The organism is Alishewanella sp. WH16-1, from assembly GCF_001441695.1.
GTDB classification, from domain to species: domain Bacteria; phylum Pseudomonadota; class Gammaproteobacteria; order Enterobacterales; family Alteromonadaceae; genus Alishewanella; species Alishewanella agri.
Genome location: NZ_LCWL01000072.1, coordinates 1 through 57,671 on the forward strand (window position 1 = coordinate 1; position 57,671 = coordinate 57,671).

Sequence of the window (57,671 nt, forward strand, 5' to 3'; positions counted from 1 at the left end):
CCGGAGTGCTGTGGATAAGTGTGGATAACTAGCCGAAGATGCCGCGGGTATCGATCACGACTTTGGTTGTTACATCGTTAATATGCAGTGCTTTGAATTGACGATGATCAACCAGTACCACCAGCACATTGGCGCGCTCTAAGGCTTTTGGCAGGGTAGTGAGCTTGTCGTCATGCTGGCTCAAATGCTTCGGTAGTGCCTTGATATTAGGCTCCACCAACAAAATTTCGCCGACATTGTCATTGATCAAATGCTCGGCAATATCCAGCGCCGGGCTCTCGCGCAAGTCATCGATATCTGCTTTAAACGCCAGGCCTAAGCAAGCAATTACTGGCCGTTTAAACTGATCAGCCGCTTCTTTCACCTTGTTGATAACATAATGCGGTTTGCCGTCGTTAATTTCACGCGCGGTACGGATCATCCGCGCCAGGGCAGGGGCTGAGTCGACAATAAACCAAGGGTCAACCGCAATACAGTGCCCGCCCACACCAGGGCCCGGGCTGAGGATATTTACCCGGGGGTGGCGGTTCGCCAGCTTAATCAGTTCCCAAACGTTAATTTTTAACTCATCACAAATCAGTGATAGCTCGTTAGCGAAGGCAATATTGACATCACGAAAGGCGTTTTCAGTTAACTTTGCCATCTCTGCAGTGCGCGCATTGGTACGCAAGCATTCGCCGCGCACAAACAGTTGGTATAAGCCCATGGCTTTTTCGGCACAGCGATCGGTAATACCACCGATAATCCGGTCGTTGCTAACCAGTTCCTGCAATACCCGGCCCGGTAACACCCGCTCCGGACAATGTGCGATAAATACCTCTGCACTGTCTGAAGGATCCAGCGGGACTTTTAAATCTGGACGCAATTCGCTTAGCCACTGCGCAATTTGTTCCGTAGTACCAACCGGGGAGGTTGACTCCAGAATAATCAGGTTCCCCTTTTCGATAACGGGTGCAATATTCTCCAGCGCCGCGCGAATATAACTCAGATCAGGCGCTTTATCGTCTTTAAAAGGCGTAGGCACAGCAATCATAAAAGCCTGCGCCGGCTCTGGCATAAGCGACGCCCGCAGCTTACCCGTGGTTACCGCGGCCTGTACCAGCATATCTAAATCTGGTTCGATAATATGAATTTTGCCCTGGTTAATGGTATTAACCGCGTGCTCAGACACATCGACACCCACCACCTCAACCCCGCGCGAAGCGATAACCGCCGCAGTAGGTAAACCGATGTATCCAAGGCCAATAACAGAAACTTTTGCAAAAGAAGACAGCATTATCCGATCCTTATAACGCTAGAGAAGTGATATAACCATCATAAAGCCGCGAAAATGAATATACAATTTACCAACCAAAATTCTCTTCACCGGTACTAGATACGTGCATGGTTATTTTTTTTGCTTCAGCTATAATAAAGCTACATTTTCAGGATTGGGGGGTACATTTATGTCGCATACAACTATGACTAGCAGAGAATTTAATCACGACGCGGCAGCTGCAAAACGTGCAGCCAAAAAAGGCCCTGTACATATTACTAACCGCGGTGAACTCGAGGCCGTACTGTTATCCGCGGAAGAATACAAAAAGTTAAATGCCAAAACCAAGAAAATCACCGAATTGCTGGCTTATCCGGCAGCCGCTGAAGTCGATTTTGATATAGAGCGTCAAACAGATTTACTCAGGGCAGTCATCTTCTAATGTACCTTTTAGACACTAACGTGATATCTGAGCTACGTAAATCTGGCACAGATCGGCTAGATCAAAACGTACGGCGTTGGACCGACAGTGTTTCTGCCGAAGATCTTTATTTATCCGTTATAACAATGGCAGAGTTAGAGATGGGAGTTTTGTCGCTCGAGAGGCGAGATCCTCAGCAGGCAACTCCTCTTCGGATCTGGCTAAATCACCTGGTTAAAATGCACTTTCAAGGCCGAATTTTGGATATAACTCCCAATGTCGCTTTGCATTATGCACAAATAAATGTACCCAATCGTCTTGCCGTAATGGATGGTTTAATTGCTGCCACAGCCATGGCGAATAACTTAATTGTTGTCACCCGAAACACCGCTGATTTTCCAACAGTCAGGACGATTAATCCTTTTGAGTTTTGAATGTTGAGTGTTGAATGGTGAATTCTCTCGTGGTGCTGATAACAGGCGCCAATGGCCAGCTAGGCCAGGCGCTACAAGCCGAAGCGGCTGGGTTTCCCGCATTAACGCTTATCAGCACCGGGCGCAGCGAAGTTGATATTTGCGATACTGCAAGTATCGGGCAAGCTATACAGCGCTTTCAGCCGCAGGTTATCATTAATTGCTCAGCCTATACTGCAGTAGACAAAGCCGAAGCCGAGCCGGCGCAAGCCTACCGCATTAACCGCGATGGCGTGTCGAATCTCGCCGCGCAAGCTGCCCTGCACAATATCGCGTTGCTGCACATCAGTACAGATTATGTTTTCTCCGGTGAGCAGGCGCATCCGTATACCGAGCAAGATAGCCCAGCACCCAAGTCAGTTTACGGCGCCAGTAAACTGGCTGGTGAACAAGCGCTGCTGCAAAGTGGCTGCGAAGGAGCGATTATCCGCACCAGCTGGCTCTATTCAGAGTTTGGCACTAATTTTGTAAAAACTATGCTTAGACTAGCCCAAAGCGGTAAACCGCTTAAAGTGGTTGCAGATCAATATGGTAGCCCAACCTATGCCCGCGATTTGGCTATTGCGATATTACAAATGGCTGAGGCTACCGAGCAGCCGCTATTTAACCCGCCACAGCTTTGGCATTACGCCAATAACGGCATTACCAGCTGGTACGATTTTGCCGGCGCCATTTTCCACACTGCCGGGCTTGAATGTACGGTCGAACCCATTCAAACTAGCGCCTATCCAACTGCCGCCCGCCGGCCAGCCTTTAGCGCCTTGGCCAGTGGCAAAATTCAGCAACACTTTAATACCCCAGTGCCATCCTGGCGCGACAGTTTAAAGCTGGCGCTAACCCAGTTGCTAAGCCAGGCCTCACATAAAGCAGCAGATTAAAAACAAGGTAATATGGCAAAAGTTATTTTTGTAACAGGTGGCGCGGGTTTTATTGGCTCAGCCCTGCTAAGACACCTATTTCAGGTAACCGACTACACCCTGGTTAACATCGATAAGCTTACCTATGCCGCCGATTTGGCTGCGCTATCCGACATCGAGGCCTCGCCCCGCTATTATTTTTCACAAACCGATATTTGTGATCGTGCCGCTATAGACAGTTTATTCCAGCAATTTCAGCCAGATGCTATTATGCACCTAGCTGCAGAAAGCCATGTCGACCGCTCCATTACTGGCCCGGCAGACTTTATCAATACCAATATCATCGGAACCTACACCTTATTGGAAGCGAGTAGGGCATACCTGCAGCAGGCCCCGGCCGCAGTTAAAGCTAATTTTCGGTTTCAGCATATCTCCACCGATGAAGTATTTGGCGACCTGGCCGGCAGTAACGATCTTTTTACTGAAACCACACCCTATGCTCCCAGCAGCCCTTATTCGGCCAGTAAGGCAGCCAGCGATCATCTGGTTCGGGCCTGGCATCGCACTTACAACTTACCAATTTTGATCACCAACTGCTCAAATAACTACGGCCCGAATCAAAACCGCGAAAAATTGATCCCGCTTATGATCACCAAAGCCCTGGCCGGCGAACCCATGCCGGTATATGGCAACGGCGAACAAATCCGCGATTGGCTATTTGTAGAAGATCACGCCCGAGCGCTGCTTACCGTTTTAACCAAAGGCAAAGTAGGGCAAACCTACAACATCGGCGGCCACAACGAAATCAAAAACCTCGACGTAGTAAAAGCCATCTGCACACTACTAGACGAACTAGCCCCAACTCAACACTCAACACTAAAAACTCAACATTCAAAATTAATCACCCACGTAGCCGATCGCCCCGGCCACGACCAACGCTACGCCATCGACGCCAGTAAAATACAACGCGAGCTAGGCTGGCAGCCGCAAGAAAGCTTTGCCAGCGGCCTGCGAAAAACGGTAATCTGGTACCTGCAAAACAGGCTCGACCTCTGACCGGTGTCCGACACCAGTGGATAAGTCGCACATTTTATACACAGGTGTCGAAGACGTGTGGATAAATACATTATCAATCTGAGCTGCAATGAAGATTATTGAAACCTCCTTACCCGGCTGCCTGCTACTTAGCCAAACCCAATACCGCGACCAGCGCGGATATTTCCAAGAGTTATATGTGCAGCAGCGCTACGAGGAGCTGGGTATAACCGAGCCTTTGGTTCAGGACAACTTGTCACACTCAACCAGGGGAGTAATCAGAGGAATGCATTTTCAGCGGCAACAGCCGCAAGGCAAGCTAGTTACCGTATTACAAGGCCGCATTTACGATGTCATGGTCGATATCCGACCCCATTCGCCTGCCTATGGCCAGTGGCAGGGTATCATCCTTAGTGCCGACAACCCGCAACAGCTCTGGATCCCTGCAGGATTTGCGCACGGCTTTCAGGCACTCGACAGCACGAACCTGGTGTTTTACAAAACCAGCAGCTATTACAACCCTTCGGACGAAGGCGTGTTCCAGCCGTTTGACCCCAAACTCAATATCAGTTGGCCATTGCAAGACGCTATCTTGTCAGCAAAAGATAGCCAAGCCCCGAATGTTGATTGGTAAAAATTAAAAATACAAAACATTAAAATATCCTCACGTCTCCGGTACCGGTCTGACATCTGACCTCCGACCGGTACCGGAGACGTGTGGATAACTCAAAACTTGTAACCCCTACAGCGGTTTGGTAGCATTGCCGCGGGTAATAAGCCCGTACAGGATGTTTATGTAAGATGCGAGTTTTATCAAAAGCAGTTTTGGCAACCTTAGGGTTAAGTCTGGCTACGGGGCTGCAAGCCACGCCATGGGTAAAAACAGACGACCAGTTTTTACAACAAAGCATCCAGCTACTGGCAAATGCCGGTCATATCAATATACCGGTTAACACCTGGCCTTTAATGTGGCAGCCAATAATGGAAGAGCTGCAGCTTATTAACACCCAAAGCCTAACTCAAGCCGAGCTTTTCGCCTATCTGCGAGTGCAGTCGGCTGCATCCTTTGCGCAGCGTACCACCATTAAAACTGCCAGCTTACAAGCCAGTTCCGATCCTTTAGCCCAAGCCGGTTTTGGCCAGCAGTATCGCGACAAAGCCTCTGCTACCCTGGGCCTTGAAGTAAAAGGTGAAAACTGGACCAGTGGCATCGTCAAAAACTTGCGCCACGATAGTTACGACGCCAACAGTCAGTCAGAAAATCAAACAAACTGGGATGGCTCTTACGGTGCCTATACCGCCGGGAACTGGGTGCTTTTAGCGGCGGTTCATCAGCAATGGTGGGGGCCAGCCATTCATAGCAGCTTTAACTTCAACAACCAGCAGCGGCCAGCCAAAAGCCTGCAATTAAGCCGGCTTAACCCTAAGGTACCACTGCATGAAAGTTTAAGCTGGTTAGGTCCGGTGCATTTAAATGTGCAATATGGCGAATTTTCAGGCACAGCGCCAACCCGTCACGCCACCTATGCCGCCGCGCGACTTACGTTAAAGCCAATCCGAGAGCTGGAAGTTGGCGTTAACACTAAACAACTGAAACCTAAACTTGCCGAACAGCTTACTACAGAGCCATACAGCAACCTGTTGCCGCAAGATGATATTACAACCCTCGGGCTGGATTTACGCTATCATTTAAGCTCTCAAACCGCCGTCTACGCCGAGCTATCCAGCCAACGCAGCGACGAGCAAAGCAACGGCTGGTTAGTTGGTAGCCAATACCACCTGGGAAATCAGCAAGTACTGGTGCGGTTATTCGCCGAATATCAACACATCCCGGAAGATTACAGCCAGTGGCTATTTATTAAGCCAGGCAGCAACAAAGCGCCGGTAAAAAACCAATGGGTAGCCGGGGCACAAATTAGCACGGCACGTGGCCAGGCGGGCTATATCAGTTTTGGTAATAGTACCTCACAGCAAACCACTAATGCCCAGCCAGAATGGCTAACCGATGCTGCCACACTTCAGGCCGGTTATCAGCATCCGGTATTCGGTGGTTTAGTGAGTGTCGACTACCAGCTGCAGCGTGGTAAACAAAATACTGAAACAGTATTTGAACACGCCGCAGGGCTTAAAATTGAATGGCGCTGGTGAACAATACAGCAACTGCCTGCCGGAGCAAGATAAATGATTGACCAGCACAACGGCAATACTCTATCATCTCGCCCGGTTTCACGGACGTAGTAGGTTATGGATAACTGGTATCTTATTTATAGTAAGCCCCGGCAAGAGCAAAGGGCCCAGCAGCACCTTGCTAACCAAGGCTTTGAAAGCTTTGTCCCCGTTATCACCAGCAAAAAACTGCGTGCCGGTAAAACCGTACTGGTTACTGAACCGTTGTTCCCGCGTTATATTTTTTTAAAATGCCCGCAAACCCCAAACCTTTCTACTATTCGTAGCACCCGTGGGGTAGGTGGCCTGGTACGCTTTGGCGATGCCCTGGCAACTGTGCCAAACAACCTGATACATTGGCTGCTTCAGCAACAACTCAAACTACAACAACAGCCTCAGCAGCACCCGTTTCAACCTGGCGACGCCTTAACTATTCTCGAAGGCCCTTTTGCTAGCCTAAATGCCGTATTTCAACAGCCAGATGGCGAAAGTCGCAGCACGATTTTGCTTAACTTTTTAGGGCAGCAGCTGCACTTAACAATAGAAAACAAAAGCTTAGAAAAGAATAGCTGACACCCTGCTAACAAGGTGTCATAAAAAATACGTATTCAGGTAATAACCTGACGGGATATCAGCTATAATCCCGCGTTTGAAATTCAAGCATTTTTAGTTTTGGGGCGCTTATCCCAAGGGCGGTAGCGTGCCTAAAGCCAGCTAAAACCAGTTCTGTCAATTTATAACTAACTGAAACGGAAGCATTTTAATGAGGTTGTCAAAGAGTCTTTTCCGCACTGTTGCAGCCTGCACCCTGGGGGTCCTGCTCAGCACCGGTGCAGTTGCGCAACAAATTACTGCGGCACAAATTGAGCAATTTAAACAACTTCCCAGAGCGCAACAAGAAGCCCTTGCCGCGCAATATGGTGTTGATTTATCGCAGCTTACCGGCCCTGCCGTAGCAACACCTATGCAACCCGCACCAAGCTTGCAAGAATTAACGCCACGCCGCGATATCAACGGCATGACGCAAAGCCAGGACCAACGTCAAGCGGATGATGTTGTAGAGCGCGCCACAACCGAGCTGGATAAAGCCGAACTCGACGAAAATAACCGTAAGCCAAAACAAAAAGCCCGTAACCTGCGGCAAAACCTCAAACAATTTGGTTACGACTTATTTGCCGGTACACCCAGCACCTTTGCCCCCGTATCCGACATCCCAGTTCCGGCAGATTATGTAGTAGGCCCTGGCGACAGCATTCGCATCCAGCTATACGGCAAAGAAAACATCCAGCAAGAACTAACCGTCGATCGTAACGGCCAGATCTTCTTCCCCAGCATTGGCCCTATTATGGTAGCTGGCCTTACCTTTAGCGAGCTGCGGCAAAATTTGGGTAATGTCGTACAGCAACAAATGATCGGCAACCAGCTAAACGTAACCATGGGCGAACTACGCTCTATTCGCGTATTTGTGCTGGGTGAAGCCTTCCAGCCAGGTGCTTACACTATCAGCTCACTGTCTACCGCCACCCATGCCATCATGGCCGCCGGCGGTGTAAAGAAAATTGGCTCGCTGCGTAATATCGAAATTAAACGCAGCGGTAAAACCGTTGCTCAGCTCGATTTATACAATTTACTGCTGCGGGGCGACACCTCAGCCGATGTTATGCTGCAGCCTGGCGACGTAGTATTTATTCCCACTATCGAGCGTACTGTAGGCATTGGTGGCGAAGTACTGCGCCCGGCTATTTACGAACTTAAAAACGAAAAAACAGCAGACGACATCGTACGCCTGGCTGGTGGCTTTTTATCTACAGCTTTCCCTGCTGTATCCCGCTTAGAGCGCATCGACGCCAACGGCGCCAAAATGCTAAAAGACATCGATCTTACCCAAGCCGCCGGCAAAAACACGGCGCTGCGTCAGGGCGATATCATCGAGGTTTACTCGGTACTCGATCAAATTGAAAACATTGTACAACTTACCGGCCATGTCCATCGCCCGGGCGGTTTCGGCTGGCGTGAGGGCATGCGTATCTCCGACGTGCTGCCCGATATGCGCGAATTATTGCCTAACCCCGATTTAAACTACGGCATTATCCGCCGCGAAATTGCGCCAACCCGTGAAATCGAAGTTATTGCCTTTAATCCGGCACAGGCCATTACCCAACCTAACTCGGCGGCGAATTTATTACTGCAACCGCGCGACAGGCTGTATTTATTTGGTGCTAACGAAAGTCGCGAAGCGCGTCTTGAAGAGCTTATCGCCGAACTGCGCGATCAGGCCCGTTTTTTACAACCACCTAAAGTGGTGTCTATTAATGGTTTTAGCCGCTTTACCGGTGACTTCCCATTAACTGCGGGTATGACGCTGGCCGATTTACTTAAAGCCGGCTTCGACTTAGACCAGTTCGCCGACAAAAACTACGCCCTTATTTCACGCTTTAACAGTGCAACGGTTAAAACCAGCGTGCAGGTAGTGTCACTGGCCAATCCGCAAGATTTGGCTATGCCGCTGCAAGAGCTCGACACCTTACATGTATTTTCGATGGTAGAACCACGCGAGCCGGTTGTAGAAGAACTAATCGCAACCCTGCTACAACAGTCTGACAAAGAAACACCACAACTCGTGGTAACCATAGAGGGCGACGTACGTTTCCCCGGCCGCTACCCATTAACTGCAGGCATGTCTGCGCAGCAGCTAATTGAAGTAGCAGGGGGCTTTCGCGAGTCTAGCTATGCGGTAACTGCCGAACTTACCCGTCGGGTAACCGATGGCGGCACCGCCTTTAGCACCGAGCATCGGGCTTTGGCGTTGGATACCGCAAGTGCCACGCTGTTAACGCCACTCGATACGCTGCAAATTAAACGTATTCCCGACTGGCGCGAAACCAACACCGTTAAGCTGGTCGGCGAAGTGAAGTTCCCAGGCACCTATACCATCAAAAAGGGCGAACGTTTAGCCGATGTAATTAACCGCGCGGGTGGCTTTAGCACGCTGGCTCATCCAGAGGCTACCGTATTTAGCCGTGCCAGTATTCGTGAGAATGAGTTAAAGCAACTTGAAACGTTACGTTTAAACCTACAAAAAGAGTTAGCCGCACAAAGCGCCACGACAGACTCAAAAGGCCCCACTGCAGCTGAAGCAGAAGAGTTAGCAGCAAAACTGAATGAAACCCAGGTTGTCGGCCGCTTAATTGTCGATATGAACGCCGCCGTAGCAGGGATTCGTGGCCAAAATATCCAGCTGGAAAATGGCGACGAAATTTACATTCCACAGCGCCGTAACGCCATTAGTATTATTGGTGAAGTACATAACCCGTCTAACCATGTATTTACTGCGGGCCTGAGTGTGCAGGACTACCTAAACCGCGCCGGTGGCTTTAAACAACGCGCCGACAAAGACGCAGTTTATGTGATTAAAGCAGACGGTAGCGTTATGAACCGCAGCAGCAGCTGGTTTGCCATTAACCGCAACCGTTTAGAGCCTGGCGATACCATAGTGGTGCCGCTTAATACTGAATACAAAGACGGTATGACCATTTGGGCAACCGCAACACAAATTCTGTATAACAGCGCCGTCGCGATAGCGGCTATTGCAACGCTTTAGCATTCTTGAATGTTGAATGTTGAATGTTTAGTTTTTGGTGCCTGTGTGCTGGTGGGTATAGCCGGTAAACAGGCGCCAAATGGCTTTAACAAGGAATACTATGTCTGAGAATATAAACGCGCCGCAAACTGCAGCCGCGGATGACGAAATTGATTTGCGCGAGCTATTTAGCGCTATTTGGCAAGGTAAATGGATAATAATTGCCACTACCTTTGTGTTTGCAGTTGCCTCTGTTATTTACGCGCTAAGCTTGCCCAATATTTATAAAAGTGAAGCACTGTTGGCACCGGTAAATGCTGAAGCCGGCTTAAACCTACCTGGACAACTAGGCGGCCTAGCAGCACTTGCCGGGGTAAACTTAGGTGGCGGCAGTGGCGATAAAACTACGCTAGCAATAGAAGTGTTAAAGAGCCGCGACTTTATTGGCCGCTTTATAGAAAAATACGACCTATTTATCCCTGTTATGGCAGCAGAAGGTTGGCACATGGGCTCGGACACGCTAAAAATTGATAGCGATATCTATAACACCGACACAAGTGAGTGGGTAAGAAAGGTTAAGGCGCCTTTTCAGCCTAAACCCAGCGTGCAGGAAACCTACACCGAATTTATGAAGCTATTAAGCGTATCACAGGATAAAACCAGCGGAATGGTAAAGCTTAGCGTGCAACATTACTCCCCGATATTAGCAAAAGAATGGGTAGATAACTTAGTTAAAGAAATTAACGAGGACCTGCGCCAACGCGAGCTAAACGAAGCACAACGCAGTATCGCCTATTTAAATGAGCAAATTGCACAAACAAATCTCGCTGATGCCCGTGCTATGTTGTTCTCACTGATAGAAGAACAAACCAAAACCTTAATGTTGGCCAATGTGCGCAGTGAATATGTGTTTAAAACTGTCGATCCGGCGGTGGTAGCTGAGAAAAAAGCTAAACCCGCAAGAGCTTTAATATGTATTTTAGGTGTGATGTTGGGTGGCATGCTAAGTGTCTTATTTGTGTTAATTCGCTATTTTTCTAAGAAGTAAACATGAAAGTTCTAACTGTATTTGGTACCCGCCCTGAAGCCATTAAAATGGCACCGCTGGTGCATGCATTGGAGGCAGATAGCCGTTTTGAAGCTAAAGTCTGTGTAACTGCACAGCATCGTGAAATGCTCGATCAGGTGTTAGATTTATTTGAAATTCGCCCAGACTATGACCTAAACATTATGAAAGCAGGGCAAACCCTTACAGATGTTACAACGGGCATTCTGAATGGGTTGCAACCTGTTCTTTCTGAATTTAAGCCTGATATTGTGTTAGTGCATGGCGATACTGCTACTACCTTGGCTGCCTCTTTAGCCGCTTACTATCAGCAAATAAAAGTAGGTCATGTTGAGGCTGGTTTACGCACGGGTAATATTTATAGCCCCTGGCCAGAGGAGGGTAATCGTAAGTTAACTGGCGCATTAGCTAGCTATCATTTCGCACCTACTACCACCTCGCAACAAAACCTGTTGGCAGAAAACGTAGCGCAAGCAAGTATTAGCGTTACAGGTAACACCGTTATCGATGCTTTGTTACTGGTTAAGCAAAAAATTGAACGAAATACAGGTCTTGCCAATACTTTAGCCAGCCGTTACCCGTTTTTAGATAGTAACAAAAAAATGGTCCTGGTAACCGGGCATCGCCGCGAAAGTTTTGGTGGTGGTTTTGAGCGTATCTGTGAGGCGCTACGGCAAATTGCGGTTAACTACCCCAATTGTCAAATTGTTTATCCTGTGCACTTAAACCCCAATGTGCAAGAACCAGTAAACCGTTTACTAGCTGGCTTAAATAATGTGTTTTTAATTGAGCCACAAGACTATTTGCCCTTTGTTTATTTAATGATGCGTTCGCACATTATCTTAACCGACTCTGGTGGTATTCAAGAAGAGGCCCCTTCGTTGGGTAAACCTGTATTAGTAATGCGGGATACGACAGAGCGGCCCGAAGCTGTTGCAGCGGGTACAGTAAAACTGGTAGGCACCGATATCGCAAAAATTACCACAGAAGTAAGCACATTGCTTACTGATGAAGCCGCTTACAATGCTATGAGTCGTGCTCACAATCCTTATGGCGATGGCCAAGCTTGCCAACGCATTCTCGATACGCTTTTTCAAGGTAAGTAATTTATGAAGTTTTCATCTTTATCAGTAATTGGTTTAGGTTATATAGGCTTACCGACAGCCGCAGTTTTCGCCTCTCGTAAAATTAGGGTAGTGGGTGTAGACGTAAATCAAAAAGCGGTAGACATTATTAACCAGGGTAAAATTCATATTGTTGAACCTGACTTAGATATCGCTGTACATGCTGCAGTAACTGAGGGCTATCTAAAGGCAACAACCAAACCTGAAGCAGCAGATGCTTTTATTGTTGCAGTACCTACGCCTTTTAAAGGTGATAACCATGAGCCAGACTTAAGCTATATAGAGGCTGCCAGCAAAGCCATTGCACCAGTACTGCAAAAAGGTAACCTGGTGATTTTGGAGTCGACTTCACCGGTTGGTGCAACCGAGCAAATGGCTGCCTGGTTAGCCGAAGCAAGACCTGATTTAACTTTCCCGCAAACGCATGGTGAAGACTCTGATATTCGGGTTGCACATTGCCCGGAACGCGTGTTGCCAGGCCATGTAATGCGTGAGTTAATTGAAAACGACCGTGTTATTGGTGGTATGACACCAAAGTGTTCCGCTTACGCAGTAGCGCTATATAAAGCTTTTGTACAGGGCGAATGTGTAATCACCAACGCCCGCACGGCTGAAATGGCAAAACTAACAGAAAATAGTTTTCGCGATGTAAATATTGCTTTTGCCAATGAACTATCCATGATTTGCGATAAGCTCGATATTAATGTTTGGGAATTGATAAAGCTGGCAAACCGCCACCCACGGGTAAATATATTACAACCAGGCCCAGGTGTCGGTGGACATTGTATCGCGGTAGACCCCTGGTTTATTGTTAGTAAAACTCCTGAAGTTGCTAAGCTTATACGAACTGCTCGCGAAGTAAACGATAGCAAGCCAGAATGGGTTATTGAAAAAGTTAAAATTGCTATTGCTGATTTTCTGCTATCCCATCCAAATAAGACAGCGAAAGATATTACTGTCGCCTGTTATGGATTGGCCTTTAAACCTGATATTGACGACCTGCGTGAAAGCCCTGCTTGTGCGATAGCTCAGCAAATTATCAATTTTCACCAAGGAACAGTGCTGTTAGTCGAACCTAACATCGACTGTTTACCTGCTAAATTAAGCAATAATGAGTTAGTTACAGTAGATTTAGCTTATGCCAAAGCGGACATACATGTTCTTCTGGTTGATCATAAAGAGTTTAAACAGCAAGGCCCGACTAGCGGTTTAGTGGTAGACACAAAAGGGATATGGTTATGAAGTTGTTGGTAACGGGTGGTGCTGGCTTTATCGGCTCTGCGGTTGTGCGTCATATTATTGATAACACATCAAATAGTGTTATTAATGTTGATAAACTAACTTATGCGGGCAATTTGAATTCGGTAGCTAGCGTTGCTAACAACGAACGCTATGCGTTTGAACAAGCTGATATTTGTGATGCTGCTGCCATGGCCGAAATATTTGAAACTCATCAGCCAGATGCCGTTATGCATTTAGCGGCTGAGAGTCACGTTGACCGTTCAATCGACGGCCCGGCGGCCTTTATTGAAACCAATATTATTGGTACTTACACTTTACTTGAAGCAGCACGTAATTATTGGAAAGCCTTGCCAGAAGCACGTAAGCAGGCATTTCGCTTTCATCATATCTCTACCGATGAAGTTTATGGCGATTTACATGGCACGGATGACTTATTTACAGAGACTACCCCTTACGCGCCGAGCAGCCCGTACTCGGCAAGTAAAGCCAGTTCGGACCATTTAGTCCGCGCATGGCAGCGTACGTACGGTCTGCCGGTTATCGTTACCAATTGCTCAAACAATTACGGCCCATATCACTTCCCGGAAAAGCTAATACCGTTAATGATTTTAAATGCGTTAGTAGGTAAACCACTGCCGGTATATGGCAAAGGCAACCAGATCCGCGATTGGCTCTATGTAGAAGACCACGCCCGCGCTTTATACAAGATAGTAACCGAAGGTAAAGTGGGAGAAACCTATAACATCGGCGGCCACAATGAAAAACAAAATATCGAAGTGGTAAAAACAATTTGTGCGATATTAGAAGAGCTGGCGCCAATTAAACACTCAACTCTCAACATTCAAAACTACGAAAGTTTAATCACTTTCGTGCAGGATCGCCCCGGACACGATCTGCGTTACGCCATTGACGCCAGCAAAATAGAACGTGAATTAGGCTGGAAGCCAGAAGAAACCTTTGAAACCGGTTTACGCAAAACAGTACAGTGGTATTTAGAAAACAAAGACTGGTGGCAGGCAGTGCTGGATGGCAGTTATCAGTTGGAGCGGTTAGGGCAGGGAGCTTAAAATGAAAGGCATAATTTTAGCGGGTGGTTCGGGTACACGCTTGTATCCAATAACACGTGGTGTATCTAAACAATTGTTACCGGTTTACGACAAACCAATGATTTATTATCCGTTGTCTGTACTAATGCTAGCTGGGATCCGCGATATTCTTATTATCACTACACCTGAGGATCAAGCTGCATTTCAACGTTTATTAGGCGATGGCAGTGATTTTGGAATTAATTTAAGCTACGCCATTCAACCTGAACCGGATGGATTAGCGCAGGCATTTATTATCGGCGAGCATTTTATTAGTAACGACAGCGTATGTCTGGTGCTTGGCGATAATATCTTTTACGGCCATGGCCTCCGCCCAAAACTACAAAGTGCTGCCTCTAGAGACGCAGGCGCTACTGTTTTTGGCTATCAGGTTAAGGATCCTCATCGTTTTGGTGTGGTTGAGTTTGATGAGAACTATAAAGCCATTTCAATCGAAGAAAAGCCTGCCAAACCAAAATCACATTATGCTGTAACTGGCTTGTACTTTTATGACAACGACGTAATCGATATTGCTAAACATATTCAACCATCAGCACGTGGTGAATTAGAAATTACCTGTGTCAATAATGAATATTTAAAACAAGGTCGTTTAAATGTTGAGTTATTACGACGGGGTTTCGCCTGGTTGGATACAGGCACGCATGATAGCTTGGTTGAAGCAAGCTCATTTGTGCAAACAGTTGAGCATAGGCAAGGATTTAAAATTGCTTGTTTAGAGGAGATTGCTTGGAGCAATGGTTGGTTATCTAGTGAGAAGCTATTAAAAATTGCAGAGGGCATGTCTAAAAATGACTATGGACGATATCTATTTGCTTTGGGAAAAAGTGAATAATGTCGATAAGAGTGCTTCATTTATCTAGTTGTGAAAAATTCTTACCTGATTATGTCAAGTTTGTTAGTGATAACTTTAATGTTGCAAACCATCACTTTCATTTAACCATTGGTATTGCACAAGAACGATTAAATGAAATTCCAAATGTTAGCATAGAGAAAAAAGGGCTAATTAACAAAGTGCTTCATTATGTCTTAGCACTTGTTAAGATGCGTCAAGCTGAGAAAATTATTATTCATGGCCTTTTTGATAATAACATACTGCTAATGTTGTTGCTGATGCCTTGGCTGTGTAAGAAAGTCTATTGGGTCATCTGGGGGGCAGATCTCTATTTATACGAAGCCACAGACAAATCGGTAAAATGGAAAATTCGTGAAGCTGTCCGACGTCGAGTTATTAAAAATATAGGTCATCTGGTGACTTATATTCCCGGTGATATCGAGCTTGTACGACGTTGGTATGATAACAAGGGCCGCTATCATGAGTGCACGTTGTACCCTAGTAATTTATATAGAGATTGTAAAAGACCTTCAGCTGATAATCCAGAACTTAGGATACAGGTAGGGAATTCTGCAGATCCAGCAAATAATCACTTTGATGCTCTAGAAAAGCTAAAAGCAATTGCTAATGTTGATTTCAAGGCATATGTCCCTCTTTCTTATGGCGACAAGGCGCATGCGACGAAAGTTATTAATTTGGGCTATGAGACTTTCGGAGATAAGTTTGTTCCTTTAACTGAAATGCAACCCTTAGATGACTACATAAAATTCCAGAATACGCTGGATATCGCTATATTCAACCATAAAAGGCAGCAAGCGATGGGTAATACTATTTCCTTGTTAGGTATGGGGAAAACAGTATATCTGCGTAGTGATGTAACTCATTGGTCATTTCTGCAGAGCATCGGCTTAACTGTCTATGACATAGAAAAAGACGCTATTACCAAAGGTGAACCTGAGGCACTTGAGAATAATAAAAAGCGTGTCAGAACATACTTCTCCATAGAGAATCTGACTAGGCAATGGAGCTCGATTTTTGAGGTGTAAATGGCTTACTTAAACTTTGCTGAATTAAAAAATATTGGTTTTAAAAAGCTAGGACGAAACGTCAAAATTAGCGATAAAGCAGCTATCTACAATCCAGAGCTAATTGAGATTGGCGACAACTCCCGTATCGATGATTTTTGTATTTTATCTGGAAACATTGTTGTAGGTCGATTTTGCCACATAACGCCCATGTGTTTATTAGCTGGTGGTGAGCCCGGTATAAAATTAGCAGATTTTTGTACTCTTGCTTATGGAGTCAAGATTTTCTCACAGTCCGATGACTATTCAGGCACTAGCATGGTGAACTCTCTTATTCCCAAAAAATTTAAGCGGGAAACCTTTGCGCCAGTTGTGTTAGAAAAACAAGTGATCATTGGTGCCGGTTCTATGGTGCTACCCGGTGTGATTATCGCGGAAGGTTGTTCTGTGGGCGCAATGTCTTTAGTAACCAAGAGCACCACAGCATGGGGTATTTACCTTGGTATTCCCGCCAAACGTTTTAAAGAACGAAGTAAAGCGCTGCTTGAGTTGGAGCGCGATTTTTTGAATGAGAACAAATAATGATACCTTTTAATAAACCTCCCTATACGGGAAATGAAGATAAATATGTGCTGGATGCTATGCGCAGTGGGAAAATGTGTGGTGACGGCAAGTACACTAAGAAGTGTAAAGATTGGTTTGAAGAAAAAACAGGCTGTGCAGGTGCTTTGTTAACGCCATCTTGCACGGCTGCTCTGGAGATGGCTGCATTTTTGATTGATATAGGGCCCGGCGATGAAGTTATCATGCCAAGTTATACCTTTGTTAGTACAGCTAATGCGTTTGTTTTAAGAGGAGCAAAAATTGTTTTTGTAGATATTCGTCCTGATACAATGAATATTGATGAAACAAAAATAGAAGCTGCCATTACTTCCAAGACAAAAGCTATAGTTCCCGTGCACTATGCGGGCGTAGCTTGCGAAATGGATAGCATCATGGCACTTGCTGAGCGCTATCAATTATTTGTTATTGAGGATGCTGCGCAGGGCATGATGAGCCGCTATAAAGGCAAACCACTTGGAACTCTGGGACATATAGGAGCATTTAGTTTCCACGAAACCAAGAACTACACCAGTGGAGGCGAAGGTGGTTTATTGTTGATCAATGATGCACGGTTTTTACAAAGAGCGGAAATTATTCGTGAGAAAGGGACCAATCGCAGCCTGTTTTTCCGTGGTCAGGTAGATAAGTACACTTGGGTTGATATTGGCAGTAGTTTTCTTCCTAGTGACTTGCAGGCCGCTTACCTTTGGGGCCAGCTTGAAAAAGCAGATGATATAAACCAAGACCGCCTGCAAACTTGGAATCAATACTACGAAGCGTTTAAAGAACTTGAACAAGCTGGGCTGTTGCAGTTGCCTGCTAAACTTGAGCATTGCCAGCATAACGCACATATGTTTTATCTGAAGCTGAAAGGGCTCGAAGAACGAACAGCATTTATTAATCACCTTAAGCAGAATGATATTATGGCGGTGTTTCACTATATCCCTCTTCATACAGCACCTGCTGGCATTAAATATAGCCATTTTCATAGCGAGGATGCCTATACAACTAAAGAAAGTGAGCGATTAGTTAGATTGCCACTTTACTACGGCATGCTAGCTAAGGATATCAATGCTGTAATTAACAAAGTGCGCGGTTTTTTCATTTGAACATTAAGAAAATCATTGCTTTTTCTATTGGCCCAATTGGTTCTGCGGTAATTGGGCTAATCTCATTACCTATAATTGCTTGGTATTTTTCTCCGAATGATGTCGGTCGACTTGCAATGCTTCAAGTCGTTATTAGTTTTTCAATTCTGTTATTTAGCTTAGGTTTAGATCAAGCATATGTTCGAGAGTACCATGTAGTAGATGATAAGCATGCCCTTTTAAAAGAAGTGATGTTTCCCGGTTTATTCATTTTGATAGTCGTCATTACGCTATTTTGTTTTTTTTCATTTTCGGCTTCTAATTTATTGTTTGCACTAGATTCGGTGTTAATCTCTTTTTTTGTTGTTTTGTCTATATTTTTTAGCTTTATTTCTCGTTATCTTAGTTTAATACTTAGAATGCAGGAAAGAGGAATAGCTTTCTCTGTTAGTCAAATTATGCCAAAGGTAATATTCCTATCATTAGTAGTATTTTTTGTTTTAATTAAAAACAACCTACTCTTCACGGAGCTAATAGTCGCAAACTTTTTTTCTATATCTACTGTGCTAGTTTTATTAGGTTGGAATACTCGTCTCGTGTGGAAAAGAGCATTGCGTGCTGAGATTGATATTGCAAGATTAAAACAAATGATTAATTATTCACTTCCTCTAATTGGTAGCGGCATCGCATTTTGGGGATTAACTAGTACTGACAAAATTTTCTTAAGGAGTTTTTCTAGTTTCAGTGAATTAGGAGTGTATTCTGTTGCACTTAGTTTTGCTTCTATAGCTCTTATATTTCAAGCAATATTCACCACAGTTTGGGTGCCCACTGTATATCAGTGGACTTCTAGTAATTTGTGTATTAAGAAAATTCAGCAAGTGACAAATGCTGTAGCTGTAGTTGTTTTAATCATATGGTCGCTAACCGGAATGTTCTCTTGGGTTATAAGTTATATACTTCCTGGCGAGTATGCTGAAGTACAATACATTCTATTGTTAGCTATAGCTTATCCTTTGCTATATACCTTATCTGAAGCTACTGGTATTGGGATCGGTGTAACAAGGAAAACTTTATTCTCTTTGTTAGCAGCACTAATAGCTTTACTTATTAATTTAGTTGGGAATTGGTATTTGATTCCTATTTATGGTGCACGTGGTGCAGCTGCGGCTTCCGCATTTGCTTTTTTCACTTTATTTGTTATAAGGACGGAAGCTAGTTCAAGAATTTGGCTGAAATTAGATAACTGTAAAATTTACTTGTCTATAGTTCTGCTGTTATCAGTTAGTTTAGTGACAAATATTTTCTTACCACCGTTTACCTATGTTTTTTTAGCTTTTTTATTATCATTTTTGACTTGCTGTTTTTTATTCAAAAAAGATATCAGTAGCTTGTGTAAATTGGGCTTTGGTTATGTATCTTCACTAAAGACTAGGTAAGGCTTAATTTTATATGCTTATTTACTTGCTTTGCGTGCTTATTATACTATTGTTTAAAATTGCATCTATAAAAAATGATAGATTGAACTCTATTTTCTTTATTTGTATTCTAATTTATTTATTCTTTATAGCTGGATTTAGAGGGAGTGTAGGATCTGACACTGCAGTATACGCAGATATTTACATGGTCTACCTACAAGAAAATTACCCCGTTTTTGGCTTTAGATTCGAGCCAGCTTTTATATTACTAATGAAAGTCTGTTCATTTTTTAGTGACGACTATCAACTGGTTTTAATAGTGTATTCTTTTTTGCAAAGTGTTTTCCTTTATCTTGTTTTGGTTAGGGTTAGATATCCATTCTTTTTTATTTTGGTGTATGTTTTGGTATTCTATTTACAGTTTCACCTTAACACTATTCGGGTTGGTCTTGCTGTTTTAATTTTTATCTATTCGTTGCAGCAAAATTCAACTAGAAGAAGCGTGATTTTTTTGGTGTTGGCTTTGTTAAATCACTTTTCAATTTTGCTCTTAATCCCTATTTGGGTTATCTATAAAAATATGCTTAACTGGAAAGTGGTTGTCGCCTTAACCTTAACTGCTACACTCTTATTTTTTGCTATTTTTGATTATTTTTTAATTAAGGTTGCTCTATATTTCCATGAGAAAGATAGCAAAATATCTCTGGGTGGGGTCGCGTTAGTTCTTTTTATTTCACCTTTTTTATCTTATCTAGCGCTTTCCATGCTGCGGATGAAGATTTCTTTGAAAATGTTAGCGTATAACAGTCTTTTAGTAATTTCCGTTTTAGGTATCCTATATGTCGATATATTTTACCGACTTTATACACTGTTAGGTTTTTTCATTCTGTTTCTGATAGCGAATGATCAGCTTGGATTTAAGAAACAGTTTAGCAAGGTCGTATTCAGTTCTGTCTTTGTACTTTCCATCACAGTGCCTGCCGTTCATTCGGTTGTTATGGAACAGAGCAATGTAGCCAGAGTAAATGGCGTTAGTTCAGTGGAGTATAGGTATACTTTTATTCCGTATAGTTTTTTCTTTAATGAGTAACTCTCATTTAATTTTTCTTAGGTAAGCTTATGTTGAAGAAAGGTGCTCATGTATCGCTCATTTTTTCTAAAGGAAGAATGTCCGGTGTGAAAAACAAAATCGAACAATTTTCATCTCACTTTAATGACAATAATGTGGATGTATATGTTTTGAATCGAGAGTTTGATGGCGTAATAAATGGGGTGATATATATAAATTATGATAATCTACCAATGGCCCGTTTTGCTAGGATAGCACGGTTCTATTTAATAAAAAGCCTTATCGATTTTAGTTGCTATGACTACGTCTTTTTGCGATATCCGCTATTTGATTTTTCTGCTCTACTCTTCCGAAAAGAGCTAGGTAAGGTCTATTTTGAGCATCACTCAATAGAGCTTAACGAAATTAAAAAAGCGGGTTTCCCTTTTTTATTTAAACATGTGCAGTATTTCTCTGAATTACTTTTTGCGCCATTATTTTTAAAGAAATGTTTGGGGCATTTGTCGGTAACTAGTCAGATATCCAGCCATCAGAAATCAAGATTTTCTGGCTTGGGTAAATATATTGTTTTTTCTAATGGTATTTCTTTATCAGACACCGATGTTGTTTCATCAAAGGAAAGTATAGCTGGCTCATTAACTAATAACGATTCGTTGCAAGTTGTCTTTGTTGCCTCTGAGTTTAAGTCTTGGCATGGCCTTGACAGGCTGATTTCGTCATTGAAAAATTACCACGGTGAAAAGCCAATTGTTGTTAATCTAGTCGGTTTCGTATCTGACCAACTTCTTGGTGACATCCAGAGCCTCTACAACCAAAAGGTGAGCTTTATTTTACATGGCAATAAAAGTAAAAAGGATACACTTGCTATTATAAATAACTCGCATCTCGGAGTGGACAGTCTAGCGTTAGACCGTATTGGTTTTGAAGTATCTTCAACTCTTAAGTCTAAAGAGTATGTGTTGCTTGCCAAGCCTTTTATTTCTGCAACGGTAGATCAAGATTTACAGTGCTATGAAGGAACTGTGTGGAAGAAAGTTGACTGTCAAGACGACTGTTTTGACTTTGACTGTATTGTTTCATGGCATGAATCAATTCGTAACGAAGCAATATCTTTCCCTAAAGAAACGCTATCTTGGCAATACAAGGTAAGAGAGTTAGTAAAAGAAGTTACTTCTTAGCTTTTTTATGTGAACTTTATACTTAATTTTATATTTATATAAATGACGGTATTTTGCAAACGATTTAGTGTTTTGACTTATTAAGTTTTTAGGTTTAATGGTTGATACTTTGTTATTATTTTAGGTGTGAATTTTTTAATGTTGTGTAAGTGGTTTTGAATCCTTTGAAACTTAACTTGCTCGTGAATAATTTATTTTAATATGGTTATATCATGAATGTTCTTATATTGTCTTCTGTGATTAGACAGTTTTATTTGTTTGAGTCTAATAATATTTTGGCGCTGAGAAAGCTGGGCTATAACGTATGTGGTATTGCAAATTGCGATGGAGATGAAGATCTTAGAATTAAAAAAATTGATATTCCTATTCATCATGTCGACATAAAAAGAAGCCCTTTTGATATAAGAAATATATTAGCACTCTGGAACGTCTTGAAGTTCACTAGAATCAATAAAGTCGATATTATTCACTGCCATTCTCCTATTGGTGGTGTTGTCGGGAGATTAGTAAAGTTGTTTAATCCTAGTATTAAAGTAATTTATACGGCGCACGGATTTCATTTTTACCGTGGCTCTAGTTTTACCTCTTGGCTGATTTATTTCCCAGTGGAATGGATCCTTTCATTTCTGACTGATTGTCTAATTACCATTAACAACGAAGACTTTATGGTCGCAAAGTCGAGGCTGAGTTCTAAGAAAACAGTTTATGTACCAGGAGTCGGTGTTGACGAAAGCAGATTTAATGTTGTTCCCATGTTAAGTAGAGCCCAACTAGGGCTAAAACAAACTCAGTTTGTAATACTGTGTGTTGGTGAGTTTATATCTAGAAAAAATCATATTTCTTTGATAAAAGCAATATCTATTCTGAATCCTAGGGATAATTTAAAAGTACTTCTTTGTGGTAGAGGTGTACTAGAGAGTTCGTTGAAAAAAGTTGTCAGAGATCTAGGGCTTGATGATATTGTAAATTTTATGGGATATAGGAACGACATAGACCAGATAGTAGCATTGTCTGATGTTTTTGTTTTTCCCTCGTATCAAGAGGGACTTCCTGTTTCGGTTATGGAGGCAATGCTAAGCGGTTTGCCCGTTATTGCGAGTAATATTCGTGGCGTTAGTGATTTGATCGATGACGGTAAAGGTGGCTTTCTAGTTGAACCGGACGACGTATCAACATTAGCAAATAAAATAAATGAGCTAATGTCTGATCCGATAAAGTCTGATAGCATGTCACGTTATAATCAGGAGAAAATACGAGATTTTACTTCAGTTTCAGTACTTGAGAAAATGCTGTCAGTATACTCTGATTGTGTCTCGACTGAGCGCTAGTATCCAAGGCAGTTTTCAATGTCGGCTTTACGTTTTTACAAGGAGCTTTGAAATAAATGTTAATACGGGCAGCAAAAGAAAGTGATATCGATTCTGTTGTTATAGTTCATATCAAGGCTTTTGACGGTTTTTTCTTAACTATGCTTGGTGAAGATTTCCTTCGAAGGTTATACACAGCCTTTTTGCTAGAAAAGTCAGGTATTTTTAGGGTCGTTACCGATAGTGAAAATAACATTGTGGGTTTTACTGCAGGTACATCTGCTCCCGATTTATTTTTTTCTGCATTAAGAAAGAAGAGATGGTTTTCTTTTTTAGTGGCTGCGTTTCCTGGTGTTTTAAAACATCCTGTTAAAGTGTTACGTAAACTCTATTATGCACTGTTTTACAAAGGTGATAAGCCTGCTGAGCTATTATCTTCAGCTTTATTAAGTAGTATAGGCGTGTTGCCAGAGATGAGTGGTAAGTCAATTGGTAAAGTGCTTCTGGCTGATTTTGAGCAACAAGTGAGGTTAGTGAATGGTAGTTGCTTGTATCTGACGACAGATAAGTTTGGTAATGAGAGTGTAGTATGCTTTTATACTAAAGCTGGTTACAAGGTTGAAAGTGAATTTACTCAACCAGATGGCCGGCAAATGTTGCGTTTAATTAAACATCTTTAATGTTTTGAGGCTTTATGTCAGAAAATAAATTTCTTCCTTTTGCGTTACCTGAAATCGGTGAAGAGGAAATCAATGAGGTTGCGCATTCTTTACGATCTGGCTGGATTACTACCGGCCCGAAAGCTAAACAGTTTGAAGCAGATTTTAGTGCGTTTTTAGGTGATACTACGCTGGAGTCGATCGCCGTAAATTCAGCTACTTCTGGTTTGCATCTGGCACTCGAAGCCGTTGGCGTTGGCCCCGGTGATGAAGTAATTGTACCAACTTATACTTTTACCGCGACTGCCGAGATTGTACGCTATTTGGGCGCTACGCCTGTTTTGGTAGATGTAGATGCTAACACTTTTAATATGACTGCTGCTACCTTTTCTGCAGCTATAACTGACAAAACGAAAGCCGTTATGCCGGTTCACTTTGCTGGTCTGGCTTGTGATATGGCTCCCATTATTGCGCTCGCAAAGCGGTACAACATCAAGGTTATTGAAGATGCGGCTCATGCACTTCCAACCCGCTATCAGGGTGAAATGGTTGGCGCATTAGACAGTGATATTACGGTTTTTAGTTTTTATGCCAATAAAACTATGACCACCGGTGAAGGCGGTATGGTGGTGACACGCCACCCAGAGCTGGCGAAACGTTGTAAAGTTATGCGTTTACATGGTATTAGCCGTGATGCTTTTGATCGCTATGTTTCAACAAAACCAGCTTGGTTTTATGAGGTTATTGCCCCGGGCTTTAAATACAATATGCCGGATATCGCGGCTGCAATTGGCATTCATCAGCTTAAGCGTTTGCCTGCATTTCAGGAAAAGCGCGAGCAGATGGCTCGTGTTTACTTTGACGCCTTTAAAGATTTACCTCTGGAAATGCCGTCCGCGGCGACTGGTGATGATGTGCATGCCTGGCATTTATTCCCGGTAAAAATAAAGCCGGAAGCGGGAATTGAACGTGCACGCTTTATCGAAAAAATGGCAGAGCTGGGAATAGGTTGTTCAGTCCATTTTATTCCACTGCACCTACACCCATACTGGCGCGATACCTATAATCTAACGCCAGAGATGTTCCCTGTTGCACAACGAATATTCGAACAGGAAGTGTCGTTACCCCTGTATACCAAGATGACCAGCGAAGATCAGTTGCGGGTTATTGCTGCGGTAAAACAGGTATTGCTGAATGCTTAAGCGGTTGTTTGATTTACTTTGCGCGGCCTTGGGGTTGGCCGCGCTGTTGCCTGTACTGGTGTTGATAGCTATTTGGATTAAACTTGATTCGCCAGGCCCGGTGTTTTTTCGGCAGGTAAGAGTGGGGCGTTTTGGTATCCCATTTCGCATTCACAAGTTCCGAACCATGCGCGTTAACGCTGAGCAAGGCGGCCGTTTAACTGTTGGGCGCGATAGTCGTATTACACGCTCAGGTCATTTGTTACGTAAAACCAAGCTTGACGAGTTACCGCAACTGATTGATGTCTTGATCGGTAACATGAGCTTAGTTGGGCCGCGACCAGAGGTTCAGGAGTTTATTGACTGCTATCCCGACGATATTAAAGCAAAGGTTCTTTCCGTCCGGCCGGGAATCACTGATCGCGCATCAATTGAAATGGTGGATGAAAATGAAATTCTGTCGAAGTATCCAGAACCCCGTCAAGCATATATTGACCATATTTTGCCGATAAAGCAGCGCTATTACGTTGAGTATGTCGATAATCATGGTGTGCTTACTGACATCAGGATCATTCTCGGCACCATTCTGAAGATTATTAAAAGAAGTTAATAAACGGAGTTTAGTTTTTGAAACGCCAATATTTCGGTACCGATGGTGTACGCGGTAAGGTTGGTACCTTTCCGATGACGGCAGATTTTGCCATGAAGCTGGGGTGGGCTGCCGGTAAAGTACTTGGCGCCGCCGGCACCAAGGAAGTATTAATTGGTAAAGATACCCGTGCCAGTGGTTATATGCTGGAATCGGCCCTGGAAGCCGGTTTGTCGGCTGCTGGGGTGAATATTGCTTTAGCCGGCCCTTTGCCTACGCCGGCGGTAGCCTATTTAACTTCTACTTTCCGTGCCGATGCCGGGGTAGTGATCAGTGCTTCGCATAATCCCTATTATGATAACGGCATTAAGTTTTTCTCCAACAGCGGTACCAAGCTTACCGACCAGCAAGAGGCCGAAATAGAAGCCTTGCTGGAGCATGCTTTACAATATGGTATTGATTACGCCAGTAGTGAAAAACTGGGTAAGGCGCGCCGTATTGATGATGCGCCCGGCCGTTATATTGAGTTTTGTAAAGGCACTTTCCCTAATAGCTTAAGTCTCGCTGGCCTGAAAATTGTGGTGGATTGTGCAAACGGTGCTGCCTATAAGGTGGCGCCAGCAGTATTTCGCGAGCTGGGCGGCGAGGTAGTAGCCATTCACGACAAGCCGGATGGTATTAATATTAACGCCCATTGTGGCGCTACCCACCTCGACAGTCTGGCCGCTGCTGTTGTAGCACAACAAGCACATTTAGGCCTGGCACTTGACGGTGATGCCGATCGCATTATGTTAGTTGACCATAATGGAGTGGTGGTCGATGGCGATGAAATTCTGTATATGCTGGCCAGCACTGCTAAACAAAATGGCACCTTACAAGGTGGTGTAGTAGGCACCCAAATGGCTAACCTGGGATTGGAGCTGGCGTTAAAGGCGCTGGAGATTCCTTTTGTCAGGGCCAAAGTAGGCGACCGCTATGTGCTGGAGCAGCTAAAAGCTCATAATTGGGTGATTGGCGGCGAGAACTCCGGTCATATTTTATTGCTGGATAAAGTAAGCACCGGCGATGCCATTGTAGCTGCGTTACAGGTATTGGCTGCGATGCTGCAAAGCGGCAAACCACTGGCTGAATTTAAGCTGGGTATGCAAAAGCTGCCGCAAGTGCTGATTAACGTGCGGGTAGAAGGCGATGCCGCTGCAATACTGCAATCTGATGCTGTTAAACAAGCAGTAAGCGCTGCAGAGCACCAATTAGCCGATAGCGGCCGGGTGTTACTGCGTAAATCCGGCACCGAACCGCTTATTCGGGTAATGGTGGAAGCGGTGGATGCAGAGCTTTGCCGGAAAATGGCGGAGATGATTGCTTACGCTGTTAAAAGTTGAACTATTATTGTGTTTTAACTTTTTTGTAATAAAGCGGAGACAAGGATGTCAAAGTTTACTTTCCCACCTCGTATCATTCATCACGGAGCAGTCGACGGTGTTACTGGTTCGTGTCATGAGTATCAATTATCCCCTGATTACGCTGTATTAATCGACTGCGGTCTGTTTCAGGGCGACGAACAGGGTAGCGGCAACAAAGCCAACCTAGCTATCAATTTTCCCATTTCCCATATCCGCGCCCTTATCGTTACGCATGTCCATATCGACCATGTTGGTCGCGTTACGTATTTGTTAGCAGCTGGTTTTTCTGGCCCGATTTATTGTTCGGAAGCCTCAGCTCATCTATTACCTTTAGTACTTGAAGACGCCCTTAAGGTGGGCGTAACGTAAGCGTAACGCCAACCACACCTTGCGGTGTGGCTGGTGATCAGTAAGGCAGGAGTTGCTGTAGTTTCTCTTGGGTATTGGCTTTGGGTAGCTCGGTTAATAAGCGGCATAGGTAATCATACGGCTCCAGTCCGTTGATTTTTGAGGTCTCGACCAGGCTGTACAGTGCCGCACTGGCTTGTGCTCCCGTCTTGGTATTAGCGAACAACCACGCCTTGCGACCAATCACAAACGGTTTGACGGCGCGCTCAGCACGGTTGTTGTCAATATTAAGTCTACCATCATCCAGATAGCGGACAAGCTTGGGCCACTGATTCAGGCTATACGTGATAGCCGCTCCCAGTAAACCTTCTTTCGTGACACTCTCGCTTGATTTATCCAACCAGCTTTTAAATTGCTCCAACAGTGGCTTGGCTAGCGTTTGCCTGGCTTCATACTTCTTATCAGGCGGCACGGTTTTTAATTTACTCTCCAGTGCATAGAGTTTCTGGATGTGGTTAAGGGCTACATCCGCCTTACCCGTTTTGCCTTTGCCCTGCGCTTTTTGGGCTTCGACGAACTTACGTCTGGCATGTGCCCAGCATCCGACTAAGGTTGCGTGGGTTTTCTCATATCCGGCATAACCATCAACCTGCAGGTAACCGCTAAACCCCGCCAGGAAGTCGGTGGGATGTTTGCTGCTGCGGCTATCCTGATAATCAAACAGTACCAGTTTGGGGCCGGTACTTTTTTCTAAGCCACAGCCATATACCCACATGTAGCAGGTGCTTTTCTCAACATCCAGCACATTAACCGTGGTTTCATCTGCCCACAGCACCGGCTGTTTCAGAAGCTCAGCTTTCATTAACGCCAGTAGCGGTTTCAGTTTCTCTGCGCAGGTTATTAGCCAACGACTCATCGTTTGACGGCTAAGCTCAATACCGGCCTGATTAAACAACTGCTCCTGACGGTACAGCGGTAAGCCATAGTGCATTTTGCTGCTGATGATTTGGGCAAGCAGACTCGGTGTGGTCATGCTCTTAGGGATAACCGCCGGTGGCACATCGGCAATCTTAATGTCGACCTTCGTGCCATTGGTCTCACACTGCCGGCAGCTGTATTTGAGCCGCACGTTTCTAAGCACCCGGATTTGTGCCGGTACGAACTCGATTTGCTCACTGACTTCCTCACCCATTTGATGTAGCGCATGGCCGCAGCAGGTACAAGTTTTATCGTCAATGTCATGTATAACATCAACGCGCGGCAGCTCAGGGGCAATCCGTGGGCGGCGTGGCTTAGCAGCTTTCTTAGCGCTCTCGGTCGTCTGAGTATCTGGCTCTGTCGCTACTGACTCGTCTTCAATAAGCTGTTCGGCCTCATTTAACACCTCGCCTTCACCTTCATAGGTTTCACTGCTGGGGCTAAATTTCTGGTACTTCTTCAGGTTGTAACGCTCCAGCAACTGCTGCAACTTGTCCGACAGCTGCTGGTTAACCCGCTCTAATTTGGCGATGCGTTTATCTTTCTGCGTGAGTTTTTTCTCATGCTTAGCAAGCAGGGCAGTCTGCTCAAGCAGCATTTTCTTGAGCAGTGCAACGTCATCAGGTAAGGTGTCTGGTATCTTTTTCATGGCCGCCATTATAACGGCCAATTTAGCTAAGTGCTTGGTAAGATTTAGATTGTTTTGGATGCGATCATAAGGATTTATAGCCGATCGTCATATCAGCCCACGCTTTGGTAATGCAGTGGCTGATGGGCGGTGATTTTTTGAATATCGACACCTTGCAACAGCCAATGCCATTGCTGCTCGCTAATAGACAGGATTTTGCCTGGCATCTGCCGTGGCCAGCGGAACTTGTCTTTTTCAAGCCTTTTGTACCACAGGCAAAAGCCGGTGCTATCCCAGTACAGCACTTTTAACCGGGTACGCTGCTGATTACAAAACACAAACAGTGCGCCGCTAAATGGCGAGAGCTGCATCTCTTGCTCGACTAGCAAGGATAAGCCATTAATGGATTTGCGAAAGTCGACTGGCTGTTTATGCAAATAGACCTTGGGCACATCGAGGAACATTTTCATGGTCAGAGCGCTCTTAGCAAGGCCGCTAACCACAGCGCATCGGTGCCGGCTGGAAACTGCAATTCCACATCACGCTTACGGAGTAAAATGGATTGATTCAGCTGCAAACCCTGTGGCGTCAGCTCAACAAAGCCACCGTCATCATCCTGAAACGCCAGCAACTGACGCTTGCGATAACTAAAATATGTAGGAATGATGCCCTGACGTTTTGCAAATTCAGTTTGGGTGAGGCCACTTTGGGCTTGCTCGGCAAACAAGGCCAGCCATTGTTCTTTGGTACGGTGCATGATGATTACCCTGGCAGTTGATAATGGCAGACAGGGTAAAGTTGATCAGTTAGGATTGGAATGTGTGGTTGGCGTTACGCTTACGGCGTAACCCGTGACGAGCAACTTATTGCTGGTTTTCTAAGAGCGGTGGGGCGGCAAATTGTGCCTTGTAAGTTTAATACTTGGTTGCCGCTGCCTGTTGGGTATGCTGAGCTTACACCACAGTTTCGTTTGCAAAAAGCCGGGCATATTTTAGGCTCGGCTTACGTTGAAATTAAACACCAGGTTGCAGCTAAACCCTTTATCACTGTGTTTTCCGGTGACTTAGGAGCGCCATATTCCCCCTTATTGCCCGCGCCAAAACCGCCTTATGCTGCTGATGTTGTGGTAATTGAAAGCACCTATGGTGACAAGTTGCACGATAACCGGCGGGATAGGATTAAGCGTTTAGAGCAAGTATTACTGCATTCGTTGCAGGATAACGGCACTGTGTTGTTTCCGGCTTTTAGCATTGGTCGTACTCAGGAGTTACTATACGAGCTGGAAACGTTAATTCATCGGTTACGTGACAAAAAAATTCACCAGCATTTACGCTGGGATGAACTGACAGTCATTGTAGATTCACCTTTGGCCGCTAAATTTAATGTGGCTTACCAACAACTGGCAGCATGCTGGGATGACGAAGCAATAAAACGCTTGCGGGAAGGTCGCCACCCGCTAAATTTTAGCCAGCTGTATACTATTGATAGCCACGCAGAACATCTGGCGGCGGTAAATTTGCTTAGCAGTACCCGTAAACCTGCTATCGTTATTGCCGCCAGTGGTATGTGTGAGGGCGGAAGAGTGGTAAATTACCTGAAGGCTATGTTGGGTGATCCTGTGCATCAGGTAGTATTTGTCGGTTATCAAGCGCGTGGTACCCTGGGTGCGGCAATTCAGCAATATGGCCCGCGCGGTGGTTATGTTACTATTGATGGCCAGCGTATTGATATTAAGGCAGAAGTGTTAACATTAAGCGGCTATTCTGCCCATGCTGACCAGCAAGGGTTAATTCGCTTTATAAAAGGTATGCGCAAACGGCCACAGCAAGTGCGGATTGTGCATGGTGATGTTTCTGCGAAGAAAGCTCTGCAATCAGCTCTGGCTGCTTATGCGGATAAAGTGGTGATTGCTGAGTGAGAGTGGTGAGTGTTAAGTTTTTAGTGTTGAGTTTTTGCGTTAGATGGTGCTCTTAACTAAAAACTAAGCACTCATAATTCAACACTATAAAAGGGATTCTATGAAAGTCACAGTATTCGGTATTGGTTATGTTGGTCTGGTGCAGGCGGCGGTATTGGCCGAGGTGGGGCATCAGGTGCTTTGTGTCGATGTGAACGCCGAGCGGGTTGAGAATCTGAAGAAAGGCATCATCCCTATTTATGAGCCTGGCCTTACGCCCCTTGTTGAAAAGCATTTTGCCAGTGGTTATCTCAATTTTACTACCGACGCTCAGGCTGGTGTGCTGCATGGCGACGTGCAATTTATCGCCGTGGGCACGCCACCCGATGAAGATGGCTCTGCCGATTTACAGTATGTGTTGGCAGTGGCAAAAACTATCGCTACTTATATGCAGTCACCTAAGGTGATTATCGATAAATCCACGGTACCTGTTGGTACGGCCGACAAAGTTAAAGCAACCATTGCTTCAGTGCTGGCGCAGCGTGAGCAAGCCATTAATTTTGACGTGGTTTCTAACCCCGAATTTTTAAAAGAAGGCGCGGCAGTAAATGACTGTATGCGTCCGGACCGGATTATCGTTGGCACTTATGATGATCGGCCAAAAGATCTTATGCGGGAGCTATACGAGCCGTTCAACCGTAATCACGATAAGATGATTTTTATGGATGTGCGTTCGGCCGAACTAACCAAGTACGCTGCTAACTGTATGCTGGCGACAAAAATCTCTTTTATGAATGAAATGGCGAATCTCGCCGAATTACTTGGCGCGGATATCGAGGCGGTGCGAAAAGGCATAGGCTCGGATCCCCGTATTGGTTACCATTTTATTTATCCGGGTTGTGGCTACGGTGGTTCGTGCTTCCCCAAAGATGTGCAGGCATTGATTCGCTCATCTGAACAAATGGGCTATACACCAAGGGTGTTGCAGGCGGTTGAAGCGGTTAACAACAAACAGAAATTTAAATTACCAGAATTACTTAAACAGCATTTTGCAGGCGATCTTGCCGGTAAAACTATCGCAATCTGGGGCCTTAGCTTTAAACCAAACACTGATGATATGCGGGAAGCCAGTAGCCGTGTGTTAATGGAAGAGATGTGGCAGGCGGGTGCTAAAGTTCAGGCTTATGATCCGGAAGCGATGGAAGAAACGCAGCGTATCTATGGCGTGCGCGATGATTTAACGCTGGTTGGCACCAAAGAGGCCGCGTTAAAAGGTGCGGATGCGCTGGTAATTTGTACTGAGTGGCAACAATTCCGCGCCCCCGATTTTGAGCTGATTAAAGCGCAATTAAAGCAACCGGTAATTTTTGATGGCCGTAATCTGTTCGAACCAAAGCGCTTAGCGCTTCGTGGTTTTACCTACTATGCTATCGGTCGTGGTGATTCTGTTCGGAATCCGGCGTAGGGAACCGCTATGAAATTTCTGGTTACCGGGGCGGCAGGTTTTATTGGCTTTTATGTTTGCCAGCGTTTGTTGGCACTCGGTTATCAGGTTGTAGGCCTTGATAACCTAAATGATTATTATCCGGTACAACTTAAGCGTGATCGGCTGTCACAACTTCAAGATCATCCAGGCTTTCGCTTTGAGCAGTTAGATTTGGCCGATCGCGATGGTATTGCCGCCTTGTTTGCGCGCGAGCAGTTTCAGCGGGTTATTCACCTGGGCGCTCAGGCAGGGGTGCGGTATTCGCTGCAAAACCCTATGGCCTATGCCGACAGCAACCTGATTGGTACTTTGACCATTTTGGAGGGGTGTCGTCGGCACAATATTGAGCACTTGGTTTATGCCTCATCCAGTTCGGTTTATGGCATGAACAGTAAAATGCCCTTTAGTACCGGCGACCGGGTAGACCACCCGGTTTCCCTTTATGCCGCTACTAAAAAAGCCAACGAGTTAATCGCCCATTCATATAGCCACTTATACGGTATTCCTACTACAGGGTTACGCTTCTTTACGGTATATGGCCCTTGGGGACGCCCCGATATGGCGCCGTTTTTATTTACAAAAGCCATTTTAGCCGGCGAGCCAATTAAGGTGTTTAACCATGGCCAGATGTTGCGCGATTTTACTTATATCGATGATATTGTTGAAGGTGTAGTGCGTATTCAGGCGTTACCGCCTAAGCCAAATGCTGATTGGGACGGTAGCGATGCCAGCAGCAGTTTTGCGCCTTATAAGGTGTTTAATATAGGCAATAACCAGCCGGTTAAGTTAATGACCTTTATTGAAGCCATTGAAAAGGCCACGGGTAAAACAGCGGTAAAGCAATTTTTACCCATGCAGGCTGGTGATGTGCCGGCAACCTATGCCGATATTGATGATTTACAAGCTGCGGTAGGCTTTAAACCGGCAACTCCGATTGAGGAGGGGATGCAGCGGTTTGTGGACTGGTATCGTGGGTATTACAATGTTGAATGTTGAGTGTTGAATGTTGAATTTTGAGTAAAGCAAGGATTGATAATGGCAAATAATGTTGTGCGTAAAGCGGTGATTCCTGTGGCGGGTTTGGGAACCAGGATGTTGCCTGCTACTAAAGCTATTCCAAAGGAAATGCTGCCGGTTGTGGATAAACCTCTTATTCAGTATGTGGTGCAAGAGTGTATTGCGGCTGGCATAAAAGAAATTGTGCTGGTTACGCACTCATCCAAAAATAGCATTGAAAACCATTTTGATATCAGTTTTGAACTGGAATCTATGTTGGAAAAGCGGGTAAAGCGCCAGCTATTAGACGAAGTGCAGAATATCTGCCCGAAGGATGTGACTATTATGCACGTGCGTCAGGGGCAGGCTAAAGGGCTGGGCCACGCGGTGCTTTGTGCTCGCCCTCTGGTTGGGGATGTGCCCTTTGCTGTGGTTTTACCTGATGTGTTAATTGATGGTTACGACAGCGATTTAAAGCGCGATAACCTGGCGCATATGGCTAAGCTTTTTACCGATACAGGTGTTAGTCAGGTAATGGTAGAGCCAGTGCCGATGCAAAATGTGTCTAGCTACGGGGTAGCTGATGTTCAAGGTCATGCTTTAGCCGCAGGTGGCTCGGCTAGTATGACGGCTATAGTTGAAAAACCAAGACAGGAAGAGGCACCATCAAATTTATCAGTAGTGGGTCGCTATGTCTTTACACCGGATATCTGGGAAGCTTTGGAGTATACGCCTTTAGGTGCAGGGGATGAAATTCAGCTTACCGATGCTATAGCTATTTTGATGAAGGAACAACCTGTTAATGCCTACCACATTATCGGCCGAAGCCATGACTGCGGTAATAAGCTCGGCTATATGCAAGCCTTTGTTGAGTTTGGGTTGCGCGATAAGAATTTAGGCCCGGCTTTTAAGGAGTGGTTGGTCAAACAGCTGGGGGGTTAGAATGTTGAATGTTGAATGTTGAATGTTGAATGTTGAATGTTGAGGGCTTAGGGCTCAGTGTTTCGTTGCGGGTAATGAAATAGCCTTGCTTTGCTGCTATACTTGCACGCTAATTTGTTGTGTTTGGTGCCGGTAACTGAAACCGGTGCGATGGAGTAAAAAAATGCTTGCATGGTTGCTGGCGCTGCCGCGTTCGGCTAAGCGCATAATTTCAGTAGTAATAGATTCGTTGTTTTTAACCATGTCGTTGCTGTTGTCTTTTGTGCTTACCCAAAATGGTGATGTTAGCCAATTTCAGCTTATGGTGCTGGCGTTTGTTATAACGTTGCCGCTTACCTTACTGATTTTTACTAAGCTGGGTTTGTATCGCGCCGTAATTCGCTATGTTGGGCAACATGCCTTAGGTGCTGTTATTTTTGGCATCATAGGTAGTGGCGTGATATTAGCGCTATTGTTCGCGGTATTAGGTGTGCACGACAAAACCAATCTGGTGGTGGTGTATGCTTTGCTGGCATTGGTTACCTCAGGCGGGGTGCGTTTGGGCGCACGATTATTGCTTAGGCCCAATAATAACAGCCACAAAACCCGGGTACTTATTTACGGTGCCGGTTCATCTGGCCGGCAATTGGCTCAGGCATTGATTAACGGTGAACAGTATCATCCGGTGATGTTTGTCGATGATGATACCACCTTACAGCGTTCTACCATTTTGGGTATTCCGGTAAGCAGCCCGGACAATATCGCTGGTATTGTTAAACAACGTAATATCGGCCGTATTTTGTTGGCGATGCCTTCAGCCAGTCGCTCCCGGCGCCGTGAAGTATTAGACAAACTGGAAGAGCTGCCGATTCCGGTGTTATCCATTCCCGGTATGAGTGATTTAGTTGACGGCAGTATGCGTATTGACGAGCTGCAAGACGTTAAAATTGAAGACTTGTTAGGCCGTGACCCGGTAGCGCCGAAGAAGAAGCTGTTGCATGCCAATATCAAGGGCAAAGTGGTGATGGTAACTGGCGCCGGTGGCTCTATAGGTGCCGAATTGTGCCGGCAGATTATTCATTGCGAACCTACTACCTTGGTATTATTCGAACTGTCTGAATACTCGTTGTATGCCATCGAACGCGAGCTGAAACAAATTATCTGCAACGAGGGCTTGGATGTTAATTTAGTGCCGGTAATGGGCACGGTGCAGCGCCAAAGTCGTTTAGAAACGGTAATGCGCACCTTTGGTGTGCATACGGTTTATCATGCCGCGGCTTATAAGCATGTGCCTTTAGTTGAGTATAATGTGGTTGAAGGCGTGCGCAATAATGTGTTCGGCACCTGGTATACCGCCGAAGCGGCTATAAAGGCTGGGGTAGAAACCTTTGTACTAATATCTACTGACAAAGCGGTGCGGCCCACTAATGTCATGGGGGCGTCGAAGCGCTTGGCTGAGCTGGTGTTGCAGGGCTTGGCACAGCATCAAAGCCGAACCCGTTTTTGTATGGTACGCTTTGGCAACGTATTGGGGTCGTCTGGTTCCGTTGTACCGCTGTTTCGCGAACAAATTCGTAAAGGTGGCCCAATTACTGTTACCCATAAAGATATTATTCGGTACTTTATGACCATACCAGAAGCCTCGCAGTTGGTTATTCAGGCCGGTGCTATGGGTAAAGGCGGTGATGTTTTCGTACTGGATATGGGCGAACCGGTAAGAATAGCCGATTTAGCTCGTCGTATGGTGCACCTGATGGGGTTAGAAGTGCGCGATGAAGAGCATCCGCACGGTGATATTGAAATTAAATACAGCGGTTTACGGCCAGGTGAAAAACTGTATGAAGAGCTGTTAGTCGGCAACAATGTGCGTAAAACCGATCATAGCCGTATTATGGCTGCAGACGAAGTATGTTTAACCTGGCCAGAAATGTTGCATTTATTGCAGCGTTTAGACAGGGCCTGTGAGCAATTTGCCGTTGAAGACATTATTGAGCTGATCCGCAGTGCTCCAACAGAGTTTAATTATAGTAATGCCACCAGTGATTTGGTGGTAAATGCAGCCTGTGCCTTAGAAACGGTAAAACAATTTGCGGTGCTGGCAAAAGATAAAATGCCACCCGTGGTTACGCCTGCAGCTGCAAGCGAACAACAAATTGCCTGATTTTTTGGCTAAAGATGAATTTATGTCAACCGTGTTTGGTTGCTAAAGGGCACAAATTAAGTTAATCTTGTCGCAGTTTAACAGTTCATTAAAAGAGGGAAGAACGATGAAAAAATTAGCTGTTGCAGCCTTGGCGCTGACAATGACTTTCGGTGCACAGGCACAACAAGAAGGTGCGGGTGGAAGTGCCACTGCAACTTTCGGTTCTATTACAGTTGCATCGTTGACAGCAATTGGCGTAACCGCTGCAGTTGCTGCAGCTATTGTGTCAAACTCGCAGAATAATCCGGTAATACCAACTGATCCTACGGATCCAGAATTTACGTTAATTTGTAACGAAGGTGATGGCGTACCAGTTGCCGGTGTTTGTACTAACAATGGCGTAACCGTAACTGTTACCGGTACCGGTACCGCCACCAGCACCATCACAGTGCCAGTTGTTACTACTTACCCAGCTATTGTTACTCTAGTTAACTAAGCTTGATAATATTAAAAGCCGCCAATAGGCGGCTTTTTTTTCGTTTTTTTACGGAGATACAGTGGCTATGGCTGGTTTTCGGCTTAGTGTGCTCATTGCAATAGGGCTGTTTTTACCAGCCTGCTCGGGTACCTATAAAAGTTATATTGATATGTTTCAGGTTGCGCTGGCATCAAAGCAAGATGTAAATCTTTCTTATAAGACATTGCTGGAGGCTCCTAACGATTTTCTTTATGTTCGATCTGGTGACCAACCGCAGGCGGCTTTGGGCTTAATGTATATTGAGCAAAACCAATATAAATGGATTTCGGCGACTAAAGAGTTGTTGGTAACAGAGCGCGGGCGTATTGTGCGAACCAGTGGTTTAGCTAATGATTTGTTGCACCTTAGCAATAGATTTTCGGACCCGTTAAAAGCAGCAGACCAGGCTGGTGCCAGCTGGTTACGTAGCGCTGATTGGCAAAATGGTGAGTACGGTTATGTTATTCGCTCTGATTTTCAGAGCCAGGCAGGGCATTATTTAACCTTTTTTAATCAGCAGATTGCGGTTACAAAAGTAGTTGAAACCCTGCATTATGATAACCCTTCAAGTTATTGGCGCTTTGATGGTAGCTGGCAAAATGTTTTTTGGCTGGACGCCACAACCGGAGCCGTATTACAAAGCCAGCAACAGTTGGCACCAGGTATGGCGCCCTTGCAATTGATCTTTATTAGTGAGGTTGTGCGCCATTTACAGCGAACTGGTGTGGTAATACCAGAGGATGCGACATGAATTTCAAATTCCTTTTAATGACGTTGTTGCTGCCAGCAATGCTAATACCAACGGCAGTAAATAGCGCAACGGTGACGGTTAAAATTAACCAAAAAAGCTACAGTTTTACTGAGCGCCCCAGATTGGATGAGGTATTGGCGCCTCAGGCACTGAGCCAACAGTGGTACTGGCCAGCCAGTAAGCTGTTTGTATTAAATAACCAGCCCGCTTTGCAGCGGCAGCAAATTATACAACAGCTGCAAACTTTAACCGGGCAGGCAGACGATAACTTATTGCCTGCCTTAGCCGCGTTGCAAAATGAGCTGTCGGGTTGGCAGTTAGGGCAGCGTATTCCTATTCGTATTGATTACGATTTAGCCAGGGCGAATATTGCACTTAATCCACGTTTTGAGGCTGGAGAATACCTTTTGCTATTAACGGAGCGGCCTGCCGAGGTGCATTTTTTTGGTGCCCTGCGGCAGAGTGTGACGATGGAGCATCGAGGTGCGGCTGCTGTACGTGATTATCTTAACGATTTGGCGTTATTACCGGATGCAGATAAAGAGCAGGTAACCATTATTCAGCCAGATGGCGTTGTGTTAAAAGCTGGCGTTCAATCCTGGAATAAACAACATATCGAATTAATGCCTGGCGCTATGGTATATGTACCTTTTGCTCAAGGCTGGTTTTCGGCAGATTTCTCTAAGTTAAACCAGCAGATCCCCGCGCTGGCTGTGCATAGGATGTACTGATGCAAGGAACTACTCCTATTTTTAAACGTTCGGTGCTGGCCTTGTTATGTATGCCAGCTTCTGCTTTGGCAGAACAGTTACCTACTACCTGGCAGCAAGCCCCGGTTTCAGTAACGCAAGGTGTGCATGGTGGTGTTGGTCTATGGCAAACCCCGACCGCTCGCATGGCTGAAGAAGGCAATGTGTCGCTTAACTATACTGATAACCAGGAATACCGTTTTTGGTCGGTAAGTATTCAGCTTTTTCCGTGGATGGAAGCTACTGCCCGTTATACCGACGTGCGTACCCGTTTGTATAGCGATTCCGAGGGATTCAGTGGTGATCAGAGTTATAAAGATAAAGGGCTGGATGTTAAATTTCGGCTATGGCAAGAAAGCCAGTATTTGCCTGAGATGTCTGTGGGCTTTAGGGATTTTGGTGGTACCGGCTTACTTGAAAGTGAATTTGTTAACTTTAGTAAACGCGTCGGGGATTTCGATTTTCACTTAGGCATGGGGTGGGGCTATCTGGGGGCTGCCGGTAATATTACTAACCCCTTTTGTGAGGTGCGTGACAGCTTTTGCGAACGCCCCGGCGAGTTTAGTGGGCAAGGCGGTAAGATCGAGTATAAAAAGTTTTTTAAGGGGTCAGCGTCGGTTTTTGGTGGAGTAGTATATCAAACGCCCTGGCAGCCGCTAAGCCTGAAACTGGAATACGAGGGTAACAATTATTCCCGTGACTTCGCTGGCGAGTTACCCCAGGACAGTCGCTGGAACTTAGGTGCCAATTATCAATGGCAGGATTTTACCTTCGATATCAATTATCAGCGCGGTAATACCTTTGGTTTCGGTGTGCATTATGCGTTTAATATGCATACTGCTAAGCAGGTAAAAATTAAACCGGCGATGTTACCAATTGAAAATGCCGACCGCGCGCAAATTCCGGCCAATATCAATTTTAATGTGCTTACCCATAACCTGTATAACAATGCACACTTTTTACCGAAGAGTATTTCGGTACAGGAAGATGAATTTATTATCCATGGTATTTCGCTGGCATATCGCGATGACGTAGAACTAACCGAGCGTATTGGCCGGGCAATTGTTCGCCAATTACCGTCGCAAATCAAAACCATCAGAGTGGTTGAGTATGCTGCCAGTATGCCGCAGCTGGAGAAAGTTATCGATGTAGATGCTTTTGTTGCGGCGGCATCATATGATGTATTGCAGCCGGATATCCGCTCTACCTATGTTAGGCAGCAGCCAGACCCTGAGGCGCTGAGCTTGGTGAAACTGACCGACGACCGTGGTTTTTATACCGGTATAGAAACTTTCTGGATCCAGTCTTTTGGTAATCCGGAAAGCTTTTATATGTATCAGGGCGGCGTATTTTTGGGCGGTGGCTATCGCTTCAATAATCAGTTTAGCGTTAATGGTACGGCAAAGCTGACCGTACTGGAAAACTTCGACAACTTTAATTTTAAAGTGGATGCCCTGGAATCTAATTTGCCGCGGGTACGTACTTATGTGCGTGAGTATGTAACGCGCAGTAAGTTTACCGTTGATAACGTTTATGGTCACTGGCAGCAGGAAATTGCACCTTCATGGTTTGCGCAGGCTTATGGCGGTTACCTTGAAACCATGTTTGGTGGTGTGGGTACTGAGTTGTTGTATCGGCCGGTAGATAGCAATTTTGCTGTGGGTTTCGATTTAAACTATGTGCGTCAGCGTTCATATGAAAATGAATTTGGCTTCTTTGATTACAAGGTGTTAACCGGCCATGTCAATCTGTATTGGCAACCGGAATTTTTACCGGATACCCGCTTAACCTTTAACATTGGCCAATTTTTGGCAAAGGATAAAGGGGTAAATGTGGATTTCGCCAAACGCTTTGACAGCGGTATGGTGGTAGGCGCTTATGCAGCCATTACGGATGCATCGGCGGCAGATTATGGTGAGGGTAGCTTTACCAAAGGGTTCTATTTATCGATACCCTTTGATTTATTCTCGGTAAGGCCATCGAAGGGCCGTGGTCGTATCCCTTGGGTACCCATTGGTCGCGACGGCGGACAACCGCTTAACCGCCCGGTTAAGCTAATTGATATTACCGAAGTTCGCTCCCCCTTCGTCTATTAACTATCCACAGGTCTCCGGTACCGGCCCGACCAGTTTATCCACAGGTCTCCGGTACCGGTCTTACCAGTTGTAACGAGGTATTTTGCGTTTATAGGTGGAGTTTATGATCTATTTTAATAGCCAGAGTATTCCCGAGCTGCAGGGATTGAATTTTTCGCAGCGGATGCAGGTGATTCGCGCTGCCGCCGACCGTTTGCCGGCACCAACAAAAATTACGCTTAATATCATTAAGTTAATTATTTTATCAGTATTGTTTATTCTAATAGCTCGAGCTGAGGGCTGGGCCATAGCCGGTTATGTGGCGTTATTAGTGGTGTTGTATCCGTTGATTACCCGGCCAATTACCTTTTATTTATGTCGCAAATCTTTTGCTAGTATTCGCCGGCAGCAATTCCCTGAACATGTTCAATAAATAAAAACTTACGAATTATCCACACGACTCCGGTACCGGTCCGATCTCAGACCTCCTACCGGTACCGGAGAGGTGGATAACTCAGGCTAAGCCGTGTTTTTTCATTAGGGCTTCTAGCTCGGGCAGGCTAGCCGGGTCATCGATAGTCGAAGGAATTTGGTAATTTTCGCCTTCGCCGATTTGCCTCAGCAGTTTACGTAAGATTTTACCGGAGCGGGTTTTCGGTAAGCGTGGTACCACCAGCGCGCGTTTGAAGCAGGCTACGGCGCCGATTTCTTGCCGCACCAGGGCTACCAGTTCGTTTTGTACCGTTTCGGCATCAGTGGTGACACCGTTTTTCAGCAGCACAAAACCAACCGGTTGCTGGCCTTTTAGCTCATCTGGCAAACCAATTACGCAGCATTCGGCCACGGCTGGATGCGAGGCGATAATTTCTTCCATTTCACCGGTAGATAAACGGTGCCCTGCGACGTTAATCACATCATCGGTGCGGCCCATCACAAATAAATAACCGTCTTCATCCAGATAACCGCCATCACCGGTGGCATAGTAGCCCGGAAACTGGCTCAGATAGCCCGCGAAAAAGCGGTCCGGATTGCCCCAGATAGTACTTAGACAGCCGGGTGGCAGTGGCAATTTAATGGCGATATTGCCATGTTGGTTGGCGGCAACCGGCTGACCTTCGTCATTCAGGATTTGTAGGTTATAGCCCGGTACTGGCCGGGTGGCGGAACCGGCTTTGGCGGGCAATAATTCGATACCGGCTAAATTGGCACAAATAGCCCAACCGGTCTCGGTTTGCCACCAGTGATCAATCACCGGTTTGCCAGATACCTCACAGACCCAGTGATAAGTTGGCGGATCTAAGCGCTCGCCAGCCATAAAGATGGTTTCGAGTTTACTCAGGTCATGCTGTTTCATTAATTCGGCATGCGGATCTTCTTTGCGGATCGCACGAAATGCAGTAGGTGCTGCGAAAATGGCTTTAACGCCATATTCGGCACAAACCCGCCAGAAGGCACCGGCATCGGGTGTAAACACCGGTTTGCCTTCATATAAAATTGTGGTGCAACCAGCCAGCAATGGCGCATAAACGATATAAGAGTGGCCAACTACCCAACCGACATCGGATGCAGTCCAAAATACTTCGCCCGGTTTGATATTGTAAATCGCTTGCATGCTGTAGTGCAGCGCCACGGCATAGCCGCCATTATCACGTACCACCCCCTTGGGCTTACCGGTGGTCCCGGAGGTGTACAGAATATACAGCGGATCATTCCCTTTTACCGCCACCGGCTCGGCAGGCGCGGCTTGTTGCATGGCGCTGTGCCAATCTAAATCTCGTCCGGCTAGCAGCGTCGCAGTTTGTTGTGGCCGCTGTAAAATAATGCAGCGCTCGGGCTGATGACTGGCTTTTTCCAGTGCACTGTCCAGTAACGGTTTATAGCTGATGATGCGGTTTACTTCGATACCACAGGATGCACTTACCACTACCTTTGGACTGGCATCGTCAATCCGCACCGCCAGCTCATGCGGCGCAAAACCACCAAATACCACGGAATGAATGGCACCTAAACGTGCCGTTGCCAGCATGGCGATGGCGGCCTCCGGCACCATCGGCATATAAATGACAACCCGATCGCCTTTGCCAACACCTTGCGCTTTTAATACGCCAGCAAATTTTGCCACTTCGTCGCGCAACTCCCGGTAGCTGTAGCGGCGTTTGCTGTTCGTTACCGGTGAATCATAAAACAGCGCTGTTTGCTCACCGCGCCCCTGTTCAACATGATAATCCAATGCCAGATAACTGGTATTAAGTTCGCCATCGGCAAACCATTGATATTGTCCCTGATGTTCAGTTAAGACCTGGGTTGGTTGCTTGAACCAGGCCAGCTTGCGCGCCTTATCGGCCCAGAATTCGGCAGCATTGTCGACGGATTTTTGGTATTCGGTACGGTAAGACATCATTTTTGCCTCTTTTTTTGGTCTTTGTGTCGACACTTTACAAAATTTTACGCTGAATAAAACTTAGACTATAGGCTATAGCCTTGCCAATTCTCTCAACAAAACTTATCCACACGTCTCCGGTACCGGTCGGAGCTCAGATGTCAGACCGGTACCGGAGACGTGTGGATAAGACGTGTGGATAAACTGGTCGGGCCGGTACCGGAGACGTGTGGATAAGTTAGCCGTTGATGGTGTGGAGTTGGATCATGTTCTCGCGAATGGCGCCTGACAGATCGGATTGCAGATGGGGTTCGGCATCAGCAAACGGCACATTCAGGCCGGTTACCAGGTTGATTTGATTCCGGCCGTTCACTTTGCTCAGGTACAGTGCCATATCGGCCACCTGAAGTACGCGTTCCCAGTTGAATTGATGCTCTGGCACGCCAGCAAAGGGCAGGTTGATAAAGCCACCGCTGATGGTAACGGGAATTTCTTTGCCTTCAAATAGTACTGGCAGCTCAGACACCTTATGGAGCAGTGTCTGGCAGAGCTGGTCGATGTCGTCTTGCTGTGGGCGCTGCAACACGATTAAAAACTCCTCACCACCCCAGCGGATTAATAGTTCAGTCTCCTGACAAAGTGCCTGTAAGCGTTGGCTGATTTCAATCAACACCGCATCGCCGGCAGCGTGGCCATAATGATCATTAATATGTTTGAAGAAGTCGATATCCAGCAGTAAGAGTGCACAGCGTGCGGGTTGGCTTTCCTGATGGCGCTTGGCCATCTTTTCCTGCATGGCGCGGCGGTTATACAAGCCCGTTAGGGGATCGCGCAGCGACTGATATTCCAGCTGTTTATTCATTTCCCGCAGCCGCAAATTAGAGCGGCGTACTTTACGGTACAACTGAACCAGCATTACGGCAGCCAGCCCCATCAGAATAATAAATAGCAGGGTGATTTGTTGTTGTAATTGTTTATTTTTAATCAGCTCTTCCTGCAAATCATTTTGCTGCTGCAAAATGGTGATTCGCTGTGCTTGTGATTTGAGATCGTACCGGCTTTGCAAATCATTGATCCGCTTTTCTCTGTTTTCAGAGAAAATTTCCTCACGTAGCGCCATTTGCTGTTGCAGCGTATCAGCCAGTTTTAAATAATCGCCGGCCGCGCGGTAGGCCTTGGCCAGCCATTCCAGATGGCCTTCCAGCTCGGTCTTAACGCCAAACTCTGCATAATAAGCATAGGCCGCTTCCATCTGCGCCAAACCAGCCGCAGTATCGCCCTGCATCACGCGGATATAGCCCAGATTTAAGCGCATAATCTGATAAGTATTGGGATCTTCTAACGCTTCAGCTTCCGCTAGTGCTGTTTCCAGCAGGGTTTTCGCTTCGGCATAGCGTTGTTCTTCAATCAGCAATGAACCCTGATTATTCATAAACGTCAGCGCTAATGACTGTTGTTTGCGCGCTCTGGCTAGGTCGAGCCCTTGCTGGTTGATTTGTTCGGCCGCCTGGTAATCTTTTTGCATACTCAGCACATAGCCCAGCGCCAGATAAAGATCACCTAAGTAATCGTCCTGACCATGCTTTTTGACTTCTTCAATCAGGTTTTCGAGAAGCGGTCTGGCCTGCGTCCAGTTTTTTAGCTCGGTATATACCAGGGCCGTTTGCCAGTTCAGGGACGAGCGGCGTAGCAGTAAACGGTCATCATTCAATTGTTGCAGTGCATCCATGGCACTGCTGTAATGCACCAACGCCTGTTCAAACTGGCCGTCGGTGCGGGCGAGATTACCAAGCATGCCATGCGTCCAATAGAGGATGCGCGGATTATTGGTATCCGCTAAGTATTCTTTGACTGTTTCAGCCTGCAAATAGGCTTCGTTTAGCTGTGATTTTAACAGCAGCACCTGCAATTGGAGTGTATTGATTTCCGTTAAGGCGTTGACAGTAATAGGTTTATCAGCTTTTGCCTGCAGGGCCGCAAGTAACTGCATAGCCTCAGCTTCATCGTCGGCTTGCCTGCTGTAAAACTTTGCCAGGATTTGGTAGGTCCGTGCTCTAACGTAGGTTTCAATGGGGGTAGTGTCATCCAACTGGTTTACAATACTTTGTAGTAGAGCGACTGCGGCCTCAGGTTCACGAAATTCAAGGTTGAGGTAGCGATCGAGCAACGCTTCCAGCTCGGAATCTTGCGCTTGTTGTATCGCTAACACCGTTAACGGTTTATCCAATTCCTGAGTATAAGCATAAGCTGACGGCGACACAGTGGCTGTCATAAAACTACAACACAGGATGGCTACTGTAAGCGCTGACTTAAGCATATTATTATCGCAGCTCGCTATATATTAGCCGTATTTGTAACTAAATTTTTCCGTAAAGTCCAGATAATAGCGTCAGCGAAACAGTGAAATAACGTATACTACCAATGGCGTAGCTGACAGCTGTTGGCTCTGGCGCTTTTTAATAGCTTTGTTGCGGATAATCTATGACTACCCTTGAATACCTGCTGGTGATGTTTTTGCTGGTCGCAGCCAGTTCGTTTTTTTCGATCTCTGAAATTGCTTTGGCCGCATCGCGCAAGATGCGATTGCGGATGCTGGCAACTGAAGGCGATGTGCGGGCAGAAAAAGTACTGCAGTTGCAGGAACATCCGGGTAACTTTTTTACGGTGGTGCAAATTGGCCTAAATGCCGTTGCAATTCTCGGCGGTATTCTTGGTGAATCAGCCTTCACCCCTTATTTTTCGAGCTTACTGGCGCTGATCAGTACAGAGCCCTGGGTTCAGCCGGCAGCCTTTACCTTGTCGGTATTCTTTGTTACGTCCTTATTTATTCTGTTTGCTGATCTTATGCCTAAACGTCTGGCGATGATTGCGCCTGAGCAAATCGCGCTGCGTATCGTGTCGCCGATGTTGTTGCTTATTCTGGTACTTCGCCCCTTTGTTTGGTTGTTTAATGGCTTGGCAAACTTATTCTTTAGTTTGTTTAAAGTACCAACGATGCGCAAAGATGACATTACGCCTGACGATATTATGGCAATGATGGATGCCGGTGCTCAGGCGGGAGTGTTACAGGAACACGAGCATCAACTGCTGGAAAACGTGTTTGATATGGAATCCCGCACCGTGACCTCGGCGATGACTGCGCGAGAGAGCCTGATTTTCTTCACCAAGGATGAATCACAAGACAATATTAAAGCCAAGATTGCCGAGCATCCGCATGCCAAATTTCTGGTATGTGACAAAGTGTTAGATCAGGTGGTGGGTTATGTTGATACCCGGGATATTTTAATGCAGGTGCTGCATGACCAACCTATTTCTTTGAGTAAAGAGGGCATAGTGCGGGCGCCACTGATTATTCCGGATACCTTGTCACTGTACGAAGTATTGGAGCACTTTAAGTCAGCAGGCATCGACTTCGCCATTATCCTGAACGAATATGCGCTGGTGGTGGGTATTATCACGCTAAAAGATGTGATGAGTATCGTCATGGGTGAGTTAGTCAGCTCAGAAGAAGATCAAATCGTAGCCCGGGATAACAACTCCTGGCTGGTCGAAGGTTTAACGCCACTGGCCGATGTGATGCGGGTGCTGGGTATTGATAGCTTTCCTGATGCAGAGAATTACGAAACTATCGCCGGCTTTATGATGTACAGCTTGCGCAAAATCCCGAAACGCACTGATTTTGTGCTGCACGGCGGCTATAAATTCGAAGTGGTCGATATTGATAGTTACAAAATCGACCAGCTGTTGGTAACACGAATAGAGCAGCCGTGAAGTTGGGGTCACAAGGTAGTTCAGCAGATAACGGATAATCATCAAATGCAATAAATTCCAGTTTTATCAGTGTTTGCTCAATTTTAATAAAAGTTCGGACACCGTAACGGTCGAACATGATTTATTTGATGATGTTTACGTTGGTAGTGCTGTCGCATAGGGTCAACCGCGGGCGGGCAAAAAGCCACCCGCTTTGCGAGCGAGCTGTTCGATTAAGTGGCGCTCATTAGGTGTCAGCAGCTTTTCATCCACAAAAGGCCAGCGACGCTCATAGGTTTCGAGTGCTTCGCGTTCAGCCAGAAAACGGGCAGAGGTATCCCAGAGCAATGCGTCGAGCTGGGCATATTTTTTACGATCAATCTTTTGCATAAAATCCCCCTGATGGATACCCCTTACGTTAGATGATCTTAACCGTATTGTCGAGTAATCAGGGGGGTTATCACTCAGTCGAAGGCTGCTGCTCAGGCTTGGTAAAGCTTTCCAGCATCTTCTCGCGGAAGCTCTGTAAACCCTGTTGCACTAAATCGTAGGTGGTATCGACGCCGGTTTTTACTTCACCATTAAAAACCTGCAGACCTTCGAGAATTTTAATCGCATCGGCAAAGCCTTGTTCGATACCTTTACCAATCACCGCCATAAAATCATTTAGTTGCTGTTCCTGATCATCTGACGGGCGCTGCTCTTTATAGATTGAGAATAAGCTGGTGGCAAAACCGACAATGCGCCCGGCGGTAGCTTCCGGTGAGGTGTCGATACCGGAGTCATAAATTTTTTGCGCGGCATTTTTACCAAAAATTGGCTCCAGCTCTTTGTTAATACCTTCCAGCGCAGTCTTGTACAATAAACTCAGCGAATTATTACCGCTTTGTAATGCCACTTTTTCGTTGGCTTGCAGGATCCCGGCATTTCTTTGTGCCTTTCCGGTTTTCTCTAGCATCTGACTGTAGTTTTCCTGCGCCCGGGCAGTGGCGCTGGCCGGTAACTCGGTTTTAAAGGCAGTAGGGCGGTTGGCATTTATTGCGACATCGGGTTTGATGTTACTCATCTGGGCACTCCTGTTACTTTTAGGCCTTAACGGGTTAACGGCCGGCTTTGAGTAAACTTTAGCCGAAATTGAGCTTCGGGGTCAGATCCCGAAGCTCAGGTATAGAAGTGCTGCTTTAAGCTACTTTGCTAGCTTCGGGATCTGACCCCGAAGTGCTGGTAATGGTATCCAGACCATGGCCATGCGGGCCTTGCTCGGTGCGCCAGAGTTTATAAGAGAAATATAAACCCAGTGATGCCATACCGGTATAAAGCCACATACCCGGTGTATAACCGTCGATATTATCCGGGCCGGCCATAAATTTATCATTTAGGAAACCGATGGTTAGCGGCACAATGGCCCAGCCTATTTGCTGACAGAAGGTCATCAGTGCGTAGGCGGAACCTAAGCGGCGACCATCGACAATATAGGCGACAGAGGGCCACATTACTGCCGGGATCAGTGAAAATACGATACCCAGAACGGTGATTACCAGTAATAAGGTTAGTGGTACCACGGCACTGCCAATAAAGGGGATGCTAATGCCCACCAGCGGGCCGGCTGGCGCATAGGTTACAATTAAAAATAGCGGTAGTAATACCAGTGAGCCTGCGGCCATAAAGAGGGCACGTTTACCGATGCGATCAACCCAAAGGCCGAATAGCGGCGTGGCGATAATAGCCGCAACCGGTAAAATGCTGCTGAGGATACCGGCTGCTTCACGATCCAGACCATGCGCTTGCTGGAAGTAGTCAATCGCGAAGCTACGAAATGGAAATACCGTGGCGTAAAACACCACACAAAGTGCGACCACATACCAGTATGAGGCACTGAAGCTGTAAAGGCCTTTAAATTCCAGCTTGTCATTATTTTCAGCGACGCCCAGGCTATAACGGCCTTCAGCCCGACGCTCTAAAATCCAGTACAGAATGGCAGCACTGACCGAGATACCGGCGACGGCGGTGGCCAGCCACAATGGGTCTTGCCAATTGGCGTAAAGCGGGCTGGCAAAGCCGGTTGACCAGTCGGCAGCGGTAGAGCCCAAGCGGGCAATCGACAGGTTAATACCAAAGGCAAAGCTGAGCTCCTTACCCTTAAACCATTTCGCCAGTACGGTGGTGGCGGCAACAATGAGTGGCTCGGCACCTAAACCCAGCAAAAAGCGCCCGGCCAGCATCATTTCAAAATTCGGGCTCCAGGCGGTAACCAGCGCGGCAAATAAACAAATCAAGGCAAACAGCGTAATGGCTCTTTTAGTACCCCAGCGGTCAATCAAATAGCCACCAGCTAGTAATACTAGCAGTGCCGCTACGTTATAGGCAGTGGAAAGCCAACCAATTTGCTGATAGCTGAAACCGCGTTGTTCGCGCAGTAAATCGACGATAGGCCAGAGCGAGTCATAAATGTAGTAGTTACCAAACATCGCCAGGCTGACAAACAGTAACACCATCCAGCGATAAAAAGGCGTGGGCGGGGGCAAATCCCGCCAGGATGCGTCATGCATAAGAAGTTTCTCGTTATTAGTATATAAGGTAAAAAGGGGCCAGATCTGCCGATCTCACCCCATTCTTGACCTCACAACTGTACCCGAGCTGACCGCCAGCTGCAAGCAGGCCGCATTAAGCTGGTCAGACCGCACTCCGGTACCGGTCTGACCAGTGTTGCAACTTTTAGGCGCTGGCGCGAGGATAATCGGTATAACCTTGAGCTTCGTGAGTGTAAAAGGTCGCCACATCAGGCTGCGCCAGCGGTAAGCCCTGAGCCAGCCGTTCAACCAAATCGGGGTTAGCGATAAAGGCACTGCCAAACGCGACGGCATCGGCTTGGTTGCGACCAATTACCTGGTTCGCTTCTGCCAGATCGTAACCCATATTTACCAGTAAGTTACCCTGATAATTAGCGCGTGCTGCACTGACCACGTCGCCAAACTGTAAACCGGCAAAGTCGGCACGCATCAGATGCAGGTAGGCCAGATTTAACGGAGTTAACACTTTTGCCAGGTAAGAAATAAGACCTACCGGGTCGCTGTCTTTCGCGCTGTTAAAGCTGTTCAGAGGTGATAAGCGTAAACCAACCCGGTCGGCACCCCAGACGCTGATCACGGCATCCAGCACTTCCAGCAGGAAGCGGGCACGGTTTTCGATACTGCCACCGTAACGGTCATTACGGTTATTAATACCATCACGCAGGAACTGGTCAATCAAATAGCCGTTGGCACCGTGGACTTCTACGCCATCAAAGCCAGCTTGTTTGGCATAGAACGCCGCCTGGCGGAATTGTTCGACCACCTCTGCCACTTCACTTGTGGTTAGCTGACGTGGCGCGGTGTAGTCTTTTTTACCCTCTGGTGTATGAGTGTAATCGTTAATGGCGGTGGTGCCGGCAGATACCGGCACTTTGCCGTTATTTAATGCCGGGTGACAAGCGCGGCCACCGTGCCAGATCTGTAGGAAAATTTTGCCATCTTTCGCATGTACTGCTTTAGTGACCTGGCGCCAGGCTTCGGCATGGGCGGCAGAGTAAATGCCAGGTTCACGATAAAATGACGAGTTACCCTCAGCAACCATGGTCGCTTCGGCAATCAACAAGCCGGCACTGGCACGCTGGGCATAATATTCAGCCATCAGTGCGGTGGCGTAGTGATCGACAGTCGCACGACAACGGGTTAATGGCGCCATCACAATGCGGTTTTTCAGCGCGACTGCGCCCAGTTTAATCGGGGAAAAGACAGTATTCATAACACTCCGGTGGTTGTGGTTTCTTCGTGTGACATAGATATGGGCGGGGCAGCGGTTAGACCAGTGCATTTAATCCATCTTTTCTTTCGATTTTTTGCAAGTCTTCCACTCGGCTGCTGGTCAGACCGCACTCCGGTACCGGTCAGAGGTTATACCGGTACCGGAGTCGTAACGAAGAGTGGCGTGTCGGGAGCAGGGATTTCGGGTACAATGGCCGTCTGTGTCGAAGTAGTGGCGTAGTGGGACGACAGACATTGATTGAATATAAATCGGTGGCGTTTTATCGCAGTGCATTGGCACTTTGTGTGGCAGCTGCGGCGGTGTTTGCCAACCTGCATCTGATGCAACCACTATTACCGGAGCTAAGCCGGCAGTTTCAGCTATCGGCACTGACAGTAAGCTGGGTCTACACTATTGGCACACTTTGTCTTGGCTTGTCGTTACTGGTGTATGCGGCACTGTCGGATGCCTGGGGCCGGAAAAAGCTATTGTTAATTACTCTGGCTGGGATGACGTTCAGTACCCTGATGTTGAGTCAGGTGGAGTCTTTTTCAGCTTTGCTGTTCTGGCGTGCGGTACAGGGGCTGTTTTTAGGTGGTTTGCCGGCTATTGCTATTGCCTGGATGGGCGAAGAGTATAGCAAACCTGCTCTGGTCACCGCGGTTGGCTTTTATATCAGTGCCAATTCGCTCGGTGGTATTTCCGGCCGCTTATTATCCGGTGCTATGGCCGATTTAGGGCACTGGCAGTGGGTATTTTATCCGATGACCTTACTTGGCCTGATCAGCTGTTGGTTGATTTGGCGTTATCTGCCCGCGTCTACCCAGTTTCAGCGTACCTCGTTTCGCTTCAAGCAAGCCCTTAGCGACAACCTCTTTCATTTGCGCCAGCCGTTGTTACTACTGGTCTATCTAATTGGCGGGCTAAATTTTCTGGTGTTTTTAAATCAGTATACCTATATCAGCTTCGTACTGGCGGCGGCACCGTTTTTATTAAGCAGTAGTTTGATTGGTTTGTTGTTTGTGACTTATCTCACCGGCACTTTGGGTTCGGCGCTGTCAGCAAAGATCGCCGCAAAACTTGGTGCGCCGTTAGCGATGGCGGTAGGCATTCTTATTATGATCTTAGGCTCTGTTATCACCTTGGGGTCAGGTCTGCTGCTGATTGCGGCCGGTTTTTTTGTCAGTGCTTTTGGCTTTTTTCTGTGCCATTCACTGGCCAGTAGCTGGGTCAGTCAGCATGCCACAAGGGCGAAAGCCAGTGCCAGTGCGCTTTATCTGGTGTTTTACTATCTGGGGGCCAGCTCCGGGACCCTCTATTTGCAGCCGTTCTGGCAAGCAGGGCAGTGGCAAGGTGTGGTGCTCGGTTCGGTACTGATGTTTAGTGTCACGCTGGCACTGTGTTGGCTGTTATGGCGTTATAAGCAGCAAACGTCAACACGCCCTAGTTTGCAGTAACGCTAATTCTTCTGCACTGATTGGCCGCAAAGCGCCCGCTGCAAGTGCCCCCAACTGCAGCTCACCAATGGCAACCCGGCATAAATCCAGTACCCGATAGCCCAATGCCCGGCACATATAACGAATTTGCCGGTTTTGACCTTCTTTTAAGGTGATTTTTAGTTGGTATGGGGCAAGAACTTCCGCCTCACAGGGCTTGGCCTGATATTGATGCGGTCCGACGTGCCAGCTAATCCCTGCGGCAAACTGCTGGCTGAGCTCTGCGGTAATGGGCTTGTCGACGGTAACCAGATAGGTTTTCGGCTGATGTGAATCCGGATGCAGTAAGCGTTGTGTTAAGGCGCCATCATTGGTGAGCAATAATAACCCGCGGGAATCTTTATCCAGCCGGCCCACCGGGTAGAGTCGCTCGGGAAGTTGTGCCAGCACACTCGCAATGCTGGCCGTATCGTCCGGGCGGATATTGCAATCAATACCGACTGGTTTGTGATACAGATAATAACAAGACGCCGGACGGCCGGGCAGTGGTTTGCCATCCACCCGGATTGTCGAGCTATCAGACAAATGTAAGGTGTGACTGGCGACTTTATCGGCTACCGTCACTCTGCCAGCACTGATTAAGCGACTGGCGGCACGACGCGAACAGAGCCCACTTTGCGCAATCAGTACCGCAAGCCTGCTTGGTGATGAAGTATCAGAAATTGTCACGGAATTGCCAGGGAACTGTCATAAAATTGCCACAGCATAACGGCATACTAGCAGCCGTTACACCTTCCTTCCTGGATATTTCACTCTTGTTTAGTGGTAGGGGGCCATTGGCCCCCGGTTTTTTTTCAGCAAAGGTCCACAAGTTGTCATTAAGGCGTCTGAGTCAGGCGGGTTGGGTAACGCTGATAAATTAAGGCTACCGAATCATTAATGGCCTGCTGCGGATTTTGCATCGCTTTATTGGATAACCGTCCTTCCAGCACGCCTTGCCAAACCACGCGTTTGGCGTTGGTATCAATGACATCAATCAGAATAGTCCCGACTTTATAGTTCACCTTTTCCACCCCGCCACCAAATAACGGAAAGCCGAAACTAAAGGCGCTGTTGCGGCCAAAATAGCCGTAACCGGCGTTAATGCTAAAAGGCGAACTGCGTACATCTTCGCGATTTTCAACATTGGTTTGATAGTTAACCAATAACTGCGGTGCTGTTTCATCCAGCCGGTAGCCCAAGGCGGTCATTTCACGGGTAATAGCGGCTTTAAAATGCTGGTCCAGCAGGGGATCGTAAGCCGGTTTTTCTGCTGGTGTGTTATCAGCGGCTGGGGTGGCAGTGGCTTCCTGATAGAAGGCAAAGGTTTGGTACTGACTAAAGTCAACTGTACGATCATAATCAATATTCGCTTGTCGGGGGCTGGCGCAGCTGGCTAACCCAAACACCGCCGCGAGCAGGAATAGCGTTTTTATATGCTTAAACATAGCGAACCTCATGCTGGAAAATAATGACACTGTGATAACTTTATACAGTGTACCTGAAATTTAGATTGCCCAGAATGAGTTTAGTTTAGCGGAATTAGCTGAATGGCGAATGAAAAACGCCCCCAACTGGGGGCGTTGCCTTGAAACCGCTTAAAAGCGGCGGTTGTACTGTACGCCCAGCAAGTAGGCTTTATTGTTATAGCGGGCCGTTACGTTGGCGGCACCCAGTTGTTGGTCCAGGGCGTTATATTCAAACTCGTTAATTTTCACTTCGTCCATTTGCATCACGCCCGCCGCCAAATCCAGGCTGCTTAGTGGCGACAGTTGTAAGGTTAAACCAGTACTCAGCCAGAACCGATCTGAGGTTGGGATCCGTGCCGTTTTATGCTGGCTGGAAATCGGATTTTCATCATAAGCCATGCCGGCACGTAGCGTCAGATCCGGGTTAACCTGATAGGTTGCACCTAATGCTGCGGCGTAGCTGTCGTGCCAATACTCCGGAATATAGCCAATATAGCCTTCACCTTGCAGGCTGCTGCTGGTGCTTAGCGAAATCGATGGCTCAGCGTCGGTGCTGATAATATCGATGCTGCGGAATTTACTCCAGCCGGTCCAGCTAAGGCTGGCTTGCAGTGACCATTGTGCGGATAGCTGCTGATCGACACTAAAGGCCAGGCTGGCAGGGGTGGTAAGTGCCAGCCGGCTTTTCTCGCTTAAAAAATCGCGCGCGGCAAAGCGGCCTGTATTGGCATCGACCAGTGGTAACCCCGGCGCAACGGCAATCAACCCCGGCGTGTCGCCGGCAGTGGCCGCAGTAATAGGGGTGTTGGTAATTTCAGAATCACCGGTCAGGGTATAACGTACTGCCGAATGATAAACCAGCGCCAGCCGCGTGCCGCTTACCGGCTCGGCATGTAACGCCAGGGTATAACCGAGACTGATATCATTACCTGTCACTTCATAGCGGCTGTCGCAGAACGCCGGATTTGACAGATCGCGGCCGGCCAATTGTGCAATACCGCTGCCCAGCTCACATAAACCGGAATGATCTTTATATTTGGACAAGGTGCCTTCGGCGCGATTCAGGCTGATAGCACCACCAATCGATAACCAATCCGTTAATTTGTAACCAACAGCGGGTTGCAGGCTTAACACCTGAACGGCGGTTTCATCGGCAAAATAGCGACCAGCCCAATCTTGCTGGTAGTCAGATGACAGCCCAAATGGCACATAAAAACCCAGGCCCCAGCTCAGGCGCTCGGTTAATTGTTGGCTATAGAATGCAAAAGGCACCACTTCTGTTAGTAAGACATTACCGGAGTCGCGACCCTGAACCGGCAGGCCGCGGGCATTTACGGCGTTAACATCATCATAGCGGGTGCGGGCATGGATCAGGTTTAGGCCGCCGGCAAAGTGCTCGCCCTGAAGCTGGGTTAAGGCGGCAGGGTTAGAATAAACCAAAGTCGCATCAGTGATTTGCGCACCGCGGCCAGCATAGGCATTGCCCATGCTGCTAACCGATTGTTCCAGTAATTTATAGCCTTCTGCCTGAGCAGACAGGCTACTCAGTGCCACTAAAACGGCAGCGGCAACCGAGGTTTTTCTTAGCATAAGTGAGACACCTTGTTGAGACAAAAGGTACACAGTATAAAACGATTATTATTTAGAGTACAGGCTCTAACCTGGGTTTGCCGCAAGCTGGTCAGACCGGTACCGGAGTGCGGTCTGACCAGTGTGCCTGCGTGGCTTTTGCTAAAAATTGGTGGTTTTTACTATTTTTTGGTGTTTCCGTTGTCGTGATTTGTAACAATTTAAACCTAAGTGACTGATCTTAAATCTATTAAACTATTGGCATAGTGGATGCGATTGACTAAGCAAATTAATTGATGGGGTCAGAGCAAAAGATCTGACCCCGGGAATAAGCAAGGAATAACGAAAATGAAAACTATTATGCCGCTTGCGGCTGCCGTGCTGTTCAGTAGTCTGTTTTTAAGCGGATGTAACCAGGCGCAAAGTAGCGTGAATGCTACCGCTGCAGCTGAAGTTGCCGTTCCGGTTGAAATTTCCCGCGCCAAAAATGGTGCTATTAGCAGCAGCTACCGCACTAATACCACGCTGGCCGCTCGTGCTGAAGCCGAAGTGATGGCAAAAAGCAGTGGTATTGTGCAGCAAATTCTGGTGGAAGAAGGCGAGCAGGTTAAAGCTGGCCAGTTGCTGGCGGTACTGGAGAATGAACGGCAACGTCATCAACTGGCAAAAGAGCGTGCTGAGTTAGGCCGGCTGAATTCAGAGTTAACCCGGATGACTGAGATGCACCAGCGCAAACTGGTCAGTACTGATGTTTATGAGAAATTAAAATGGCAGGTTGAAGCAATGCAAGCCGCCGTTGAGCTGGCTGAGCTGAATTTACGCGAAACCGAAATTCGGGCACCGATCTCTGGTGTGGTAGCGCGGCGCTATGTAAAGGCTGGTCAGCTGGTTAATCAGTTAACGCCACACTCGCTGTTTCATCTGGTGACCGAGACCGAGCTGGAAGCTGTTGTGCATTTACCTGAACAGCAGGTACTGCAGGCGAAAGTAGGGCAGGAAGCCGTATTAAGTTTTGCCGGCGTGCCGGAAGTGAAAGCCGCGGTTAGCCGGGTTGCACCGGTGGTGGATGCCAGCTCTGGCACCGTACGTACCACCTTGTTGATTGATAACAGTAGCCGCCAGTTAAAAGCCGGTATGTTTAGTCAGGTGGAAATCAAGTTTGATACCCGCGACAGCGCTTTGTTAGTACCAAAACGCGCACTGTTAACACTGGACAACTTACCTGGGGTATTGGTGCTGGACGCCGAAAGTCGCATCGTGCGCCGGCAAGTCACTTTAGGTTACACCGCGGATAACGTCGTGGAAATCTTAACGGGTGTCGAAGCGGGAGAGCAGGTTGTCGTGGCTGGGCATGCTGCGTTAAAAGAGCAAAGCCTGGTAAAAGTGGTATCTGAGCGCGAATTCTGACAGGGACGAAAAGATGAAATTAGTCGAAACTGCCGTGGCCCGCCCGGTCACGGTCTGGATGTTCACGCTTGCCATCCTGTTGTTCGGGATGGTGTCAGTTGGGCGGTTAGCGGTTAATTTATTACCCGATCTGTCTTATCCCAGTTTAACGGTGCGCACCACCTATGTTGGTGCCGCACCGGCCGAGGTCGAGCAGCTGGTCAGTAAGCCGGTGGAAGAGGCGCTCGGGATCGTCAAAGGTGTGCGCAAAGTGACCTCAGTTTCCCGCGCCGGACGTTCGGATGTGGTGCTGGAGTTCGACTGGGGCACCGATATGGATTTGGCGCTGCTGGAAGTGCGTGAAAAACTGGATGTGCTGTTTCTGCCATTAGATGTAGAAAAACCCTTGCTGCTGCGCTTTAACCCCAATCTGGATCCGGTAGTGCGCTTATCTTTATCTAAGCCAGAGATGACGCAGGCGGATCTGGTCGCCATGCGCACTTTCGCTGAAGAAGAATTTCGTCGCAAACTGGAGTCTTTCCCTGGTATCGCTGCCGTGCGGCCAGATGGCGGCTTAACCCAGGAAATTCAGATCCTGGTTGATCCGCAAAAACTGAGTCAGTTACAGCTGGATATTAGCCTGATTACCCAGCGCCTGAAAGCTGAAAACCTGAATTTAGCCGGTGGTCGACTGGAAACGCCAGCCTATGATTATCTGGTGCGGACTATTAACCAGTTCGCCAATTTATCTGAAATTGAAAATCTGTATTTAACCACCGTCGGTAATAGCCAGGTAAGATTAAAAGACGTGGCGCAGGTGCGTGATGCTTATGCTGATCGCTTAAGTATCAGCTATATCAATGGCGCTCAGGCGATTGAGCTGGCGATCTATAAAGAGGGTGATGCTAACACGGTCAAAGTGGCCGAGGCGTTATTATCGCGATTAGATGAGCTGAAAAAGATCTTGCCAGCCGGTTATCAGCTGGATGTGCTTTACGATCAGTCGCAGTTTATTAAACAAGCCATTAGCGATGTCAAATCGGCGGGTATTGTCGGCGGCATCCTGGCGATGCTGGTGTTATATCTGTTTTTACGTAATGTTTGGGCCACGGTGATTATTTCGGTCTCAATCCCGGTATCGGTGATCGCCACCTTTAATCTGATGTACGGTCAGAATATTACCCTGAATATGATGAGCCTCGGTGGCATTGCACTGGCGGTGGGTTTGCTGGTGGATAACGCTATCGTGGTATTAGAAAACATTGCCCGTTACAAAGAGCAGGGCATGCCGGCGAAAGAAGCCGCGCGCAAAGGCGCGGGGGAAGTGTCGATGGCCATTACCGCCTCAACACTGACTACCGTTGCCGTGTTCTTCCCGCTGGTGTTTGTTGAGGGCATTGCCGGACAATTGTTTCGTGACCAGGCCTTAACCGTGACCTTCGCGCTGTTAGTATCGCTGGTTGTTGCCTTGACTTTAATCCCGACTATGGCTGCCCGCAGTATCCAGCGTAGCAACACGTCTGATACTGTGCTGCCGTTACCATCATTAAAACCCAGTCGTTGGTATCACTGGCCGTTATTATTAATCCGTTTACCGATCCGTGCCCTACACCTGTTGCTATTAGGCGTGGTCACCTTATTGAGTTTACTGTTTGGCTTATTGGCAAAAGGCGCTTACTGGGTATTTCGTCCG

51 protein-coding genes and 1 pseudogene (1 of these 52 running past the window's edge) are annotated in these 57,671 nt (G+C 46.7%); 39 read left to right on the forward strand and 13 right to left on the reverse strand.

Annotated features, from left to right (window positions below; genetic code table 11):
* Positions 1–28: 28 nt before the first annotated feature.
* Positions 29–1,276: a UDP-N-acetyl-D-mannosamine dehydrogenase gene (wecC, locus tag AAY72_RS06205; RefSeq protein WP_057786094.1), complete on the reverse strand. Its 1,248-nt coding sequence runs from the start codon at positions 1,274–1,276 to the stop codon at positions 29–31.
* A gap of 184 nt (positions 1,277–1,460) precedes the next feature.
* On the opposite strand from wecC (AAY72_RS06205), the gene AAY72_RS06210 reads away from it, so the two are divergent.
* From AAY72_RS06210 to AAY72_RS06330, 25 genes and pseudogenes are all read left to right on the forward strand, one after another.
* Complete coding sequence (locus AAY72_RS06210; RefSeq protein ID WP_231728914.1) at positions 1,461–1,697, forward strand: type II toxin-antitoxin system prevent-host-death family antitoxin; 237 nt, start codon at positions 1,461–1,463, stop codon at positions 1,695–1,697.
* Complete coding sequence (locus tag AAY72_RS06215) at positions 1,697–2,110, forward strand: type II toxin-antitoxin system VapC family toxin (protein ID WP_057786097.1); 414 nt, start codon at positions 1,697–1,699, stop codon at positions 2,108–2,110. The genes AAY72_RS06210 and AAY72_RS06215 overlap by 1 nt, the downstream gene beginning before the upstream one ends.
* 14 nt (positions 2,111–2,124) lie before the next feature.
* A complete protein-coding gene (rfbD, locus tag AAY72_RS06220) occupies positions 2,125–3,027 on the forward strand; it encodes a dTDP-4-dehydrorhamnose reductase (RefSeq protein WP_057786099.1) in 903 nt (300 codons plus the stop codon).
* 12 nt (positions 3,028–3,039) lie between these two features.
* On the forward strand, positions 3,040–4,062 hold the full coding sequence (gene rfbB, locus AAY72_RS06225) for a dTDP-glucose 4,6-dehydratase (RefSeq protein ID WP_057786101.1): 1,023 nt from the start codon (positions 3,040–3,042) through the stop codon (positions 4,060–4,062).
* An 88-nt stretch (positions 4,063–4,150) separates the two neighbouring features.
* Positions 4,151–4,675 carry a dTDP-4-dehydrorhamnose 3,5-epimerase gene (rfbC, locus tag AAY72_RS06230; protein ID WP_057786103.1) on the forward strand — a complete coding sequence of 175 codons (525 nt, stop codon included), beginning with the start codon at positions 4,151–4,153 and terminating at the stop codon, positions 4,673–4,675.
* Between the two features lie 167 nt (positions 4,676–4,842).
* A complete protein-coding gene (locus AAY72_RS06235) occupies positions 4,843–6,189 on the forward strand; it encodes a capsule assembly Wzi family protein (protein WP_057786105.1) in 1,347 nt (448 codons plus the stop codon).
* A 96-nt stretch (positions 6,190–6,285) separates the two neighbouring features.
* Positions 6,286–6,780, forward strand: a complete 495-nt coding sequence (gene rfaH, locus AAY72_RS06240) for a transcription/translation regulatory transformer protein RfaH (protein ID WP_057786107.1) — start codon at positions 6,286–6,288, stop codon at positions 6,778–6,780.
* A gap of 190 nt (positions 6,781–6,970) precedes the next feature.
* Positions 6,971–9,808, forward strand: a complete 2,838-nt coding sequence (locus tag AAY72_RS06245) for an SLBB domain-containing protein (protein ID WP_057786109.1) — start codon at positions 6,971–6,973, stop codon at positions 9,806–9,808.
* 79 nt (positions 9,809–9,887) lie between these two features.
* Positions 9,888–10,835, forward strand: coding sequence for a Wzz/FepE/Etk N-terminal domain-containing protein (locus tag AAY72_RS06250; protein ID WP_231728915.1), 948 nt, complete (start codon positions 9,888–9,890; stop codon positions 10,833–10,835).
* 2 nt (positions 10,836–10,837) lie between these two features.
* Positions 10,838–11,959, forward strand: a complete 1,122-nt coding sequence (gene wecB, locus AAY72_RS06255) for a non-hydrolyzing UDP-N-acetylglucosamine 2-epimerase (RefSeq protein ID WP_057786113.1) — start codon at positions 10,838–10,840, stop codon at positions 11,957–11,959.
* A 3-nt stretch (positions 11,960–11,962) separates the two neighbouring features.
* The gene (gene wecC, locus AAY72_RS06260) at positions 11,963–13,219 is read left to right on the forward strand and encodes a UDP-N-acetyl-D-mannosamine dehydrogenase (protein WP_057786115.1); all 1,257 of its coding nucleotides are present in this window, start codon (positions 11,963–11,965) and stop codon (positions 13,217–13,219) included.
* Complete coding sequence (rfbB, locus tag AAY72_RS06265) at positions 13,216–14,286, forward strand: dTDP-glucose 4,6-dehydratase (protein ID WP_057786117.1); 1,071 nt, start codon at positions 13,216–13,218, stop codon at positions 14,284–14,286. The genes wecC (AAY72_RS06260) and rfbB (AAY72_RS06265) overlap by 4 nt, the downstream gene beginning before the upstream one ends.
* A gap of 1 nt (position 14,287) precedes the next feature.
* Complete coding sequence (rfbA, locus tag AAY72_RS06270; RefSeq protein WP_057786119.1) at positions 14,288–15,157, forward strand: glucose-1-phosphate thymidylyltransferase RfbA; 870 nt, start codon at positions 14,288–14,290, stop codon at positions 15,155–15,157.
* Positions 15,157–16,203: a TDP-N-acetylfucosamine:lipid II N-acetylfucosaminyltransferase gene (locus AAY72_RS06275; RefSeq protein WP_057786121.1), complete on the forward strand. Its 1,047-nt coding sequence runs from the start codon at positions 15,157–15,159 to the stop codon at positions 16,201–16,203. Before rfbA ends, AAY72_RS06275 begins: the two co-directional genes overlap by 1 nt.
* Complete coding sequence (locus tag AAY72_RS06280; protein ID WP_057786123.1) at positions 16,204–16,764, forward strand: acyltransferase; 561 nt, start codon at positions 16,204–16,206, stop codon at positions 16,762–16,764.
* On the forward strand, positions 16,764–17,894 hold the full coding sequence (rffA, locus tag AAY72_RS06285; protein ID WP_057786125.1) for a dTDP-4-amino-4,6-dideoxygalactose transaminase: 1,131 nt from the start codon (positions 16,764–16,766) through the stop codon (positions 17,892–17,894). Before AAY72_RS06280 ends, rffA begins: the two co-directional genes overlap by 1 nt.
* Positions 17,891–19,312, forward strand: a complete 1,422-nt coding sequence (locus AAY72_RS06290; protein WP_057786127.1) for a lipopolysaccharide biosynthesis protein — start codon at positions 17,891–17,893, stop codon at positions 19,310–19,312. The genes rffA and AAY72_RS06290 overlap by 4 nt, the downstream gene beginning before the upstream one ends.
* Before the next feature lie 13 nt (positions 19,313–19,325).
* Entirely contained in the window at positions 19,326–20,381 is a 1,056-nt protein-coding gene (locus tag AAY72_RS06295; RefSeq protein WP_057786129.1) for an EpsG family protein, read from the forward strand.
* A 29-nt stretch (positions 20,382–20,410) separates the two neighbouring features.
* A complete protein-coding gene (locus AAY72_RS06300) occupies positions 20,411–21,538 on the forward strand; it encodes a hypothetical protein (RefSeq protein WP_057786131.1) in 1,128 nt (375 codons plus the stop codon).
* A gap of 212 nt (positions 21,539–21,750) precedes the next feature.
* Positions 21,751–22,866 (forward strand): glycosyltransferase family 4 protein, encoded by a 1,116-nt coding sequence (locus tag AAY72_RS06305; protein WP_057786133.1) that lies wholly within the window; start codon positions 21,751–21,753, stop codon positions 22,864–22,866.
* A 56-nt stretch (positions 22,867–22,922) separates the two neighbouring features.
* Positions 22,923–23,525 carry an N-acetyltransferase gene (locus AAY72_RS06310; protein ID WP_057786135.1) on the forward strand — a complete coding sequence of 201 codons (603 nt, stop codon included), beginning with the start codon at positions 22,923–22,925 and terminating at the stop codon, positions 23,523–23,525.
* Between the two features lie 14 nt (positions 23,526–23,539).
* Positions 23,540–24,706, forward strand: coding sequence for a DegT/DnrJ/EryC1/StrS aminotransferase family protein (locus tag AAY72_RS06315; RefSeq protein WP_057786137.1), 1,167 nt, complete (start codon positions 23,540–23,542; stop codon positions 24,704–24,706).
* Entirely contained in the window at positions 24,699–25,295 is a 597-nt protein-coding gene (locus AAY72_RS06320) for a sugar transferase (RefSeq protein WP_057786140.1), read from the forward strand. The genes AAY72_RS06315 and AAY72_RS06320 overlap by 8 nt, the downstream gene beginning before the upstream one ends.
* A 17-nt stretch (positions 25,296–25,312) precedes the next feature.
* Positions 25,313–26,656, forward strand: coding sequence for a phosphoglucosamine mutase (gene glmM / locus AAY72_RS06325; RefSeq protein WP_057786142.1), 1,344 nt, complete (start codon positions 25,313–25,315; stop codon positions 26,654–26,656).
* 45 nt (positions 26,657–26,701) lie between these two features.
* Positions 26,702–27,043 (forward strand): annotated as a pseudogene (locus tag AAY72_RS06330) (MBL fold metallo-hydrolase); the annotation flags it as partial.
* A gap of 40 nt (positions 27,044–27,083) precedes the next feature.
* Here AAY72_RS06330 and AAY72_RS06335 read toward each other — a convergent pair.
* From AAY72_RS06335 to AAY72_RS06345, 3 genes are all read right to left on the reverse strand, one after another.
* Complete coding sequence (locus AAY72_RS06335; protein ID WP_057786195.1) at positions 27,084–28,652, reverse strand: IS66 family transposase; 1,569 nt, start codon at positions 28,650–28,652, stop codon at positions 27,084–27,086.
* Between the two features lie 92 nt (positions 28,653–28,744).
* Positions 28,745–29,101: an IS66 family insertion sequence element accessory protein TnpB gene (gene tnpB, locus AAY72_RS06340; protein WP_057786146.1), complete on the reverse strand. Its 357-nt coding sequence runs from the start codon at positions 29,099–29,101 to the stop codon at positions 28,745–28,747.
* A gap of 2 nt (positions 29,102–29,103) precedes the next feature.
* Positions 29,104–29,388, reverse strand: a complete 285-nt coding sequence (locus AAY72_RS06345; protein WP_008609959.1) for a hypothetical protein — start codon at positions 29,386–29,388, stop codon at positions 29,104–29,106.
* Positions 29,389–29,448: 60 nt separating this feature from the next.
* On the opposite strand from AAY72_RS06345, the gene AAY72_RS06350 reads away from it, so the two are divergent.
* The 10 genes from AAY72_RS06350 to AAY72_RS06395 all read left to right on the forward strand — a co-directional run bounded on the left by AAY72_RS06350 (position 29,449) and on the right by AAY72_RS06395 (position 40,599).
* Positions 29,449–30,549 carry an MBL fold metallo-hydrolase gene (locus tag AAY72_RS06350; RefSeq protein ID WP_231728916.1) on the forward strand — a complete coding sequence of 367 codons (1,101 nt, stop codon included), beginning with the start codon at positions 29,449–29,451 and terminating at the stop codon, positions 30,547–30,549.
* Between the two features lie 100 nt (positions 30,550–30,649).
* Positions 30,650–31,993, forward strand: coding sequence for a UDP-glucose/GDP-mannose dehydrogenase family protein (locus AAY72_RS06355; RefSeq protein ID WP_057786150.1), 1,344 nt, complete (start codon positions 30,650–30,652; stop codon positions 31,991–31,993).
* A 9-nt stretch (positions 31,994–32,002) separates the two neighbouring features.
* On the forward strand, positions 32,003–33,010 hold the full coding sequence (locus AAY72_RS06360) for an NAD-dependent epimerase (protein ID WP_057786152.1): 1,008 nt from the start codon (positions 32,003–32,005) through the stop codon (positions 33,008–33,010).
* 39 nt (positions 33,011–33,049) lie between these two features.
* Positions 33,050–33,952, forward strand: a complete 903-nt coding sequence (gene galU, locus AAY72_RS06365) for a UTP--glucose-1-phosphate uridylyltransferase GalU (RefSeq protein ID WP_057786154.1) — start codon at positions 33,050–33,052, stop codon at positions 33,950–33,952.
* A 163-nt stretch (positions 33,953–34,115) separates the two neighbouring features.
* Positions 34,116–36,092: a nucleoside-diphosphate sugar epimerase/dehydratase gene (locus tag AAY72_RS06370; protein WP_057786156.1), complete on the forward strand. Its 1,977-nt coding sequence runs from the start codon at positions 34,116–34,118 to the stop codon at positions 36,090–36,092.
* Positions 36,093–36,198: 106 nt separating this feature from the next.
* The gene (locus tag AAY72_RS06375) at positions 36,199–36,570 is read left to right on the forward strand and encodes a hypothetical protein (RefSeq protein WP_057786158.1); all 372 of its coding nucleotides are present in this window, start codon (positions 36,199–36,201) and stop codon (positions 36,568–36,570) included.
* Positions 36,571–36,637: 67 nt separating this feature from the next.
* The gene (locus AAY72_RS06380; protein WP_057786160.1) at positions 36,638–37,342 is read left to right on the forward strand and encodes a YjbF family lipoprotein; all 705 of its coding nucleotides are present in this window, start codon (positions 36,638–36,640) and stop codon (positions 37,340–37,342) included.
* Positions 37,339–38,073 (forward strand): capsule biosynthesis GfcC family protein, encoded by a 735-nt coding sequence (locus tag AAY72_RS06385; RefSeq protein WP_057786162.1) that lies wholly within the window; start codon positions 37,339–37,341, stop codon positions 38,071–38,073. The genes AAY72_RS06380 and AAY72_RS06385 overlap by 4 nt, the downstream gene beginning before the upstream one ends.
* Positions 38,073–40,187, forward strand: coding sequence for a YjbH domain-containing protein (locus AAY72_RS06390; protein WP_082628953.1), 2,115 nt, complete (start codon positions 38,073–38,075; stop codon positions 40,185–40,187). The genes AAY72_RS06385 and AAY72_RS06390 overlap by 1 nt, the downstream gene beginning before the upstream one ends.
* 103 nt (positions 40,188–40,290) lie before the next feature.
* On the forward strand, positions 40,291–40,599 hold the full coding sequence (locus AAY72_RS06395) for a DUF6170 family protein (protein ID WP_057786164.1): 309 nt from the start codon (positions 40,291–40,293) through the stop codon (positions 40,597–40,599).
* Positions 40,600–40,680: 81 nt separating this feature from the next.
* Here AAY72_RS06395 and AAY72_RS06400 read toward each other — a convergent pair whose 3' ends face one another.
* Both AAY72_RS06400 and AAY72_RS06405 read right to left on the reverse strand, forming a co-directional pair.
* A complete protein-coding gene (locus AAY72_RS06400; RefSeq protein WP_255355834.1) occupies positions 40,681–42,600 on the reverse strand; it encodes a propionyl-CoA synthetase in 1,920 nt (639 codons plus the stop codon).
* Positions 42,601–42,784: 184 nt separating this feature from the next.
* On the reverse strand, positions 42,785–44,818 hold the full coding sequence (locus AAY72_RS06405) for a GGDEF domain-containing protein (protein ID WP_057786167.1): 2,034 nt from the start codon (positions 44,816–44,818) through the stop codon (positions 42,785–42,787).
* Positions 44,819–45,027: 209 nt separating this feature from the next.
* Here AAY72_RS06405 and AAY72_RS06410 point away from each other — a divergent pair, with 209 nt between their 5' ends.
* A complete protein-coding gene (locus AAY72_RS06410; RefSeq protein ID WP_057786169.1) occupies positions 45,028–46,317 on the forward strand; it encodes a hemolysin family protein in 1,290 nt (429 codons plus the stop codon).
* A 162-nt stretch (positions 46,318–46,479) separates the two neighbouring features.
* Here AAY72_RS06410 and AAY72_RS06415 read toward each other — a convergent pair whose 3' ends face one another.
* From AAY72_RS06415 to AAY72_RS06430, 4 genes are all read right to left on the reverse strand, one after another.
* Positions 46,480–46,686, reverse strand: coding sequence for a hypothetical protein (locus AAY72_RS06415; RefSeq protein WP_057786170.1), 207 nt, complete (start codon positions 46,684–46,686; stop codon positions 46,480–46,482).
* Between the two features lie 70 nt (positions 46,687–46,756).
* Positions 46,757–47,362 carry a DUF5610 domain-containing protein gene (locus AAY72_RS06420; protein WP_082628955.1) on the reverse strand — a complete coding sequence of 202 codons (606 nt, stop codon included), beginning with the start codon at positions 47,360–47,362 and terminating at the stop codon, positions 46,757–46,759.
* A 115-nt stretch (positions 47,363–47,477) separates the two neighbouring features.
* Entirely contained in the window at positions 47,478–48,845 is a 1,368-nt protein-coding gene (locus AAY72_RS06425) for an MFS transporter (protein WP_057786173.1), read from the reverse strand.
* A 166-nt stretch (positions 48,846–49,011) separates the two neighbouring features.
* Positions 49,012–50,079 (reverse strand): alkene reductase, encoded by a 1,068-nt coding sequence (locus tag AAY72_RS06430; RefSeq protein WP_057786175.1) that lies wholly within the window; start codon positions 50,077–50,079, stop codon positions 49,012–49,014.
* Positions 50,080–50,333: 254 nt separating this feature from the next.
* On the opposite strand from AAY72_RS06430, the gene AAY72_RS06435 reads away from it, so the two are divergent.
* Positions 50,334–51,536, forward strand: coding sequence for an MFS transporter (locus AAY72_RS06435; RefSeq protein WP_008983822.1), 1,203 nt, complete (start codon positions 50,334–50,336; stop codon positions 51,534–51,536).
* Here AAY72_RS06435 and AAY72_RS06440 read toward each other — a convergent pair.
* The 3 genes from AAY72_RS06440 to AAY72_RS06450 form a co-directional block, all read right to left on the reverse strand.
* Positions 51,513–52,244 (reverse strand): pseudouridine synthase, encoded by a 732-nt coding sequence (locus AAY72_RS06440; protein ID WP_057786177.1) that lies wholly within the window; start codon positions 52,242–52,244, stop codon positions 51,513–51,515. The two genes, AAY72_RS06435 and AAY72_RS06440, sit on opposite strands and share 24 nt — an antisense overlap.
* 149 nt (positions 52,245–52,393) lie before the next feature.
* Positions 52,394–53,002, reverse strand: coding sequence for a DUF4136 domain-containing protein (locus tag AAY72_RS06445; RefSeq protein WP_057786179.1), 609 nt, complete (start codon positions 53,000–53,002; stop codon positions 52,394–52,396).
* A gap of 150 nt (positions 53,003–53,152) precedes the next feature.
* Complete coding sequence (locus AAY72_RS06450; RefSeq protein ID WP_057786181.1) at positions 53,153–54,613, reverse strand: OmpP1/FadL family transporter; 1,461 nt, start codon at positions 54,611–54,613, stop codon at positions 53,153–53,155.
* 327 nt (positions 54,614–54,940) lie between these two features.
* Here AAY72_RS06450 and AAY72_RS06455 point away from each other — a divergent pair, with 327 nt between their 5' ends.
* Both AAY72_RS06455 and AAY72_RS06460 read left to right on the forward strand, forming a co-directional pair.
* Positions 54,941–55,999: an efflux RND transporter periplasmic adaptor subunit gene (locus tag AAY72_RS06455; protein ID WP_057786183.1), complete on the forward strand. Its 1,059-nt coding sequence runs from the start codon at positions 54,941–54,943 to the stop codon at positions 55,997–55,999.
* A gap of 13 nt (positions 56,000–56,012) precedes the next feature.
* Positions 56,013–57,671: the 5' portion of an efflux RND transporter permease subunit gene (locus AAY72_RS06460; RefSeq protein WP_057786185.1), read on the forward strand. The gene runs 1,575 nt beyond the window's last position; the window shows 1,659 of its 3,234 coding nt (coding positions 1–1,659); its start codon is at positions 56,013–56,015; its stop codon lies off the right edge, out of view.

What these genes read in the sequence shown, in the direction of transcription:
- wecC (WP_057786094.1), bottom strand. Translation starts at nt 1,276, where the DNA reads ATGCTGTCTTCTTTTGCAAAAGTTTCTGTTATTGGCCTTGGATACATC.
- AAY72_RS06210 (WP_231728914.1), top strand. Translation starts at nt 1,461, where the DNA reads ATGACTAGCAGAGAATTTAATCACGACGCGGCAGCTGCAAAACGTGCA.
- AAY72_RS06215 (WP_057786097.1), top strand. Translation starts at nt 1,697, where the DNA reads ATGTACCTTTTAGACACTAACGTGATATCTGAGCTACGTAAATCTGGC.
- rfbD (WP_057786099.1), top strand. Translation starts at nt 2,125, where the DNA reads ATGGTGAATTCTCTCGTGGTGCTGATAACAGGCGCCAATGGCCAGCTA.
- rfbB (WP_057786101.1), top strand. Translation starts at nt 3,040, where the DNA reads ATGGCAAAAGTTATTTTTGTAACAGGTGGCGCGGGTTTTATTGGCTCA.
- rfbC (WP_057786103.1), top strand. Translation starts at nt 4,151, where the DNA reads ATGAAGATTATTGAAACCTCCTTACCCGGCTGCCTGCTACTTAGCCAA.
- AAY72_RS06235 (WP_057786105.1), top strand. Translation starts at nt 4,843, where the DNA reads ATGCGAGTTTTATCAAAAGCAGTTTTGGCAACCTTAGGGTTAAGTCTG.
- rfaH (WP_057786107.1), top strand. Translation starts at nt 6,286, where the DNA reads ATGGATAACTGGTATCTTATTTATAGTAAGCCCCGGCAAGAGCAAAGG.
- AAY72_RS06245 (WP_057786109.1), top strand. Translation starts at nt 6,971, where the DNA reads ATGAGGTTGTCAAAGAGTCTTTTCCGCACTGTTGCAGCCTGCACCCTG.
- AAY72_RS06250 (WP_231728915.1), top strand. Translation starts at nt 9,888, where the DNA reads ATGGCTTTAACAAGGAATACTATGTCTGAGAATATAAACGCGCCGCAA.
- wecB (WP_057786113.1), top strand. Translation starts at nt 10,838, where the DNA reads ATGAAAGTTCTAACTGTATTTGGTACCCGCCCTGAAGCCATTAAAATG.
- wecC (WP_057786115.1), top strand. Translation starts at nt 11,963, where the DNA reads ATGAAGTTTTCATCTTTATCAGTAATTGGTTTAGGTTATATAGGCTTA.
- rfbB (WP_057786117.1), top strand. Translation starts at nt 13,216, where the DNA reads ATGAAGTTGTTGGTAACGGGTGGTGCTGGCTTTATCGGCTCTGCGGTT.
- rfbA (WP_057786119.1), top strand. Translation starts at nt 14,288, where the DNA reads ATGAAAGGCATAATTTTAGCGGGTGGTTCGGGTACACGCTTGTATCCA.
- AAY72_RS06275 (WP_057786121.1), top strand. Translation starts at nt 15,157, where the DNA reads ATGTCGATAAGAGTGCTTCATTTATCTAGTTGTGAAAAATTCTTACCT.
- AAY72_RS06280 (WP_057786123.1), top strand. Translation starts at nt 16,204, where the DNA reads ATGGCTTACTTAAACTTTGCTGAATTAAAAAATATTGGTTTTAAAAAG.
- rffA (WP_057786125.1), top strand. Translation starts at nt 16,764, where the DNA reads ATGATACCTTTTAATAAACCTCCCTATACGGGAAATGAAGATAAATAT.
- AAY72_RS06295 (WP_057786129.1), top strand. Translation starts at nt 19,326, where the DNA reads ATGCTTATTTACTTGCTTTGCGTGCTTATTATACTATTGTTTAAAATT.
- AAY72_RS06300 (WP_057786131.1), top strand. Translation starts at nt 20,411, where the DNA reads ATGTTGAAGAAAGGTGCTCATGTATCGCTCATTTTTTCTAAAGGAAGA.
- AAY72_RS06305 (WP_057786133.1), top strand. Translation starts at nt 21,751, where the DNA reads ATGAATGTTCTTATATTGTCTTCTGTGATTAGACAGTTTTATTTGTTT.
- AAY72_RS06310 (WP_057786135.1), top strand. Translation starts at nt 22,923, where the DNA reads ATGTTAATACGGGCAGCAAAAGAAAGTGATATCGATTCTGTTGTTATA.
- AAY72_RS06315 (WP_057786137.1), top strand. Translation starts at nt 23,540, where the DNA reads ATGTCAGAAAATAAATTTCTTCCTTTTGCGTTACCTGAAATCGGTGAA.
- AAY72_RS06320 (WP_057786140.1), top strand. Translation starts at nt 24,699, where the DNA reads ATGCTTAAGCGGTTGTTTGATTTACTTTGCGCGGCCTTGGGGTTGGCC.
- AAY72_RS06335 (WP_057786195.1), bottom strand. Translation starts at nt 28,652, where the DNA reads ATGAAAAAGATACCAGACACCTTACCTGATGACGTTGCACTGCTCAAG.
- tnpB (WP_057786146.1), bottom strand. Translation starts at nt 29,101, where the DNA reads ATGAAAATGTTCCTCGATGTGCCCAAGGTCTATTTGCATAAACAGCCA.
- AAY72_RS06345 (WP_008609959.1), bottom strand. Translation starts at nt 29,388, where the DNA reads ATGCACCGTACCAAAGAACAATGGCTGGCCTTGTTTGCCGAGCAAGCC.
- AAY72_RS06350 (WP_231728916.1), top strand. Translation starts at nt 29,449, where the DNA reads ATGTGTGGTTGGCGTTACGCTTACGGCGTAACCCGTGACGAGCAACTT.
- AAY72_RS06355 (WP_057786150.1), top strand. Translation starts at nt 30,650, where the DNA reads ATGAAAGTCACAGTATTCGGTATTGGTTATGTTGGTCTGGTGCAGGCG.
- AAY72_RS06360 (WP_057786152.1), top strand. Translation starts at nt 32,003, where the DNA reads ATGAAATTTCTGGTTACCGGGGCGGCAGGTTTTATTGGCTTTTATGTT.
- galU (WP_057786154.1), top strand. Translation starts at nt 33,050, where the DNA reads ATGGCAAATAATGTTGTGCGTAAAGCGGTGATTCCTGTGGCGGGTTTG.
- AAY72_RS06370 (WP_057786156.1), top strand. Translation starts at nt 34,116, where the DNA reads ATGCTTGCATGGTTGCTGGCGCTGCCGCGTTCGGCTAAGCGCATAATT.
- AAY72_RS06375 (WP_057786158.1), top strand. Translation starts at nt 36,199, where the DNA reads ATGAAAAAATTAGCTGTTGCAGCCTTGGCGCTGACAATGACTTTCGGT.
- AAY72_RS06380 (WP_057786160.1), top strand. Translation starts at nt 36,638, where the DNA reads ATGGCTGGTTTTCGGCTTAGTGTGCTCATTGCAATAGGGCTGTTTTTA.
- AAY72_RS06385 (WP_057786162.1), top strand. Translation starts at nt 37,339, where the DNA reads ATGAATTTCAAATTCCTTTTAATGACGTTGTTGCTGCCAGCAATGCTA.
- AAY72_RS06390 (WP_082628953.1), top strand. Translation starts at nt 38,073, where the DNA reads ATGCAAGGAACTACTCCTATTTTTAAACGTTCGGTGCTGGCCTTGTTA.
- AAY72_RS06395 (WP_057786164.1), top strand. Translation starts at nt 40,291, where the DNA reads ATGATCTATTTTAATAGCCAGAGTATTCCCGAGCTGCAGGGATTGAAT.
- AAY72_RS06405 (WP_057786167.1), bottom strand. Translation starts at nt 44,818, where the DNA reads ATGACAGCCACTGTGTCGCCGTCAGCTTATGCTTATACTCAGGAATTG.
- AAY72_RS06410 (WP_057786169.1), top strand. Translation starts at nt 45,028, where the DNA reads ATGACTACCCTTGAATACCTGCTGGTGATGTTTTTGCTGGTCGCAGCC.
- AAY72_RS06415 (WP_057786170.1), bottom strand. Translation starts at nt 46,686, where the DNA reads ATGCAAAAGATTGATCGTAAAAAATATGCCCAGCTCGACGCATTGCTC.
- AAY72_RS06420 (WP_082628955.1), bottom strand. Translation starts at nt 47,362, where the DNA reads ATGAGTAACATCAAACCCGATGTCGCAATAAATGCCAACCGCCCTACT.
- AAY72_RS06425 (WP_057786173.1), bottom strand. Translation starts at nt 48,845, where the DNA reads ATGCATGACGCATCCTGGCGGGATTTGCCCCCGCCCACGCCTTTTTAT.
- AAY72_RS06430 (WP_057786175.1), bottom strand. Translation starts at nt 50,079, where the DNA reads ATGAATACTGTCTTTTCCCCGATTAAACTGGGCGCAGTCGCGCTGAAA.
- AAY72_RS06445 (WP_057786179.1), bottom strand. Translation starts at nt 53,002, where the DNA reads ATGTTTAAGCATATAAAAACGCTATTCCTGCTCGCGGCGGTGTTTGGG.
- AAY72_RS06450 (WP_057786181.1), bottom strand. Translation starts at nt 54,613, where the DNA reads ATGCTAAGAAAAACCTCGGTTGCCGCTGCCGTTTTAGTGGCACTGAGT.
- AAY72_RS06455 (WP_057786183.1), top strand. Translation starts at nt 54,941, where the DNA reads ATGAAAACTATTATGCCGCTTGCGGCTGCCGTGCTGTTCAGTAGTCTG.